This window comes from Veillonella sp. T34266-5 (genome assembly GCF_002959815.1).
GTDB classification, from domain to species: Bacteria; Bacillota; Negativicutes; order Veillonellales; family Veillonellaceae; genus Veillonella; species Veillonella atypica.
Genome location: NZ_PPCZ01000013.1, coordinates 1 through 57,671 on the forward strand (window position 1 = coordinate 1; position 57,671 = coordinate 57,671).

The window sequence follows — 57,671 nt, forward strand, 5'->3', positions numbered from 1 at the left end:
CTTCTGCATTTCCTTTGAATTCATCAATACCAATAACAGTAGGTAGTGTTTTAGGCTTAGGTATAGTGATCATAGAGCAATAGCGTAATACTGTAGTAATAGATGTATCACACTCTTTAGCAATAGCAGTATAGGTTACACTTTCAGTAAGTTTATCAAATAGCAATTTAATATTGGTTATACTTAGTTGCATATATTTTCGTACAAATGGATTGTTCTCAGAAAAAGAGTGCTTACAATGAGGGCAAATATATCGACGTTGTCTGTATTTTCCAATTAATCGTCCTCGTTGTACTTTTCCAAATTTTACCGTACGTATGCGGTAATCTTTAATATGCTCTGTAGTTTCTCCGCATTTTGGGCAAATATGTGGTGTTACCGGTAATTCTATGTCAAAAATAAATGTTCCGTCCAATTCGTAGCTGTTTGTAATAAACTCTTGTTTTACATTATGTAAAAATTCAGTATAATCAGTAGTAGGCATATAAGCTCACATCCTTTCTTTGGGAATTAGTCACTTTTATTGTAAAGTATGTGAGCCTTGTATGCTTATTTTTTGCAAAAAAATAATGTTGGAAGTGACACCGTAGTGGTGTCACCCCAACATTTATTATAGAACCTTTTTGAGCATTAAAGAATAATAAATAATTATATTATTCATCGTGACCAATATATCTTTTTACTAATACTAAACTACATACGAGCACAAAAATGGAGATAGCCCATATGAGGATGTCAAAGGATGTATCATGGGCAATAATTACAGATCGAACAATGGCCGTAATGCCAATATATAGGAAAAAGTCTAAAGGAAAGTGAAAGTTGTTTTTAAAATACTTTACAATTAATGCAATAAATTCGAAGTAGAGGAAGAAGGTAATTAATTCCTCAATAAGATTGTAATATGTGCTTTCACCATTTATATTGGCCCATGTAATGACCCCTAAATTTATAAGTGAATTAACTAGGGCGATACACAATGCTACACCTACGCCGAGTAGGGCAATATTTTTTATAGTTAATAATAGTTTTGAAAATTTAATCCACATACATAACTCCTGTGAAAACAAAAAGGCCGTACGTTGTACGGCCTTAATAGTAGGCGATATTAGATATCAGCTTTAATTGCTTCTAATGCTGCATCGAAATTAACAGCTTGAGTTACTTCTGGTACATATTCAACATATGTTACTTTGTTATCTTTGTTGATAACTACAACACCACGGGATAAAAGACGTAATTCTTCGATTAAGAAGCCATAGTTTGTACCAAAAGAAGCATCTTTGTGGTCAGACAATGTTTCTACTTTATCTACGCCTGCAGCACCGCACCAACGTTTTTGGGCAAATGGAAGGTCCATAGAAATTGTTAATACTACAACATCATCAGATAAACCTGTTGCATCTTGGTTGAACCAACGAGTTTGTGCATCACATACGCCAGTATCAAGAGAAGGTACTACGGAGATTACTTTTACTTTACCTTCATAATCTTTCAAAGTTTTAGGTTGTAAATCGTTAGATAATACAGTGAAATCAGGTGCTTGTTGACCTACTTTAATTTCTGGGCCTACCAATGTGATAGGGTTACCTGCAAATGTTACAACACCAGTACGTTTTTCCATGTTTCATTCCTCCTAAGAGTTTATATACTAAATAGATTAAACAATGTTTCTATGGTTAGTATACCATTTCTATCCATTTTAGTAAACTAATTTTTTCGATATAGTTTGCTTTTAATTTTGAATATAGTTGGGTTTTATGTTTTAGGTAGAAGAATTATGTAGTAAATGGTACGATAGAAAGAAAACAGGAGGTATTCGATGAATCCATATTCAATTTTCAAGGAATTTTTTCGTCGTGAAGGTATATATTATCTTATCGGGTTAACTATGCTAATCGCAATCGATGTAGCTTTTTTAATCGTACCACAACTAATTGGTAGTGCCATCGATACATTGAGCCATAATAAAGAGGGCTTAACCCATTACATATTGTATTTCATTGGTTTATTAATCATTATTACTATATTGAAAGTTATATCACGTAGAACATTATTAGGATCCATTCGACGCATGGAGTATTTATTTCGCCAAAAACTATGTGCGCGTGCTTTAGAAGTTCCTACTACATATTATGATGTTAACGGACCTGGTAAGGTAATGGCGTTGATGACAAATGATGTTACTTCATTACGCGTAGCCCTAGGTTTAGGTGTCATGATCATCGTTGATATTATTTTATATTCTATTTTGGGTTCTATCATATTAATCCAAAAAATAGATTTTATTTTAGCCTTAAAGATTATGACCCCAATTATTTTTATTTTAGGTTCAATCTTTACACTAGGTCGACGTTTACGAAAAAAGCAACGTCAAGCTCAGAATACATATAGTGATATGACAGAATTTGGGCAAGAGCTTTTTCAAGGTATGGATGTTATTCGAGCTTTTAATAAAGAATCGATAATAGGGGGATTGTTTAATCGTATTAACAAGAAAAATTATTCTGATAATATGAGTGTAGCTATACTTGATGCTATTTTATCACCTCTAACCATGATTGCACCTTTCATTTGTATCAGTATTAGTATGTATATATGCGGTACGTTAGCAGTAGAAGGTCTTATGACTGTTGGTGAATTCGTTACAATCAATGCTTTTATTATGCTTATTATAGGACCATTAATTTCTCTAGGTTCATTAGTAGCTATAGTTCAAAAAGGAATGGCCTCTCTTGATCGAATTGTTGATTTTATGAGTCTACCTGCAGAATGTAATGATACAGATGGTAAACAAATTGATTTAGGCGATATAGATATAAAATATTTAAATTTCACCTATGATGAAGCAAAATCATCTGCATTACGACAAATTAATATTACATTCAAAAAAGGCGAGTTTGTAGGTATAGTCGGTAAACCTGGCTCTGGTAAAAGTACACTCTTTAAATTGTTATTAGGACTTCAAAAGGCACCAGCAAAGACTATTTATATTAATAATCAAGATATTACGACACTGCCCATTGGTACGGTCAGAAATTCGATTTCCTATGTACCAACGCAATCATATTTATTAAGTTCAACAATTGCTGACAATATTAGCTTCGGCTATGAAAATAAAAATCATATTACCGTTGCTGAAGCAGCCCAAAAAGCACAATTATATCGCGACTTAGGAAAGGATTTGGAAAATCCACTAAGCATATTAGCTGAGGAAGGTCGCGATTTATCAGGTGGTCAAAAACAGCGCATCAATATTGCGCGTGGATTTTACAAAAATGCACCTTACTTATTATTAGATAATTGCTTCTCTGCTTTAGATGCCATAACTGTAGATGAAATATTACAAGTATTGCAATCTACAAAGGAAAAAACCATTTTATGCATATCTCAACGACTAGAAGTAATCAAACATGCGGATCGTATTATCGTGTTTGATGAAGGCCGAATTTGTGAAGAGGGAACACATGATGAGTTAATGTGCAAAAAAGGTTTATATTATCAGATGTATACAGCTCAAAATAAGGAGGCCCAATAATGAAATTAAAATATAATGATTGGCGCCTATTTACATACTTAACTAAATATATTAGACCTTATTTATGGCTACTCATTTTGGCTAGTATAGCTCTTATTAGTAATCTGTTATGTTCGCTCATACGTCCATATCTTTCAAAACAAGCTATCGATTTAGGCTTTGCTATGAAAGATTTGAATACTATTCAGCATTATGCCGGTTTATATGCTTTATCGATTGTTGGTAGCATTGTGTTTATCCTTTTGCAAAATTATTTATTATCTGCATTTGGACAGAAGATTATTTTTCATATACGTAGTACGGTATTTGAAAAAATTCTTCATAAATCCGCTGAAGATTTTCAGTCTTTACCAATAGGAAATTGGGTAACGCGTATTACAAATGATGTAGAATCATTGCGTACATTATATACAGATGTATTACTAAAACTCATAAGTAGTGCATTGATGATTTTGGGTATTTTAGCCTTCATGTATGCTATTAATGTTCCCTTAGCAATTGTTATGACCTTGTTGATTCCTATCATGGGATGTATTATCTGGATATATCAAAAATTTTCTAGAAAAGCATTTAGACAAGTTCGTTCTTCTGTAGCAGCATCTAATTCGAGCATCAAAGAATTATTGAATTACATATTGATTGTAAAAACATATTTAGGTGAAAGAAGTATTGAACAACGGTACGATTCTGTTAATCGCGAGTTTTTAAAAGCAGGTATATTTGAGGTTACAACCTTTTCTATTTTTAGACCTCTCGTAGATGGTTTGTTCTTTGTGGCACTTATTGTTATTTTTACAATGACAAATCTATTAGAATCCGTAGCAGATGCAGGTACGGTGTTTGCATTTATACAATATATGGATCGATTCTTTCAACCTATGAAAGAAATCGCTGATAAATATAATTCTTTGCAAAGCGCATTAGCCGGTGCAGAACGATTGATTCCTATTTTGGATGAACCAAAACGCGAGTTGACTACAACTGTTCCTAATGAATTTAAGACCATTGATACCATTGAATTAAAAGATGTGTATTATTCCTATGATAACAGTGATGTATATGCTTTGAATAACATTTCTTTTACAGTAAAAAAAGGAGAGTATCTTGGTATTGTAGGACTATCTGGTAGTGGAAAATCAACATTACTTTCATTATTGATGGGAATATTGCGACCTACAAAAGGCAACATTTATATTAATGGTCATGATATTAGCCAATATGATTCTTCAATGATTAGAAATATTATGGGCTATGTATTTCAAAATGCATACTTGTTTAAAGGTACGATTCAAGATAATCTTAATTTATATGATTCCTCTATTTCTATGGATACTATTATAGATGCCACAAAAAAGGTTAAATTACACGACATGATTGAATCTTTACCAGATGGGTATCAAACATCAGTAGGATATTTAGGATCACTTTTATCAGATGGACAAAAGCAATTATTGGCCTTTGCAAGAACTTTAATTTTAAATAGGCCTATTTTACTGCTTGATGAAGCTACGGCAAATATAGATAGTCATACTGAATCTCAGATTCAAGAGAGTATTGAGACCATACGCGGTGAAAAAACAATTATCAATGTAGCACATCGTTTATCAACTGTACAAAAAGCAAATCGAATTTTAGTTCTTTCTTATGGTAAGATTGTGGAAAATGGAACATTTGAAGAGCTCATGCAACATAAGGGGGATTTTTACGAGTTATGGAATCACCAAAAATAGATTATATTCAGTCGAAAGACAATAAGACTATAAAACATATTATCAGTTTACAACAGAGAAAATATCGGCAAAAATTCGGTGAATACACGGTAGAAGGAATTCGTGCTGTAACGGATTTAGGAAAAAAAGGATTTTTGCGCACTATTTTAATTAGAGAATCAAAGCGAAGTGAATTGGAACCATTAGTACAAAAAGATTTTACTATTTCTTCTGTCTATGTAGTACAAGATCCAATATTTGATAAAATTGAGCATACTGTAAATGGACAGGGCATACTAGGGATAGCAAAAAAATGCATTACTGATTTGCATTCATTTATAGTAGATGATGGATTATATGTCGCCTTAGATGGTGTACAGGATCCTGGAAACTTAGGTACAATCATCCGTACGGCTGTGGCTGCCGGTGCAAAAGGTATATTCTTATTAAAAGGAACAGTCGATCCTTATAACGAAAAATGCGTACGTAGTACGATGAGTGCTCTTTGTAATATTCCGATTTTTGAAGATATTACATTGTCTGAATTTTATGATTTTATAAAGGATAATACTATTAAAACCTATGTTACCTCACTAGACAATGCAAAGCCATATCATACCATATCATATGCAAAGCGAACTATGGTTATATTCGGCAATGAAGGGAATGGAGTGTCTAAGGAAATTATTGAAATGTGTGATCAAGCTATTACCATTCCAATGTATGGTGATATAGAATCTTTAAACGTATCCATTGCAGCTGCTCTTTGTATGTATAAGGTAAGAGAACAAATTTAATATATTATAACGATACCCTGTCATCGATAAATTAAGATGACAGGGTATATAATTTTCCTTCATAGATTATCTATGATAGAAGGGTATATAAATTATGTGAAAACGATATAAAAAGTCCGTTGTCAGTATACAAGTATCGCTATTTTGTATTGATTTTATATACCTGTATTTGGTAAAATAACATATATCTTTTCTGGGTGAACATTGTTTTCCCGTTTTTACGAATAAAGAGGCACTCTTATGTCAAAACTAATTATCAATGCTGACGATTTTGGCCTTCATTCAGCTATAAATGAAGGTATTATTGTAGGGCATACTAAAGGTGCGATTACAAGCACATCAATATTGGCAAGTGGTGCTGCTTTTAATGAAGCAGTAGATATGGCAAAGGAATATCCAAAGTTGGGTATAGGTATTCACATAGCATTAGTAGGCGGAATGGCACCGGTAAGTGATCCTAGTGAAATTCCTAGTCTTGTAACAAAAGAAGGTGTTTTTGTTGATAATTATATAGAGTTTATGAAACGCATATATAGTGGCTCTATTAATTATGATGAAGTTAGAACAGAGATTACAAAGCAAGTTTCTAAAATTATGGAATCTGGTGTAAACGTAACTCATATTGATGGACACCAACATATGCATGTCTTACCGAGTATATTACCTATAGTATTAGAGCAAGCCATGCGATATAAAATTAAAGCGATACGGGTGCCAAATGAAAAAATAACATTTTTAAATGGTGTGCATAATCCTGTTCGTATTATGGGAAAATGTGGTTTGAGCACTGTAGCAGCCCAAGCATTGCCGAACATTCGCAATAAGGGGATTTATTTTACACAATACTTCTGGGGCATGATTAATGGTGGTGCTTTAGGCGAAACAGAGTTATTGTCCATTTTAAAACAAGTTAGCTCTCTATCTGGTACTCATGAAATTATGACGCATCCGGGTATTAGTAATGACGTTTTAAGCAAACACTATAATTGGGGATATCATTGGCAAGATGAATTATCTGCTATGACATCCGATAATGTACGTAGATATATTTCACAACATAATATAGAACTCATTAATTACGGGGATTTATTATGAGTAAGATGATGAGACGTGGCATATTCATGTTTGTCCTACTTTTTGCCGTGTCTTTAGGAATCATTTATTATACGATCGATTTAGAAGCCCTTAAAACAATAACAACTTTTAATGGTGAATCATTGTTACTTGCCATCATTGCACTTGCCTTGGGTATGTATTTTGATGGATTAAGATTACAGCGCCTTGTAAAAATTGGTGGTTACCATTTATCAATAAAAGCCGTACTTAGGGTTATTTTTAGCAATTATTTTATGGCTATGCTCACACCAGGTGCCAGTGGTGGTGCTGTGGCTCAAGTGCTAGTGTTAAGGAGCTATGATGTTCCTATTAGTAAAGGAACGCCAATTGTATTGATACGTACGGTTTTTTCAATCATGTTCTTGGTCATCATGTTACCGCTTGTATTTTTATATGACTCCATAGAAATACCATATATCTCAAGAGATATGTTATTATTATTTTCCTTTTTCGCCGTATTGGCTACTTTATTAGGAACATATCTTTTACAAACGGTATATATGAGGAAATTTGTATATAATCTAGCGCAACGTTTTAAGGCCCATAAAACCAAGGATTGGTTAGCGAAATTAGAAACTCTAAATCAAGGGCTTGCATTATTGTATAAAAAACCTACTCAATCCTTTATTGTATTTATCGAATCAGGATTAAGTTTATTATGCTTATACTGCATAGCACCGGCATTGATGTTTGCCTTTACTACTGATGTACCAATTATTACGATATTAGATAGAATGATATTGTTGAATTTAATACTTTATTTTGCACCTACACCAGGGGGAACAGGTATTGCTGAAGGATTATTCATTTTACTTTTTGCACCATTCGTACCGAGTGGTACTGTAGGTATTATAGCTGTGGCGTGGCGTGTGATGGCAGAATATGTACCATTTTTTATAGGTATGTATGCAGTATTAACTTTATATGGACGTCAGTTTGTTGCTCAGGAAACATCTAATTAATGTAAGGAGAATTAGTATGACAAAGCCAAAAAAGGACAAATTTTATTTAGTTCAAGAAGATATTTTACCAGAAGCGATTAAGAAAACGATCAAAGTAAAAGAGATTTTGAAACTAGGTGAAGTAAAAACAATAAATGAAGCTGTTGAGAAAATGGATTTAAGTCGATCTGCTTATTATAAATATAAAGATTATGTATTTCCATTTTTTGAGATTGCTCAAGGAAAAATTGTTAGCATTACCGTTTCCATGTCCAATGAATCAGGTATGTTATCAAGTGTTTTAAAAGCAATAGCAGATAAAAATGGTAGTATCTTGACTATAAATCAAGATATTCCATTACAAGGTATTGCCAATAGTAGTATTTCTTTTGAGACCAAAAACTTACAAGGTTCATTAGAGGAATTATTACATGATATTCGCAATATGAAAGGAATTATTAAAGTAGAAATTTTAGGTCAAGCGTAATATACATTCAATATTGACCAGTCTAGAAGAGAGTAGGACCATTATGAAGACCGTTAAAATAGCCTTATTAGGATTTGGTACTGTTTCCCAAGGAACATTTAATTTATTACAAGATAATGCCGATTTGATTACTAACAGAAGCGGTGTAACTATTGAGATTTCAAAAATATTTGTTCGCAACCCAGATAAATATACAAATATTACATTACCAAGCACTGCACAATATGTGACTAACATTGATGATGTTCTTAATGATGAATCGATTACAATTGTCGTTGAATTAATGGGGGGCACAACATTTGCAAAAGAATGTGTTGAAGCAGCTTTAAAACACGGAAAAAGTGTTGTTACAGCCAATAAGGATTTATTAGCTGAAGCGGGCCCATATTTATTTGACTTAGCATATAAAAATAAAGTAGATTTACGTTTTGAAGCCTCTGTACTTGGTGGGATTCCAATTATTAGAACATTATATGAATCCCTTGGCGGCAATCGCATTACTGAACTTGTTGGTATCATGAATGGTACAACAAACTTTATTTTATCCAAAATGACAGATGAAGGGTTAAGCTACGGTGATGTATTAAAAGAGGCTCAAGATTTAGGCTATGCAGAAGCTGATCCAACTGCGGATGTAGAAGGCTTAGATGCAGCACGTAAACTTGCTATTTTGGCTTCTATTAGCTTTAATCGTCGTATATTCTTCGAAGATGTAACAGTAGAGGGTATCACTAAAATCGATACAGAAGATATTTCCTTCGGTAAGGAATTCGGCTACAATATTAAACTTATTGGTATTGCAAAAGAATCTTCAAAGGGTTTATCTCTCAATGTATATCCTGCTTTCGTACCACTAACACATCCACTAGCATCCGTACGCGGTTCGTACAATGCAATTTATATTAAAGGGAATGGCATTGATGATGCTATGTTCTACGGACGTGGCGCTGGCAGTTTACCAACAGGTAGCTCCGTTGTCAGCGATATTATGGAAGTAGCTCAAAATGTAGCATTTGAATCTACAGGACGTTTTAAACCATTCTACTTTGATCAAAAGAATATTTATTCTCCAGGTAAAATACAATCTAGTTACTACATGCGATTAGCTGTTGATAATAAAACTGGCGTTCTTGCGAAAATTGCTACAAAATTAGCAGAGCAAAAAATCTCTGTTCTTTCAATCGTTCAACGGAATAAAGATCCTGAAACAGCAGTACTTGCTATTGTAACTTCTAAATGTCCACATTCCTATATTTTAAATTTAATTGATTCTTTTAATAGCTTGCGCTCTGTGAAAGAAGTGAGCAGTGTAATCAGAATTATGGAAGCGTAATATTATGACAACTATTCGTGTACAAGTGCCTGCTACAAGTGCCAACTGCGGTCCGGGCTTTGATTGCCTTGGATTAGCTCTAAATCTATATAATATTTTTGAGTTTACACCTGATGCAAATGCTACATCATTTAGCTATACATTTCATGGTTATGGCGCAGACATATTAGAAAAAGAAGACCCTAAAAAAAATCTCATTGGCATTGCTATTGAACAAGTATTTGCTAAAGCACAAGAACCAATACAATATGGTCATATAACTTCAGAAACACTGATTCCGCCTTCTCGTGGCCTTGGTAGTAGTAGTACTGCTATTGTAGGTGGGCTTTTACTAGCCAATAATCTCGTAAATAAACCACTTTCAAAAGAAGAGTTACTCATCATTGCCAATCGTATGGAAGGCCATCCAGATAATGTGGCACCAGCAATTTTTGGTAATCTTTGTTGCGCTACAGGTTTGAAAGATAAAGTTTTGAATACAGTAATCCCTGTACCAGAATCACTTCATTTTGCTGTAGTCGTACCAGAGGTATTAGTTTCTACAGAATATGCACGATCTGTATTACCAAATCATGTGCCTTTTAAAGAGGCTGTTCAAAATGTGAGTCATGCATCGTTATTTGTAACTAGTTTAATTACGAACCAATTGGATAATCTTTCGGTTGCCTTGGAGGATAATCTCCATGTACCGTATCGAAAAACGTTGATTCCTCATTGTGATAAGGTATTCTCTGCAGCAAAAGCCGCAGGCGCTTATGGTGCAACTATCAGTGGATCTGGTTCTACCTTAATTGCATATACAGATAAAGCTCATGTACAAACAGTAGCTGAAGCAATGGGCCAAATCTTTGAGTTCCATGGCATCGAAAACAAAGTATATGTATTAGAGGCAGATACAATAGGGGCCACAACTATTCAAAATGTGGTATAATAAATCTAGTTAAGGCATAGTCCAAAAACTTATGTTGGAGGATTCTATGAATAATTTTAAAACAACAATGTTACTAGCCACTTTAATAGTGATACTAGTATTATTAGGCGATGCTTTTGGCGGGGCTCGAGGAATGATGTTAATGTTCATCATATCTGCAGGCATGTCATTTGCATCGTATTGGTATAGCGACAAGATTGTGTTAGCACAATACAACGCACAGCAAGTTACCGCTCAATCAAACCCTAAATTATATGGTATGGTTGAACAATTGGCTAAAAACGGTAAACTACCGATGCCAAAGGTATATATCATCCCTACGGACGTACCAAATGCATTTGCAACTGGTCGTAATCCAGAACATGCTGCGGTAGCTGTAACAGCAGGGATTCAACGATTGTTAACGGATGATGAATTAGCTGGCGTATTAGGTCACGAATTAACACATGTTAAAAATCGTGATACCTTAATCAGTACTATTGCAGCCATTATTGGTGGTGCTATATCAACTATTGCGCAGTTTGGTATGTTCTTTGGTGGCCGCTCTGATGACCGCGATGATAATGTCAATCCACTTGCGTTGATTGGTATGCTTATTTTGGCACCTTTAGCAGCTGCTATTATCCAAATGAGTATTTCCCGTACCCGTGAATATTTAGCGGATGAGGGTGGGGCTATGTTAAGCAAAAATCCATTAGGACTTGCATCGGCATTGGCTAAAATCGAAGAATATTCTAAATATGGAACATTACCTAATGCCAATAATGCTACAGCGCATATGTTTATAATTAATCCTATGATGGGTATTGGTGCTAGTTTGTCGAATCTTTTTAGCACACATCCTAGTACTAAGGATCGTATTGCTAGATTGAAAAAACTATCTCTAAATCCACATTATAGATTTTAATAAAAGGGAGGTTTAAAGATGGAAGAAACTTTAGTTCTTATTAAACCAGATGGTGTAAAACGTCAAATCTGTGGTGAAATTCTTACACGTTATGAACGTAAAGGCTTAATTATTAAAGCTATGAAATTACTTCAAACACCAAAAGAATTAGCAGAAGAACATTATGCAGAGCATAAAGATAAGCCATTCTTTGGTGAATTAGTTGATTTTATTACGTCTGGACCTGTATTAGCTTTTGTACTAGCAGGTAAAAATGCCGTTACTTCTGTACGTACTATCAATGGTGCAACTAATCCTGTAGATGCCACACCTGGTAGTATTCGTGGTGACTATGCCTTAACTATGGATTCTAATGTTGTACATGCATCTGATTCAGTAGATTCAGCAGCACGTGAAATTCATTTATGGTTCCCAGAATATAAATAACATATAACAGGAGGTATGGCCATGAGTAGTAGTGTTTATACAAAAACAGGTGATCAAGGTACAACAGGTCTTTATACGGGTGAACGTGTAAAGAAATCTTCTCTTCGTGTTGAAGCCTATGGTACTATTGATGAGCTCCAAGCCTTCCTAGGATTAGCTAGAGCCTATGCAAAGAACGTAAGGGTACAAGCTGAGTTACTCGATATAGAGCGTTCCTTATGGACTTTAATGGCTGATATTGCTAGCTTGAATCAAGCTCCTCAAATTACCGACCAGCAAGTAAAACATTTAGAAAAAGTTATCGACCGCTTCGATGCAAAATTAGAACCTCTTGCAGAATTTATTTTACCTGGCGAGAATAAATCTTCTGCCTATTTACATGTATCTAGAACTGTTGCTCGTCGTGCAGAACGTGATTTATGGCGTGTATTAGATGCAGGTGAAAGCGTACATGAATCTAATTTGCGATACTTAAATCGACTATCTGATTTATGCTTCATATTAAGTCGTGTAGAAGAAGAAATCGGAGAAGAATAAACAAAAAAAGCTATGTCTTCACATAGCTTTTTTCTTTATTAAGATTGTGTAATTTCTTGATTCAATACATCATGTGGACTTGGATAGAAAAAGAAGATATGAGGAATTTGATATCTAAATTTTTCACGCAATAAATCTGCTAATGTTGTCTCAAAATTTATAATTTTAGATGCATCAAAAGAAAAATCCTCTACTAATACAAACATTTGTGGCTCTACAATAGGTGCATTAGGAGGTAATTCAGAAGGGTCTAGCGGTACATTAACAACAACACGACATGTACCAATATATCCACCTTGACCATCTTCAATAGCTACACGATAGGTATTTTCCCAAAGGGTAGACATCATTTTTAATTTCATATTCATAATTTCCATAGTGTATCTCCTTTTGTTATACTAATAATGATACAGAAATTATATATACTTGTATAGGTGCTTTATGAAATCTACAATTATTCTATGCTCCGGAGGAGCTCGTAGTGGAAAAAGTGAATTTGCAGAACAATTAGCCTTATCCTTAAAAGGGCGAAAAGCCTATGTAGCTACTGGACAAGCTTTTGATGACGAAATGAAAGACCGCATCAAAAAGCATCAGTTGCGCCGCGGTAAGGAGTGGATTACTTTTGAAATCCCACTACACTTACATGAAAGTTGGGAACAAATTAAGAATGTTAGTGATGTCATCTTAATAGATTGTCTTACTATGTTTACATCAAATCACGTCTTCGCTCATGGGGATATCAATACGCAAGAGGATGCTAATCGTATTGAATCTATTATTTTAAAAGAATTGCGATTGTTATTACAAGAAATTAACAACAGTAATGATAAAACTGTTATTTTTGTAACCAACGAAATCGGATTAGGTATTGTACCAGAAAATAAATTGGCAAGATATTTTCGCGATATAACTGGCCGTGTAAATCGAGAGGTTGCTAGTGCTGCTAATAAAATGTATTTAACGATTAGTGGGGTAACCATAGAATTAAAATCTCAGGAGGTTCATATAAATGGCTAAAAAAATCATGTTCCAAGGAACGAGCTCTAATGTAGGCAAAAGTATTTTATGTACTGCATTATGCCGTATTCTTTATCGGATGGGCTATAAAACTGTGCCATTTAAAGCGCAAAATATGGCTTTAAACTCCTATGTAACCAAATGGGGGGATGAGATAGGACGTGCTCAAGTTGCCCAAGCTGAAGCAGCTGGTATTGATCCTATTGTACAAATGAACCCTGTATTGCTTAAACCTACAGGAAATCAGTCATCTCAAGTTGTTCTAATGGGCAAACCTGTTGGTGTGTATAGTGCCAAAGAATATCATACCCATTACTCTTTAACAGCTCTTGATAAGGTTAAAGAATCTCTTGCCTTTCTCGATGAAAATTTTGAAATGATTGTCATCGAAGGGGCTGGTAGTCCTGCTGAGGTTAATTTAAAAGCTAATGATATCGTAAATATGCGTATTGCTAAAATGACACAAGCTCCTGTATTTCTCATTGCGGATATAGATAGAGGTGGTGCTATTGCTTCTATTGTGGGTACATTAGAATTACTCGAACCAGAAGAACGCGATTTAATCAAAGGTATTGTTATCAATAAATTCCGTGGCGATATTAAGTTATTAGAACCAGCATTGACTTTCATCGAAGAAAAAACAGGTAAAAAAGTGGTTGGTGTTATTCCTGCCATTGAAAATCTTGATATTGATGAAGAAGATTCTGTAGCTTTGGAAAACAAAAAGAATGTAGGTTCTAAAGACATTCAAATTGCTGTTATTCAAACTCCTAAAATCTCTAATTTTACAGATTTTGATGCGTTGAACTATGAACCAGATGTTTCCGTTCGTTTTGTCGGTCCTGGAGATGTTATTGGTACGCCTGATTTGATTATTTTACCAGGTTCTAAAAATACATTGGCTGACTTAACATATTTAAAAAACTCCGGCTTAGCTAATGAGATTAAAGAACTGGCGGAAAAAGGAACTCCTGTAATCGGTATTTGCGGTGGTAACCAAATGCTTGGTACTGCTATATATGATCCGCATCATATGGAAGGCGATATCGAGGAGAGTGAAGGCCTCGGCTTAGTTAACTCTACTACAACCATGAAGGATCAAAAAACAACACATCAAGTAACATTTGATGTGGAAAATTTACATTTCCTTAACGGTACATTTTCTGGTAGTGAACTCGTAGGATATGAAATCCATATGGGCGATACAACACCAAATGATGATACTGTAAAACGTTGTTTCACGATTACTAAACGTAGCGAAACTCCTATAACAGTAGTAGATGGATTTATCGATGGCCGTCATCAAGTTATGGGTACCTATATTCATGGTGTATTTGATAACGATGAATTCCGTCGTTTTATTATAAATCAATTACGTTTACGTAAAGGATTAGACGAAACACCTGTTGTATTCCATTATTTCGAACATAAAAATAATGCATATAATCGTTTAGCAGATATCGTAGAAGAACATTTAGATATGGATTACATTATGACTCTATTAAAGGATAATGGGTGATATGAATGGATTTAAACATACTCTTGGATTGGTTTAAACATTATAACTATGTATGTATTCCAATTTTTGCGTTTATAATTGATACGATTATCGGTGATCCCAATAGTAAATTTCATCCTGTTGCTCTAATTGGTCGTGTCATATCATTTTATGAGGCTGTATTTTATAAAGATACAGATAATGATACAAAAAAACTCTGGTATGGTGGTATTACGGTTGGCTTTATATTGTTAACCGTTTACATCATAGCCTCATTACTTCTTTGGATTGGTAGTCTTATCAATGAATGGGTAGAATATGCCATTCAAGTACTGATTGTGTACATCACAATTTCGCCTCGTTCACTAGGCGCAGCTGGATTTGAAATTAATCGATTGCTGAAACAAGGTCGCATCGATGATGCAAGACATCGCGTTTCATGGATTGTAGGTCGCGATACAGATGATCTTGATGAAAGTGAAATTACTCGGGCCACAGTAGAAACAATAGCTGAAAATACTATTGATGGCATTGTTTCACCACTATTTTTCTTTATATTAGGTGGCCCAATAGGGGCTATATTATATCGTACAGCTAATACTATGGATTCCATGTTGGGATATAAAAACCAGAAATATATGTTCTTTGGACGTGTAGCTGCGCGTTTAGATGATATATTAAATTGGATTCCAGCACGACTAACATTTCTTTTATTAGTTATTTCCGCCTTTATATTACGATTTGATGGCAAGGCCGCATTTCGTATCGGCCTTCGCGATGCCTATAAACATCCTAGCCCTAATGGGGGCTATGCAGAAGCACCTGTGGCGGGTGCATTGCACATTCGCCTAGGCGGTTATAACCAATACTTTAAAAAGATGACATTTCGTGAGTATATGGGTGATGCATTAGAAACACTTAATCGATTACATATTACTCGATGTGTATATATGATGTATATGTCATCAATACTTATGATAATCATCACTACCATAGTCGCTTATCAATTTATGGAGTAATACATAGATGACACCTTTCTTTATAGCCTTACAATTTCTAACTAGACTAAAAATCGTAAATCAAACAGAATGGTCCATGGAAGATTTTGGTAAGTCTGTTGCTACATTTCCTTTTGTAGGATTAATTATCGGTATATTTTTAGCACTGATTTATTTTATATTCTCTCAATTTTTATCACCCATGCCATTAATGCTTATTATTGTTATCAGTGAGTTTTTATTCACAGGTGGCTTGCATGCTGATGGATTGATGGATACAAGCGATGGCCTGTTTTCAGGGCGTGAAAGAGAGAAAAAATTAGAAATCATGAAGGATAGCCGTGTGGGTTCCTTTGGGGTTGTAGCTTTTGTATTTATCACATTGTTAAAATGGCAACTATTAACTGCGATTCCTATACCTGAATTTATCCCTATTATACTGGTAATGATGCCTCTTATGAGTAGATACACATTAATTTTAAGTATTCGCTCCTATCCATATGCTCGTAAATCCGGTATGGGGCAAGCCTTCGCCGTATATGCACCAAAACATGTGATTACATGGAGCACTATTTCTACTTTCTGTATGCCTATTATCATTTGTGTACTTTTATCATTACTATATGCAATCGCTTTAGGTATAACAAGTATGCTTTCGATTCCATTTATACCATATAGCATAGCTATTTTTGGCCTAGCATACGCTTTGGTAGGCTTAATGGAAATCAATATTTTCTCGATGATCGTTAGCTATATTATTAATCGTATTATCAATCATTATATAGTTAAACAGCTAGGTGGAACGACTGGTGATACATATGGATTCGTAGTAGAAGTAACAGAGGTCTTGTTAATATTAGTATATATAATTACGTTGACATTATTATCTTCTGTTGTGAAAGCTCCTATTCTTTAATCATTTAATTATACATGGATCGTTTTATTGTATAAGGAGGATTTAGTGACTTATTATGTTCGTGCTCCAGGCACTTGTGGGGAATTTATCCAAGGGGCCATTGATGGACAATCATTTCTTGTGACATGTCCAATCAACCGCTATTCCTATGCACTGAGCCAGGTAACACATCCATTGCCACACTATTATTGCTCCTTACAACCTAAGTCTAGTCAAGCTCGTAACTTAGTAAAGGATATATTGCATATTCCAAGCCATGACAATACCGCCATCTATGTAAGATCTGATATTATCCAAGGAAAAGGAATGGCATCTAGCTCTGCGGATATAGCAGTAGCCGCAATGGCCACTGCATTATCATGTAATAGAGCATTAACACCAAAAGAGCTAGAAACCATTTGTTTATCAGTAGAACCGACGGATGCTGCTTTTTACCCTGGAATTACACAATTTGATTATATAAATGGGGCCATCTGTAATTTTTTAGGAACTTGTCCGCCTTTAAAAATACTGATTTTTGATGAAGGGGGTACTATTGATACCATCTCTTTTAATCAACAAAAAGACTTATCCCATAAAATACACGAAAAAGAACCTATCATTAGAAAATCGTTAGATCTCTTTAAAAAAGGTCTAGAAACGCATGACATTACGTTGATAGGACAGGCAGCTACCTTGAGTGCCTTTGCTAATCAACGCATTTTATATAAGCCTAACCTTTATGAGTTTCATGATATTGGTAATGCCTTTCATAGCGTTGGTACAATCATTGCTCACAGTGGTACTATAATGGGACTGTTGTTTCCAAGCGATTATACGGCTATTGATGAATGTAGGCAATATATTGAAAAAAAATTACCTACCTTACAATATATTGATATTGTGGAAACAACAAATGAAGGACTAACATATATAAAGCGATAAAGGAGGACGCCAATGCCAGATACACATGGGGGAAATATTTTTAAATTTTCTCATGACCACAACATAAATCTATCTGAAATATCTGATTTTAGTGCCAATATTAATCTACTAGGACCTAGTCCAAAAGGTTTAGACGCACTAAACGAACGATTACATTACATATCACATTATCCAGATATTACAAATGATGATGTTATAAATTCTATTGCCAATGTATATGGTATAGAAAAGGGTTCTATACTTCTTGGTAACGGAGCTGCAGAGCTCCTCTATGCAGTTGGACGATTACCTGGATTTACAGGGGCTTTTGTTCCTGCACCTGGTTTCTCTGAATACCAAGCCTCTATGGATGCTGCTAACATACCGGTGAGGGATATTTTTTATCGTCAGCGACAAAATGATGATGGCACCCCATATTTTGAAGTACCTTATTTAGCATTACAAACATTTGCTGCTGAATTAAAAGGTCAAGATGGACGCATTGTCGTATTTTTAGGTAACCCTAATAATCCAGATGGAACATTATTGGATAAACAATCAATCAAAGTATTAGCGCAAATGTTAAAAGATGCTAATAGTTTACTTGTTATCGATGAATCGTTCATTGATTTTATTGGTAATGAATCGTTACGAGACAATAGCTACTCTATGCGCGAACTCATTAATCAATATGACAATGTAATTATCGTACATTCTTTTACAAAATTTTATGCTGTACCGGGACTTCGTATCGGCGCAGCGTTTGCAAATCCTACATTGATACAATCATTGCGTCAATATATTCCTGCATGGTCAGTTAATACATTGGCACAAGCTTATATTGAATCTGCTCTGAACGATACTAAGTATATAAAGGATAGTAAGACTGTATTAGCTAATGAAGCAAAGTATATGTATGAATCATTAGTGGCTATTAAAGATTTAGTAGTTTATAAGCCATCCGCAAATTATATCTTAACTGAAATTATTAATCCTGATATTACAGTTACTGATATACAAACTAGATTAGAAAAACATAATATATTAATTCGTAGCTGTGCTAATTATAAAGGGTTGGGCCCAAAATGGATGCGGATAGCTATAAAAGATCATGCACATAACGTGGAACTTATTCATTTATTAAGTACCATATTTGAGAAATAGGAACACAACATGAAAACATTATATATTATTAGACATGGCGAAACTGAATGGAATAAGATAGGTCGCTATCAAGGCATAACCGATGTTCCTCTAAATGATAATGGAATAGCACAGGCAAAAGCTTGCGCTAATGCATTGAAGGATGTACATTTTGATCGTATTCTATCAAGTGACTTATCTAGAGCACTTGTAACAGCAGAAACGATTCGTGGTAATCGAAATATCGAAATTACAACAGATCCACGGTTACGAGAAATCGACTTTGGTGACTGGGAAAAATTATTGTTCTCAGAAATCGAAGAACGATGGCCAGGCCTTATTGATCAAATGTATCGACAACCTGATATTGTAAAGTTGCCAAATGGTGAAAGCTTTCAAGAAGTACAAGATCGTGCATGGGATGGTCTTTCAGAATTTTTAAGCCAAAATGATGATGACGAAACAATCCTAATAACCTGTCATGGTGGGACGATTCGTACACTGTTATGTAAAATGCTCGATATTCCGATTGGTCATTGTTGGAATTTCAGCCAAGGTAATACTGCGATTAATCGCGTGTTTTACAACGGGATGGGACCATCGGACCATAATATTTTAAACTTATTAAATGATACTGCTCATGTAGATAATTTGAGAGGGCATGTATAATTTATTCTTTCAAATACTATGAAAGAGGAATTAATGATGCGATTAGATAAACTATTAGCCAATAAAGCCTTTGGTAGTCGCAAAGAAGTTCACCAAATCATAAAGGATGGACGTGTTACTGTAAATGGTACTGTTATCCTAAAAAAAGACCAATCCATACATATAGATGATGATATTATTGCAGTTGATGGCGTACAAATATCAACAAAACAACAGTATTATATTAAATTTCATAAACCAGCTGGATATATTACGGCTGTAGAAGATTCTACTCATCCTGTAGTGATGGATTTATTACCACCTGAGTTTAAGAAAATGGGTGTATTTCCAGTTGGACGCCTAGATAAAGATACAGAAGGACTATTATTACTCACAAACGATGGTATATGGGCGCATTCTATCATTAACGGGCACAAACATGTACCGAAGGTATACTATGTGGAATTTAATGGTAAACTCTCTAAAGAAGGCCTTGAACGCATAGAAACAGGGATAGTATTGGGGGATGGAACCCAATGTAAACCAGCTAAAATAGACGTTCTTTCTGATTGCTCTTTACATATAACCATTGAAGAAGGCAAGTACCATCAAGTTAAGCGTATGATTGGAGCTGCTGGAGGAGAAGTTACCTATTTAAAGAGATTGTCCATAGGTCATATTACATTAGATGGGATTGAAGCTATTAATACATATTCAGAAATAGCTGATCAAGATGTGGTAGACTTTAAAAAATAGCATGAAAATCTATTCAATATAGGCATTTTATGGTATTATAAGGTGTACTTTATAGACTAGGAGCATGATTATGAACGGATTAAATCAGCTACAAAAGTATATTAAAGAACAAGAATTAACTGGTGTTATTTTAATTGACCCTATAAATTTACATTATTTTGCTGGTTTTACAGGTACCACAGGATTTGCTATTGTCACACAAGACAAAGCATTTATGATTACCGATTTTAGATATACAGAGCAAGCTACAAAACAATGTGAAGGCTATAAGGTTATTCAATATGAATCATCAGTTATGGATACTCTTGTAGATATTTTTAATGACAATCACATTCACGATGGTCTCTTTGGTATTGAAGGAAAATATATGCCTGTTGATACATATGAAACCTTATGTGATACATTAGATGAACGCTTTAATTTTACATCCATACATTTTGCAAAATTGCGTGCTGTAAAACGAGAAGATGAATTAGAATTAATGCGAAAAGCTGCTAAAATTGGAGATGATGCATTTGCCGCATTATTACCGCAATTAAAGGTGGGTATGACGGAGAATGAAGCACGTATCATACTCGAAGCAGAAATGTTAAAACGAGGTTCGGAGGAACCTTCTTTTGCAACAATTGTAGCATCTGGCAATCGATCTAGTATGCCTCATGGTGTAGCTAGTGATAAGATTATAGAGGCCGGTGATTTTATCACCTTTGATTTTGGTGCCGTGTATAAAGGGTTTCATTCAGATATGACTCGAACAGTCGTTATGGGCCCCGCATCAGAGCAACAAAAGAAATTGTATAGTATAGTTTTAGAAGCTCAAAAACGAGGTGTTGCAGCAGTTCGTGTAGGAATTACAGGCAAAGAACTTGATGCAGTATGTCGTGACTATATACGAGAACAAGGATATACCAAGGAATTTAATCATGGTACGGGACATGGAGTGGGACTTGAAATCCACGAAGAACCAGTGGCCAATCCGAAATCCGATACGGTATTTTCCGAAAATATGATCATTACGGTAGAACCAGGTATTTATCTTTCTGGTGAAATCGGATTGAGAATAGAGGATAGTGTTATTGTTAAGGCTGATGGCTGTGAATTATTAACACATAGTCCAAAAGAGTTAATCGAAATAGGTATTTAGAAGGAGAAGAGTTAGATGATTTCCAGTAATGATTTCCGCCCAGGTGTAACCGTTGAGATCGACGGTAATGTATGGCAAGTAGTTGATTTCCAACACGTAAAACCAGGTAAAGGTGCTGCATTCGTGCGTACAAAAATGAAAAACTTGCAAACTGGCTCCGTAGTAGAACGTACATTCAACGCTGGTGAAAAAGTGCCAAAAGCACATGTTGACCGTCGTCGTATGCAATACTTATATGAAGCTGATGGCGCATACACATTCATGGACAACGAAACTTATGATCAAGTGGAATTGAATGTTGAACAACTAGGTGATGCTAAAAACTTCCTTCTTGAAAACATGGAAGTATCCATCATGTTCTTCCAAGGTATTGTAATCGGTATTGACTTGCCAGTAGCCGTAGAGCTTCGCGTAGTTGAAACTGATCCTGGTATCCGTGGCGATACTGCAACAGGTGGTAATAAACCAGCTGTATTGGAAACAGGCTACACTGTAAAAGTACCTCTATTTATCGAAGTAGATGATGTACTTCGTATTGATACTCGTACTGGTCAATACATCGAACGTGCCTAAAACTATTTCATTGATATAGTGGGCCAGATCTTTTAAATGTAATATAGTCCCCCATATATCTTTGTTAAGCTGAGCACTTGTCGTCTATGTCATTATATAGGGACAGGTGCTCTTTTTTGAAAGAGGCCTATATGACTAAGAAAAATACTGAGTTAGAAACTGGTAAAATTAAAATTGCTGACAATGTATATGCTACTATTGTTAGTATGACCGCACTAGATACTAAAGGAATTCATCATATGAGTTCTACCTTCAATGATGGTGTTAATACCTTTTTTGGTCGTAAAAATGCCCATGAAGGTGTAAAGATTTCCTTTAACGATGACGGAGCAATTTCAGTTACATTATATGTGAGCATCTCCTATGGATATCGCATACCTGATATTGCACTACGCTTACAAGAGCGGATTAAAACTGCACTCGTCAATTATACAGAAATAGAAGTCGAAACAATTGACATCGTAGTCCAAGATATTATTTTTGATGATTTTACACCTGAACCAATTCAGCGTAATGAATAATAGGAGGGCCTATGAGTCAAGACGATAAATTAAACTATGGATTAGATACTGCAACAGTAGATATCGCCGATTCTGTAATCATTGATGTTGCTATTAAGCCCTTAAGCACAATTCCTGGTATTCACTCCTTAAGTCCACGCTTATATGATGAAATTGTAGATGGTATAACGAACGCTTTTGGACAAAAAAATTTACCAGGCATTAATGTAAAGCATAGAAAAGGCTTTATAGAGATTAATGTTTATGTACGTTGTCTATACGGATATAATGTAATAGATATTGCAAAACAATTACAGTCTGAAATTAAACAAACACTAAAGAATACGCTTGACCTTGATCACGTAAAGGTTGATGTACATATTGAAGGAATTATCAAAGAATAAGGAGACAATATGTCTAAAAAGAGAAATAGACGTGAAGCACGTCAATATGCATTCCAAGTTCTATACGCAAATGAATTTCACACTTCTAAGGATGATGTCATCTTCCCAGATGGTGAAATTTCATTATCTATGGATATTGCCTATGCAAACCAAATAATCGATGGTGTATTATCTCATCTTGAAGAAATCGACACAATAGTTGAACCATATTGCACAAAACGGAAATTTGAACTTATGGATAAAGTAGATCGCGCTATTTTACGCCTAGCTATTTGGGAACTCAACTACAATAGTGAAGATGTATCTCCATCTATTGTTATCAATGAGGCTGTGCAATTAGCAAAATCCTTTGGATCTGATGCATCCTATAAATTAATCAATGCGATTCTAGATGCTTATAATAAGAGTAAATAATGAAGCAATACTACCTTGGGATTGACACGAGCTGTTATACGACGAGCTGTGCCATTATTGATGATGAACTAAATATAGTAGGGGAAGCTCGAAAAATTTTGGATGTAAAACCTGGAATGAAAGGGCTTCAACAATCTAATATGGTGTTTCAACATACAAAGGTATTGCCTCGTCTTATCGAAGAATTACCTCAAGTTCCATTATCGGGTATTGGTGTTAGTGCTTTTCCTAGACGCTCTGATGATTCTTATATGCCGGCCTTTCTTGTTGGTCATGGTTTTGCTAGATCACTAAGTCATATGATGCAAGTACCAATGTATGAATTTGCTCATCAAGAAAATCATATTTTAGCAGCCCTAAGGGAAATTGGACATGTCCCTACGATTCCATTCTATAGCTTACATCTTTCTGGTGGTACTACAGAACTCGTTTTAACAGAATATAAAGGTAAGGGGATTTTTGAAAGCTCTATTATTGGTGGTTCTAAGGATCTACAAGGCGGACAATTTGTCGATCGTGTAGGTGTTGCATTAGGTATTCAATTTCCTTGTGGCAAAGAATTAGAACTACTTGCTTCACAAACAGATACGTATGATCCGCTACCTTCCTCGGTTAAAGAAGGATGGATTAGCTTTGCTGGTCCTTGTAGTGCTGCACTGCGTAATATCGAAAAAGGGGCGTCACCTGCATCTATGAGTAAGGCACTATTTAGTTGTATAGGAAATTCTCTGGAAAAATTATTAACCTATCATCTCAAACATACACCAGTATCAACATTAATTGCCGTTGGTGGTGTAATGAGTAATTCTATACTACGCAATCGTCTAAATGGTTTTTGTCATAAGAATAACGTAACTGTTCATTTTGCAAATCCTAAATTCTCTGTCGACAATGCTACGGGAAATGCTTATGGAGCATTTTTAGCAACACAAAAGTAGGTATATCGTGAATGTATTGAGTATTACCCAATTAAATAACTTAATAAAACGAACAATAGATAGAGAGTATCTACTAAAAAATGTCTATGTTAGTGGTACCATAACAAATGCTAAGCGTCATAGTAGTGGCCATGTGTATTTTTCCTTAAAGGATGAAGAATCATCTATAGATGTAACGATGTGGTCTAGCACGGTTCAAAGTAAAGGACTCGCTAATGCATTCCAAAATGGATTATTAGTAACAATCAAGGCATCCGTTAATTTCTATAACAAAATGGGTCGTTTAAATCTTATCGCATCGGATATGCAGGTTGGCTCAAAAAGCCCATTACAACTTGAATTCGATGCGCTGCAAAGAGAATTATCCGCATTGGGCTATTTTGATGATGCTCATAAACAACCAATACCAGTTCTATCAAGTTGTATCGGTATTGTCACATCCTCTACAGGTGCTGTTTTACACGATATATTACATATTAGTGAACATAGAAATCCGCTTATGCAATTTAAACTATTTTCCGTACCAGTTCAAGGAACAGCGGCTGGTCCAATCATAGCAAAAGGAATTGAAGCGGCTGATAAAGATCCCGATGTAGATGTTATCATCGTCGGTCGTGGCGGCGGTTCAATGGAAGATTTATGGTGCTTTAACGATAGAGTTGTTATCGAAGCTATTTACAATGCATCTACGCCTATTATTTCTGCAGTTGGTCATGAAACAGACTATACATTAGCTGATTATGCTGCTGATATGCGCGGTGCTACACCTAGTCACGCCGCTGAAATCGCAGTGCTTCCGTTGACTACACTGCAACAGAATTTACAACAAAAACTTGATTATTTACAGTATGTGATGGATCAAACATTACAGCAAAAACGTATTGAATTAAGTACAATTTTCAATCGTCGCCTTGGATTCCCTGCATTACAATTACTGCATAAGCAAAATTCTCTCCTACAATCCTATAAGGAGAAATTGCAATCCCTAGCGTCACAACGATGTCAACAAGAAAAACATAAACTTTCACTATTAACACAAGAATTATCACTACAAAATCCGCTCCATTTAATGGTGAAAGGCTATTCTAAAATAGAAAAAGAGGGACATACTATAAGTTCAATTCAAAATATGGCCAAAGGAGATGTATTTAACATTACATTGCGTGATGGTTCTATAAAAGCAGTTGTAGAGGAGGTAGTACCGAATGGCAACATCACTGAAAAGTTATGAAAAAAAATATAAAGCTCTTGAAGATATCGTTCGCCAACTTGACGATGGTGAATTATCTATGTCAGAGCTGTTAAATCAATATAAAAAAGGCTTAACCTTAGTGAAAGAATGTGCAGATATGTTGGATTCTGTGGAAGGTGAAATCCAACAGATTATCGAAGAGGTACGCATCGGAGAGTAATGAGCTATGTTAAAGACATATTTAGAAACTAGCAAACAATCAATTGAACAATGGTTAAGTACCGTATTAAATTCCCCTATACCAGAATATAAACGTTTATATGAAGCTATGAACTATAGTTTATTACAAGGGGGAAAGCGAATTCGTCCTATCTTAACCAAAGCCGTTTTAGAAGCAATGAAGGTTGATGCATCATTATATAAAGAGTTCTTATGTGCATTGGAATGTATTCATACATACTCATTAATTCATGATGATTTACCAGCCATGGATAATGATGATTATCGCCGAGGCAATTTAACCAACCATAAGGTATATGGAGATGGTATGGCCATTCTAGCAGGTGATGGTTTATTGACCTATGCATTTCAACTTTGTAGTGAAAATACAACCGCATCAGCTGAGCAAAAAATCAAGGCTATTCAATGTTTAGCGACAGCAGCTGGTCCTGAAGGCATGGTAGGTGGACAAGCTTTTGATTTACTATCTGAAGGAAAACATATCCCACTAGAGGAATTAAAAGTTTTGCATAGTGGAAAAACAGGCGCTTTATTTAATGCGGCTATTGAATTAGGACTCATTCTATCTAATGCTGACCAAGCAAAATATGCAGCCTATATGACATATGCTAATTGTCTCGGTTTGCTATTCCAGATTACAGATGATATTCTTGATGTAACGGGAACCATAGAAGAGTTAGGTAAAACACCTGGTAGTGATATACGACAAGATAAATCTACTTATGTTTCTTTATTGGGTCTAGATGAGGCACGCAATGAAGCGCATGTAGTAGCACAAAAAGCACATGCTGCTTTAGCAACAATAGAAGATGATACTCACATACTAAGTGCTATTATTGATTATTTAATGGATCGTACACATTAAACATTAAAGGATGAAGTTATATGTACCATATTTTAGAGGAAATTTGTCATAATTATATAGCGCAAGCGGCATTTTGGGGCTGGTTTTCAGCACAAGCCATTAAATTCTTATGGCAACTTGTCCGTTATCGTACATTGCGCTTTGAACGTTTAGTAGGTTCAGGAGGATTTCCTAGCTCACACACATCCTTTGTTATTTCCACTACTGCCGCACTGTACTTTAAAAATAATGGTATTACTGATATATTTGTGGTAGCATTAGTATTTTCCATTGTAGTCATGTATGATGCGTCTGGTGTACGTCGTCAAGCAGGTCGCCAAGCACAAATATTAAACCAGATTGTGGAGTATTTTAGTAAACGAAATATTCCTGTTATTTTAAAAGACAGAGAAATTGCATTAAAAGAATTACTAGGTCATACGCCAGTTGAAGTATTCGGTGGTTTAGTATTAGGTATTCTAATAGCTTATATTCAATATTTCTATGTATATAATGGTGTCATATGAGTAATAAAGAACGTTTAGATATTCTCCTTGTTAACCGAGGCTTATTTGAAAGTCGCGAAAAAGCAAAAGCCGCTATTATGGCTGGTCAAATCTTTATGGATACAACACGAATCGATAAGGCTGGTACTAAAATCCCTGTAGATGCAAATATTACAGTGAAAGGCAATACCTTACCATATGTAAGTCGTGGGGGGCTAAAATTAGAAAAAGCGATTCAAATATATCCTATAAATCTAACTGGTGCTGTTATGGTTGATATTGGGGCTAGCACGGGTGGATTTACAGATTGTGCATTACAAAATGGTGCATCCAAGGTGTTTGCCATTGATGTAGGCTATAACCAATTAGCTTGGAAACTACGCCAAGATGAACGTGTAATCAACATGGAAAAGCAAAATATACGCGCGGTTACTGCAGAACAATTAGGTGAGCTAGTAGATTTTATTTCTATCGATGTTGCTTTTATATCGCTCGATAAGGTGTTGCCTGTAGCGACAACACTATTAAAGGATACAGGTTCATTAGTAGCTCTCATCAAGCCTCAATTTGAAGCCGGTAAAGAAAAGGTCGGCAAGGGAGGTATTGTGCGAGATAGAGCCGTACATGAAGAGGTGCTTTCACGTATATTACAAGTTGCTTACGATTGCAAATTGTATCTACATGGATTAACCTTCTCACCAATTAAAGGAACAGAAGGCAATATTGAATTTTTAGGATATTTTACTAAATCTGAAGAAGGGGCATTATCTATTACTGATGAATTAATTACAGCAGTTGTAGATGAGGCTCACACGCTATAGGAGATAGATATATGCGTATTGGTTTTTTCCCTAATATGGGTAAAAGTACAATCATGGCTGTCCTTAAAATGGCAGCTCATATCTGTAGAGAAGAGCAAATAGAAGTATATTTACCAGATGATCTTGAAATACCTGATACTTATAAGGTATTACAAATTCCAAAAGAAAATGTACTTCCTAGGCCAGAGATTTTTAAACATATTGATGTAGCATTTAGCTTTGGTGGCGATGGTACTATCATTCATTTAGCACGTCAAATTTTCTCTTATAATATACCTGTATGTGGTATTAACTTAGGTGAACTTGGTTTCTTAAATCAAATTGAAGTACATCAATTACAAAGTCATATCAAACGTATTGCTCAAGGTGATTATACGATTGAAAAAAGAGGACATCTCTACGCTTATGTTGATAGAGAAGATGGGACAAAGGATGAGCTTGTGCCAATCATTAACGAAATCGTCATCACACGATCAGAACCTGCAAAAATGGCACGTATTAATTTGGCCGTTAATGGACAACACACTCAAATGTATCCTTCTGATGGTCTTATTATTTCGTCTGCTACAGGTTCTACAGGGTATAATTTATCCGCTGGTGGTCCTATTATGAAACCGGATAATCGTTCTATTATTGTAACGCCTGTAGCACCACATTTAATACAAGGAATTTCAATGGTATTAGAAGAACACGATACCATTCAAGTAACTATGCCAGAACGTGAGCCTAAACTACATATTTGTATCGATGGTACATTTGACTATTCCTTTACTAACAAAGAAGCGTTACATGTTTCATCGAATCCCGTGTATTGTTTATTCGTTCGATTTAAAGATCAATGTTTCTTTGGTACATTATTTAAAAAATTAGCTTCTCGTAGGGACGAGTTATTATAAGGAGTGTGAAGCTGTATGATTAATATCAACAATGCAGTTCAATTTCAACATCTCATCTGGGACCGTATTATGAAGTCTGCATCTGTTGTAGTAGATGCAACATGTGGTAATGGACATGATCTACTGTATTTAGCAGAGCGAGCACAACCTGAATGTCATTTATATGGCATAGATATTCAAGAACAAGCACTTAGTGCTAGTAGGGAATTATTGGCCTCTAAAAAATTACAATCTAATGTAACAATTACATTTTTACACAATTCTCATGATATTGCGCTTCATCAAGCAATAAAAGAAAATACTATCGATTTAATTATATTCAATTTAGGATATCTACCGGGTGGAGATCATAGTATCGTAACACAGCCTAAAAATACGATTGAAGCACTTAATAATGCATTTCCTAAATTGGCTAAAGATGGAATTATAACTATTGTAGCGTATCCAGGTACACCTGAAGGAATGGAAGAGAAAGAAGCATTACATACACATATTTCTCAATTAGATCAAGCTAAGTATAATGTGTGTCATTGGCAACCAATTAATCAGGCTAACAATCCACCTGAATTATATTTAATTCAAAAACGATAATTGTGATAACATGTATTCCATAGTAAAATTTTCTATACTTTTACTATACTAAAAATGCATAATACGAAATAAAAGACCCATTAATGGGTCTTTTATTTATGCAATACACCTGTAAAAATCATTAATCATAAATTCTGTATAAATAGATGAACCATATATTATATGTGTTTATAAGCAGTAAAATCCTCTATAAATTAACGAATTATTAATTATTAGTACAATATGCATAACGCGTATGCTATATACGGGATATACCATATATTAATTTTGAATATATGGTATAATAATGTAAGAAAGATACTATTCTCTTTTATGGGCAAGTTTAAAAAAGGGAGCAAAAAATGAAACGCTATCGCTATAACAAAATTAAGGAAATTGTTCAGTCTAAGGCGATTGAAACACAAGAGGAGTTAGCAGCTGCTTTATTACAAGAAGGCATAGAAGTAACACAGGCTACTGTCTCTCGTGACATCAAAGAATTAATGTTAATTAAAATACCTACTGGCGATGGACATTATCGATATGCATTATCTCCAGAAGAAAATGTAGTATTATCACGTAGTCGTATTAACCGTTTATTCCAAGACTCCTTAATTAAGGTTGATCATAGCTTGAACCAAATCGTGCTACATACGATTCCTGGCTCTGCTCAATCCGTAGCTTTTTCTATTGATCATGCTAAATGGTCTGAATTAATTGGTACACTTGCAGGGGATGATACGATTTTACTCATCGCACGCTCTGAAAATGAAGTGCCTGCAGTTCTTGCAAGAATTCAAGATTTAATGAAGGATTAATTATATGTTAACGCAAATGAGCATTCGCAACTTTGCGTTGATTGAGCAAATGAATATTTCATTTAAAGATGGCATAACTATCTTTACCGGCGAAACTGGGGCAGGTAAGTCCATATTAATGGATGCTTTCAGTATTCTATTAGGAGAACGCGCTAGCAGCGAGTTTATTCGTCATGGTAAAGATAGTTTTGTTATAGATGGTATTTTTGATATTGCCAATCACCAAAGTTTATTAGATGTATTAGAATCGAAAAATATCATAGTCGAAGATAATCAACTTATTTTATCTCGTTCCTTTAATAAATCTGGCAAGTCTATCATTTTGGCAAACGACCAGCCTATACCTTTAAAAGCATTGAAGGAAATTGGTCTATTATTAGCAGATATTCATGGCCAATACAGCAATCAAAAATTATTAAATCCAGATTCACACCATGAGTATTTAGATGGATATAACCAGGTTAGCATTAAGGCTTATAAAGAATATAAAATAGCCTATAAAGAATATAAAGAAGCCAAGCAAGCACTAGATAATTTATCTGAACATATGGCTGAGCGGGCCCGTGAGCTTGATATGCTTCGTTTTCAGATTGATGAAATTGAAGATGCAGGACTTCAAATAGGCGAAGATGAGGCTATAGCTGAAGAACTTAAACGGTTGGATAGTTTTGACCATATCGATAAGGTGCTTGGATCTTGTTATGATGCCTTTTATGGTGGAAGACATCCATTACTAGATACGGTTAACTCTATTAAGGTAGAAGTAAATGATCTAGTTAAATATGACGAGGAAGTTAAAGAAATATCTGAACTCGTTAACTCTGCCTACTTTCAATTAGAAGAAGCCGCTCAATCTCTTGATCGATATCGCGATTCTATAAGTTATGACGAAGAACGCTATGCATATTGTCAAGATAGAGACTCTGTCATTTACGGTCTAAAAAAGAAGTATGGTGATACTGTACAGGACATATTAAATTACGAAAATAAAGCACAGCAACGTTTAGAAGAACTAGAGTCCGAAGTCTGTGAACAAGATCAATTAGAAGAGCTGCTACAAGAAAAAGAACAGGTTGCGAAAACGGCTTTACAAGCTTTAATTACCATTCGTCAGAAGAATGCTGAAATCATCGCCAAACAACTGCAATCGGAAATCATAGATTTAGGGATGGAAAAAGGGGATATTCGCTTTTATATAGAACCTAGTGATGAATTGTTACCTTTAGGCGCTGAATCTATTGAATTATTATTTACGGCTAATAAAGGGGAACAATTACTACCATTGCATAAGGTTGCATCTGGTGGTGAATTAGCCCGTATTGCATTAGCATTTAAATCTGTATTCCGTACAGATAATCATAAAACCCTTGTATTCGATGAAATCGATGTTGGTATTAGTGGTGATATCGCATTAAAAGTAGCCGAAAAAATCTTAGCATTATCTAAAACAAATCAAGTGTTCTGTATTACCCATTTGCCTCAAACAGCAAGTATTGCAAAACAACATTATCACTTGTCTAAACAAGAACAAGAGGGCCGTACCATTTCAACATTATCTGAATTGAGCGAGGATGAACGACTTTCACAAATCGCATCTATGATGTCCGGTAAGGGAATGTCTCATACAGCACTGGCTGCTGCACAAGAACTTATTGACCATTTTCATTGACTAAATACGCATAATTACTTATACTTATTATATTAACTCAATAATAAGGTAGAGGCGCGAGTATAAATAGTCATCATGAGGAGTCGGCAAACAATGAGTCATGATAAAAGGTGTACTTGCCGAAGTGGGATGATGGCCAAATCATCGTGCTGGTTGTCTATTTAATAGGTAGACGACTGTCATCAATATTATAATTGGTGGAGTGCTATCATAATTCTTGTTTAATTAGCGATGTATCGTATATATTAAGCCAGTGGATACCTCCACTGGCTTTTTTGGAGGTAACTATGATTCGAGTAATGGTAAACGGTGCTGGTGGCAAAATGGGCCGCGAAGTCGTAAAAGCAGTACATGCAGATTCTGAATTAACAATGGTAGGTGGCATCGATCCTTCTAAGGCAGGTCAAGATGTTGGCACTGTAGCAGGAATAGAACCATTACAAATTACAATGGCTGAAACTATTGATGAAGTACTAGGTGATAATAAACCTGATGTTATCGTTGATTTTACGAATCCTGCTGTTATTTTCGAAAATGCAAAAAAGATTCTCAGTGCTGGCGTACATATTGTAATTGGCACAACAGGACTTACGGAAGAACAACGTAACGAACTACATGAAATCGGTTTAAAACATAATGCCAATTGTTTGGTAGCACCTAATTTTTCATTAGGCGCTGTTATGATGATGAAAGTGGCTGCTGAATTAGCACCATATTTCCCTGATGTAGAAATTATTGAATTGCATCACAACCATAAATATGATGCACCATCCGGTACGTCTATTTTAACTGCTAAATTGATTAACGAAGCAAAAGAAGCTGCTAATGTGACAGGTTCTGAAGATTTAACACGTGAAAGTTTACCAGGTGCACGCGGTGCAAAGGTAGATAATGTTACAATTCATAGTGTTCGTCTTCCTGGGTATGTAGCACACCAACAAGTATTGTTTGGCGGTTATGATGAAACATTAACAATTCGTCATGATAGCTTGAGTCGTTTATCCTTCATGCCTGGCGTTGTACTAGCATGTAAGAAAATTGCCTCTAAACCAGGCTTAACATATGGCTTAGAACATTATTTATAATTCATCATAACAGTAAATTTATTTGAGGAGATACACAATGAAAAAACCTAATCTTGCAATTCTTGGTGCTACTGGTGCAGTAGGGGCAGAATTCATTACACTTATTGAAGAGCGTAATTTTCCTTATGAAAATTTAAAATTATTGGCTTCTGCTCGTTCTGCAGGTACTGAGCTAACAGTTAGTGGCAAAACATATGTGGTAGAAGAAGCTAAACCTGAATCCTTTGATGGCATCGATATCGCTTTATTTGCAGGTGGCTCTATTTCTAAAACATTAGCGCCAGAAGCAGCTAAACGCGGTGCTATTGTTATTGATAACTCCAGTGCATTCCGTATGGATCCAGAAGTACCACTCGTTGTGCCTGAAGTTAACCCTGAAGATATTTTGAAACATAAGGGTATCATTGCCAATCCAAACTGTTCTACAATCATCATGAGCCTTGGCTTAAAACCATTGCATGATATTTCTCCAATTAAACGCATTGTAGTATCTACCTACCAAGCTGTATCTGGCGCTGGTAAAGAAGGTATTGAAGAACTTCAAAACCAAGTAAAAGAATATGCTGAAGGCAAGGAAATGACTGCAAACTTGTTGCCAACAGGTTCTGCACCAAAACACTTCCCAATTGCGTTCAATTTGTTACCACAAATTGATGTATTCTTAGAAAACGATTATACTAAAGAAGAGATGAAGATGGTAAATGAAACACATAAAATTCTTCATGATGACACTATTCAAGTAGTGCCAACAACTGTTCGTGTTCCAGTATATCGCTCTCATTCTGAATCCGTATTAGTAGAAACAGAAGAACCAGTATCTGTAGAAGCATTCCGCAAGGCTTGTGCTGCATTCCCAGGATTACAAGTAAAAGATAATCCAGCAGAACAAGAATATCCTATGCCACTATATACATCTAATCAAAATGACTGTGAAATCGGTCGTATCCGTAAAGATTTATACAATGATAAAGGCATGAATTTCTGGATCGTAGGTGACCAAATTCGTAAGGGTGCTGCATTAAATGCATTGCAAATCGCAGAATACTTGGTAGAAAAAGAAGCATTTTAATATCTATCAAGGGGGAGAAACATATGAAAACCTTTGGTCGTGTATTAACGGCTATGATTACATCTTTTAACGAAGATGGATCAGTCAACATTGAAAATACAGTTGCCATTGCAGAGCATCTATTAAATCATGGGTCTGATGGCTTAGTTGTTTGTGGTACCACAGGTGAAAATCCTACTATGTCCCGTGAAAGCAAGATTGCTTTATTTAAAGCGATTGCTAAGGCGTGTGGTGATAAAGGTACTATTATAGCTAATGTAGGTTCCAATGATACAAAAGGTTCTGTAGACTTTGTGAAAGAAGTATCTGCGATTCCTGGTATTGATGGATTATTAGTAGTTGTACCATATTACAATAAACCTAATCAACAAGGTCAATATTTGCATTTTAAATCTATTGCAGAGGCTACAACGTTACCAATCATGGTATATAATGTACCTGGTCGCGTAGGAACTGGAATATTCCCAGCTACATTAGCTCGCCTCCATAAAGAATATCCACATATTTGTGCCATTAAAGAGGCTAGTGGTAATTTGATGATTGCTTCAGAAATTAAACGTTTAATGCCTGGTGATGATTTCATGGTATACAGCGGTGATGATGGTCTTACATTGCCTATTCTTTCCGTTGGCGGCACAGGCGTGATTTCTGTAGTATCTCATGTGGCCGGTCAAGATATGAATGATATGATTGCTGCTTTTGAAGAAGGCAATAATAAAAAAGCAACACAATTACATCAAAAATTAGCTGAAATTACTAAGGCTATGTTTATTACAACAAATCCAATTCCAGTTAAATATGCAGCTCGTAAAATGGGTTTACCTACCGGTGTATTTAATTTACCAATGTGTGAACCATCTCCAGAAGAAGCCGCTTACATTGATAAGGTATTAGCTGATTATCAAAAATAATTTATAAATATTGAAAACCAGCAACTACAACTTGTAGTTGCTGGTTTTTTGTATTTATAAACTAAAATTATAAATATTTATCACATAGTTATAAATATATTGTATGAGCATAAGAACAGTATTATGGTATAATCTCATTTGGAGATAGTATTTATTTTAACTATACTCTAGTCTACTGTTAATTCATGATAAACGGGCAAATTGTGAACGTTAGAACCGACCATATGGCGGTTACATTTAAAACACAAGGAGTTTAACATGGAACTAACAATGTTAAAAAGTAAAATTCACAGAGCTACTGTGACACAAGCAGAACTTGATTATGTAGGGAGCATTACTATTGATACAGATCTTTTGAATGCATCTGGCATACGAGAATATGAACAAGTTCAAATTGTAAACGTTAATAATGGAGCACGATTTAATACATATACGATTGCTGGAGAATCCGGTAGTGGCGTTATATGTTTGAATGGTGCTGCTGCACGCCATGTACAGGTTAATGATAAAATTATTATCATGTGCTATGCGGCATATAATGAAACTGAAGTTGAGAGCCATAAGCCTCTCGTTGTATTTGTAGATGAAAAGAACAAGATAAGTCATATAAAAAACTATGAAAAACATGGTTTATTAGTTGATCAACAATAATTGTCATTGATCGAATTACAGTAGACTGTATAGGACTATCTTCACATTTACAAAAACGGAGGAATTCTTATGGAAATTTTAACTACAATAGAAGCAGTACGAAATACTATAAACACTTGGAAAAAACAAGGGTATTCAATTGGATTTGTTCCTACAATGGGATATTTACATGATGGTCATGCTGCATTAATTGATGAAGCGAGAAAAAATAATGACAAAGTTGTGGTATCTATTTTTATTAATCCAATTCAGTTCGGAGAAAATGAAGACCTAAGTTCCTATCCACGTGATTTAAATAGAGATAAAACATTATGTGAATCACATGGCGTTGATTTAATATTTACGCCTAGTCCAAATGAAATGTATCATGATAAAAAGGCCTTTGTAAATATTATTGAATTATCTGATACATTGTGTGGCGTTCGTAGACCCATTCACTTTCAAGGGGTTTGTACTGTTGTCGCAAAATTCTTTAATATAATCCAACCTACCAATGCTTACTTTGGTGAAAAGGATGCACAACAATTAGCCATTATTCGTAAAATGGTGTTTGATTTAAATTTCCCGGTCAATATAATTGGAGTACCAATTGTTCGTGAATCCGATGGATTAGCAAAATCTTCTCGTAATACATATTTATCTAGTGAAGAACGAAAAGCTGCTACAATATTATATAAAGCTATTCAAGAAGGAAAACAATATATTAATCGTGGAGCCTCTGCTGATAGTATCATTAATGTTATGACAAACATAGTTAATACAGAGCCATTAGCAAAAATAGATTATATCTCAGTTGTTGATGCTATTACAATGCAACCAGTTCAAGAGATTACAGCTCCAGTATTAGTCGCTATGGCTGTATATATTGGCTCTACACGCCTTATCGATAACTTCTCTTTCGATGCAAATTAGAGAGGAGAGGTTATGCACTCTTTACAAACAATAACTCAATTTATTTCCAAATACTTAATGGTCCTAATTATTGGCTTTTCATGTATAGCCTATATAGTGCCGGAATATTTTACATGGGCTATAGCTTATACACCATTTTTACTTGGCATCGCTATGTTTGGGATGGGTCTCACTATTAAGTTTGAAAATCTATGTAATATTTTTAGACATCCAAAAGATATTTGTATCGGTGTTCTTGCACAATATACAATCATGCCTGTATTGGCATGGGCCATTTGCCATGTATTCACCTTACCACCAGATATTGCAATCGGGGTCATATTAGTAGGCTGTTGTCCTGGTGGAACAGCAAGTAATGTTATTACCTATATTGCTAAAGGTGATGTACCGCTTTCAGTAGGAATGACAATCGCATCGACCTTAATAGCACCTATTGTAACACCATTATTGATTTTATATATTGGTGGTGCTTGGGTAGATGTTGCATTACTCCCTATGATGATTACAATGGTGAAAGTCATTATTGTACCAATTTTATTAGGTGGTGTCATTCAATATGTTTGTAAATCAAATATTAATACATTAACTAGCATAAGTCCTATATTTTCAATGATTGCTATTATATTATTAATAGCGGCCATTATTGCAGTTAATAGGGACAAACTATTAGTTTCTGGCTTACTAACACTTGTTGTAGTTGGTATACATAATATCTTAGGATTACTATTAGGCTTATGTGCAGGAAAAATTCTTAAATTAAGATACGATAAAACTACTGCATTAGCAATAGAAGTAGGTATGCAAAATAGTGGGTTAGCCGTTACGTTAGCAGCAACTAATTTTGCTTTAAATCCGCTTGCAACCCTTGTGGGTGCTATTTTTAGTGTATGGCATAACATATCAGGTGCTATATTCGCTAGTATACGTAGAGATAAAATTTCATTATAAACAAAAAAACGGCAACATACAATAAGTCCCCATTTACTGGTTCTCCAGTAAATGGGGACTTATTACATACGTTACCAATATCTTATATTCTATCTCTAACTAGACCAATCACAAGACCTTCGATATGACAATCGTCCACAATAATAGGATCAAAGTTATCATTTTCAGGTTGTAAACGAATATGACCATTTTCTTTATAAAAACGCTTTACAGTTGCTTCATCATCGATGCGAGCCACTACAACATCGCCATTATTAGCTGTATTTTGATGGCGTACAATTAACATATCACCTTCATACATACCAATATTCATCATCGACTCGCCTTGAACACGAAGCATAAAGCAATCAGAATCACCTGTAAGTTGAACTGGTAATGTCAATGTAGCCTCTAAGTTTTCAACCGCTGTAATTGGTGTACCTGCTTGAACGGTACCGATAAGGGGCACTTGTTTTAATCCAGCACCAAGGAATTCAAAATTATCAGAGCTAGTAGTTTCAGTGTTCTCTTTAGATACAGAAACCTTTGGTTTTCCTTCATCTAAAATCGTAATGGCACGATTTTTATTAGGATCGCGTTTAATATACCCAAATTTTTCTAACGTATTTAAATGTGATTGAACAGTGGACGTAGAACTAAGACCTACATACGCACAAATTTCTCGAACAGTAGGGCAACGATATTCATTATGTAAAGAATCTCGAATAAACTCTAATATACGACGTTGTTTTGTATTAATATCAGTAGCCGGGCGTCTCACAGGAACCTCCATATATGTACTAAAAATGGGATATGTAATAGTATATACTATAATTATTTTCTTTATAACCTTATTATATAGGTATTTTTACACTTTTGCAAACATTTGTTCTTAAAATGCTTGACCGAACATTCGTTTGTGTGCTATTATCATATTGTAAACAAACAAACGTTCTGAATTTTATGTTCGATATATTAAAGAGGTAATGTATTATGAAACACATTATGATTATGCTTGGTATCTGTTTTGCAATGGTTATAGGTTATCAACAAACAACTCCTGCTATGGAATCATACAGTGTTCAAGAGGTTACCGTAAAATCTGGGGATACCTTGTGGGATATTGCATCACGTTCAACTTCATCTAATGTAGATGTTCGTGAGGTAGTACATACAGTAAAGGAATTAAATAATATTTCTGATTCTGGTAATTTAACACCAGGAACAAAAATAAAGGTTCCTGTATATAAAACTGATAGTCCAACACGAGCTATGGACTATATGGCTCAAAATTAAATATATACGAAATGGCTAGTATAGATGTTCTTCAATGAGAAAATCATCTATACTAGCCATTTCCATTATACGATATTATTTTAATCTTTTTTCGAAAATTGTTGAAATAGGATTATCAACAAACTTATTCGCCTCATTAATATAGCGGCGTACCATATTTACACTATGATGGCGTGTTTGACGCATGATATTACGTTCTTCAACACCATAGGCCGCCGCAGTTGTAGCAAAACCATGACGCAAGCTATGAGCACCGTACATAGCAGGATCAAGACCAATAAGAGAAATATATTTTTTTACAATCTCTGTAATGGACTTATCAGAGATTGCCGTTTTCCGTAATGACATTGATTTAGTAAAGCCCCGAAATACAGGTCCAGATGTAATGCCACTGGCAGTTAACCATTTTTTTAAAGCTCGTACGGCATCCAATGGAGAGCCTTGTAGACTTGGAATTGCTACAATAGCACCTTGGCCTTCTTGGTCAGCCTTAGATGAAGCGACAAATATCTCAAGGCCTTGTGGAGAAAACTTTAAATTCTCTACAGTTAAGGCTGCAATTTCACTGCGTCTAAAAGCACCCATAAATCCAATGAGCAAAATTGCTTTATCTCGTAGTTTCTGAATCTTTGGACTATCACTAACATCGATACATTCTAAAATATCTTCAATATCATCCAGTAAAATAGGTGTCTTACCTTGTTGAAAGGTTCCCTTTAAACGTCGTATTCCCCGCAGAGCTTGCTTCACTAGAGGGGACATACATGGATTTTCTCTAGAACCAGAAACATTATAGTTTTCTGATATAGCACTAATTCGACGTGCAATCGTATTGGCCTTTGCATAGTCTGCTAGATCATTAATATAATTAACGATTGTTTCTGGTGTGGCAGGAAAATAGGATACCTTTTGGTAATTACACCAATCAACGAAGTCATCCCAATCTGACTCATAGGCATTTACCGTATTTTCAGCCTTTGAAAGTAAAATACTTTGTTTTGCTTTCATAGATAATTTTGTACTGTTCATTAACGCATCATTATGGCGCAAATAGAAATGTTTTTTCTCTTCTTTAGACTGTGACATATATAATCCTTTTACTAACACTATGCTATTATTGTATCACATAGAAACATGGAATTATGCTATAATTAGATGATTTTGAACGAAATTTCTCGAATTTTATTTGAAAGATATAATGATGAACTTAAAACAATTATTATGTAGTGTATTAATCGGTTCTTGTCTATTTACTAGTAGTTGCAGCTTAATTCCTACGGATGGCACAATTACATATGGCCTATATTATGAGGATCAAAATATCTCTGGGTATTCTAGAGATGCTGTTAGCTCCTTAATTCATACAGAGGCTAATAATAATAAAACAATTACTATAACAATTCCCAATCAAGGTACGCGACCAGTAAAAGTAAAAGATTTAGGAATTACGCTTGATACAGATAGTACGGAATCTAACATTTTTACCTACGGTTATGAAGATGATTTAAAAACACTCCTTATACATAGAATCACTGCCTTTATCTATAAAGTGCACATGAATCCAGTATATAAATTGGATGAAGTAACAGCAAAAGCATATTTAACAGAACTAGCAAAGCAAATCGATGTATCTGGTCATGATGCATTATTAACGGTTGAAAATGGTCAAGTCAAGATGACGCCTTCAAAAGAAGGAAAACGCGTTGATATTGATGAGACAATAAAACAATTAAAAGCTCAACTAGAAGAAAATGATTTTAATAATATTTCTATAGAATTTACATCTAAAGATACAGTTCGTGTTACAAACGATGACGTAAAAACATTAACAGCTGTTCTAGGTAGTTATACTACAAATTTTGATGCGTCTAACACCAATAGAACACATAATATTGAATTAGCTTCAACCAAAATTAGTGGTACTTTGGTTAAACCAGGTGAAGTCTTTTCCTTTAACGATGTTGTTGGTGAGCGCACTGCCGAAGCTGGCTATGATGATGCACCAGTTATTATTGATGGAAAATTAGTACCAGGTATTGGTGGCGGTATTTGCCAAGTTAGCTCTACATTATTTAACACTGCGTTACTATCTGGTATGAACATCATTGAGCGGACACCTCATTTTGAACCTGTCAGCTATATTCCTGCAGGACGTGATGCAACCGTTGCATACGGATATTTGGACTTTCAATTTAAAAATCCCTATGCTCATAATATTTATGTATTAAGTGTTATGAATAATGGCCAATTAACTATATATATCATAGGTGTACCAGAAGACGTACCAAAATCCGTTTCCATTAGTGTAGGTGATCGTACAGATATTCCTAATCAAACAATTACCAAAATCGACCCTTCTGCCAAAGAGGATAGTACAGAAGAAGGTCATATTGGATTTAGAATTAATACGTATCGTACAATAACATATGGTAATTGGGTCACTACAACAGATGTATTTGAGTCTACATATGATCCAGTAGATACGATTATTACTAAGAAACCTGCAGCACCAGAACCTGCAAAAAAAGACTCACAAAGAGTAAAACAAAAAGATAAATATTAACATTCTATTAAATATGGCCTAATCTATTGACCGAATGCATAGATTAGGCTATTATTTTAACTTGTAGTAAGGTATTTTATACCTAAAAACGCTAAAATTACACATTTCATTCTCAATAATTATCAATTAAAATTATAAGTTGAGGTTCACTATGGATACAATTTTACAATTTGACCATACAGTCATATTTTATATACAACAACATTTTATTAGTTCCTATTTAACACCAATCATGTACTGGTTATCAAAAATTACCAGTGCAGGTGCTTTATGGATCTTAATATCTATTATATTAATGATTCAAAAAAAATATCGTGTAATTGGCCTTGGAATGTTTATTTCCTTAGTCTTGGTATTCATCATAGGCGACCAAGGGCTAAAACCTCATGTAGCGCGTTTAAGACCATTTGTAGATTTTCCTGAGGTACCATTGGTAGCGCCACCACCAGCAGCAACGACATATTCATTCCCATCGGGGCATAGTTTTGGATCATTTGCAGCTGCAACAGCATTGTACTTGGGATTAAGTAATATATGTCCAACAAAGAAATTCTGGGGCGTTATAGCGTTAATTGGAGCCTGCGTAGTAGCATTTGCACGCGTATACCTATTTGTACATTATCCAACAGATGTATTAACTGGATTAGTATTAGGTATCATCGCAGGATACATCGCATGGAAAATCGCCAAAGCCTTATGGTCTTGGTGGACAGGTCGTAAAAACGAAGTAGAATACGAACCATATACATTTAAACGTAAAAACTAAAAACCTTGAAACTAATGATTGGGCCTAGCTTAGGCCCAATTTTTATGCTCTAAATTACTTCCGATAAATTATCGTTATCGGAAGTAATTGTAAAAAAAGAAACACTAGCCTATATTTCTTTTCATTTCTATATTGAAATTTATCGAATATAGTTGTAAAATAGTCATATAAACTATGTATATTTCTCATATTGCTCTCAAGGGAGGATAATTATATGTGCTGGTGTGACATCGTAAGTAAAGCTAAAATTGGCAGTTTAAAAAACCTTGGTAATGGCATGGAACATTCCTTACGTTTTCTTGCAGAAATCGTTGTAGGTCTCAGTTGTTTACGTGTAGTTATTAACTGGATTTTTGGCATCTAATAATCAAATATAAAATTAATACATTAAAGGCGCCTAGCATTGCTAAGCGCCTTATTTTTGTATTCATATATCTATATACTATTTTTATTACTAATCATTAGAGCTACAGCTAATAAATTCAATAATGATTTGGCATATATCACCGGCTTCATCAAAAGCCCAATATACAGGATATAAACCATCACCAAAGCCAGATTGTATCATTGGTACATATAAATCGGTGTTTGGTATTTTGAAGTTAATCCAATCGCCACCTGGTCGTTGAAATTTAGGATACGCTATGGCATTTAATTTAAATAGCTCATCAAAGTAATCATCATAAATATTGCCTTCAGGATGTTGTTCATACCACTGACGATCAAATTCTTTATATGCACGAACAGTGGCCTCATCTACAATGGTTGCTAATCCTGCGTCTACAGGGAAGCCAATATAACTTTCACCATCTTCTAACTCGCTTAAATTCTCATGACCTTTAAGGGCTAACTCATATTGGACAGGTGTTGTATTCTTAAATAATACCCTAGATAATACATAACGATAATAATCTGTATCTAGTTCAGCTACTTTTGTTTCTATCAGATAAGTTCCTGGTTCTACAGTACGTATATATGTCTTATTATTAACAGCAGCTAAGTGTGTTAAAGGATCACAAGCAACAATATGACCTGTAGGAAAAGTTATATGTCCCATCTGCAATGTATATAATTTTTTGCCAAATAGTTCATTAGCTTCGAATATGGCATGATAATCAACTGGTGCTTTTAATTTCCCCTCACTGCCGAGATGATTAAATGTGTCTATCCATTCTTTTGATATATCCTGTGTATTCATTATAGAAACTCCTATCTATGTGATTCTGCTTCATGCTTATTACGTACATATTGTTGTTCTAATGCTTCATAAGCCGCTGTTTTCTGAATGATTTGTTTAACCACAGTATCTAAATCAGATCCATCTGTATAATCAGCCGGTGCATAATAACGAATGCGATGATGTTGCATCATTTTATAAACCTTATCCTTATTCTTGCTATCTGGATCATATACACCAATGGAATGACCGCCATTTACATTAACAAGACTCATGCAAGGAATATCTGTATCACTATCACCTATATAAATCATATTGCGGAACGGTACACGTTGTTCTTCAGAACGGATGTAATCGTTTACACCGGGATCATTTATATCTAACACGCCTTTTTGTATACGGAATAAGAACTGCGTTTTATTCGTGTAATTGATGGCTTGTGCAGGCCAGACGGCAACTCCTTTATCATCAAACATAAATGCGCTGGCATAGATTTTTTTGAAAGCTCCATTCTTTGCCATTTCAGTGCCTTCAATCATCTCTTTTAAGCCAGAAGATATGATGTAATGTTCGATTTGTACACCTTGTTTTAACCCGTACTGGCGGATACGTTCAAACCAACTACTCACACCATTATATAAGGCCACCTTACTTCCATAATCGGCTAATACCTCTTTCGTAAGGAATTGTTTACCATACGATTTAGTAGCCATCATATACATATACGCCAAGTTATTGTCCATATCATGTTCTTTAGCCAATGTATTCGATTCTTTCCAAAATTCGTTGACGTCTACATTCAAAGATTGGATAAAGCCTTGTGCTTGCATGTCATCAGGTGACAAGGTCTTATCGAAATCATAACAAATTGCTAATACGGGTAAATCAGATTCTGCAGATACTTGATTTTTATAGGTAATCATAAGACACCTCCTTTAATAAATAAATTACATTCCTCTTCTACTTATATACATTCCAAAAAAGCTTCATTGACAAGCAAATTCGATCAAAAAACTGCAATAATATTTTTACCCCTGAAATTATAGGTCAAAAAGGCTGTTTTGGACGGGAATACTATATTTAGATGCGCAACTAATTTTTATAGTATCATTAGGATTTATATGTCCAATCAACAATGAGGATTGAGGATCATGGTTATTTCTATTGATACGTACAGCATGCTGATTTGTATTAGCATAACAATAACGGCAAAAATGACTGCATGTATCATACGCCCCTATATCGCCATGTAAATAACAATTGCATTCAGGTCGCGCCGGTCTTTTCTTAGGCACCTTTAATTTTACATTCCACGCCCGTTCATAGCAATCTATGGTTAAACAGCCGCTCGTATCAGCGCCAATAGATTTAAAAGTATCGCCTTCACCACATGTTTTTAAGGTCATCCCAAATTGATTAGCAATATCCACCAAATTCTTCATCAAACGTATTTGTATATCTTTTGGTGGTCGTTTTCCTTCTGGAAAGTTTCGTAATACCTTATCATATATATCTAAATAACTGGCTACCACTGTATCTGTATACCCTTCTAATGATTTAGCCATCTTGTAAAAGCTTTCACAATGAAAATCAACAGAATACGTGTGATTGATAAGAATCGGATCATAGCGCCATACCATTGATTGAGGATTTAGGCCATTACTAATAGTTTTAAATCCATTAATCACCTGTTCATATGGAGGTACATAAGGTTCAATATCAGTACCATAAGGTGTAATCGTCATATGCCAATATTGACGATAGTCAGCAATATACGGCAAATACTGTATAAATGGCAGTGGATTTTTAGTACAAAAAGCGATGCCATCGACGATGTTATGATTAATCATATACCGCGTAATCTGATTAGGATGATAAGGATTACGTACATCTACAAAACCAGATTTCACACGATTGATAAACCACTGTCCATAAAAAGCAGGAATATCTGTTCTTTGTCCCGTCTGCAAAATCATAATCCTTTTCCTTCCTTTCAGAGCTTCTATTTTATTATATCTAATGTAGTCAATTTATGAAATATTTCATAGGAATACTACCATAGGTATGATACTATTAGTACAGTAAAAAATAAGGAGATACTATGAACGATTCATTTAATCATATTATTCATCCTAAGGAGGATGACAAAACATTTATTACATCCTATTGGACAGAGCGTGCCAAGGATTTTCGTAAATTGCGTGAAAAAGAATTACAAAGCCCTAAGCTTTTATTGTGGCGCGATGAATTAGTAAAACACATGGAAGGGAAATCTAATTTACGTATTTTAGATATCGGATGTGGTGCTGGTTTTTTCAGTATTATTCTGTCTCAGTTAGGACATACTGTAATGGGCATCGATATTACGCCTAACATGATTGAAGAATCTAAACTATTAGCTCAATCTGTTGGTAGTACAGCCCAATTTGCTGTTATGGACGCTGAAAACCTAAATTTTGATGACAACACCTTTGATATTATTGTAGCTCGCAATGTAACATGGAATTTACCACATCCAGATCAAGCGTATAAGGAATGGTTACGAGTTCTTAAATCTGGCGGTATGATTTTAAATTATGATGCAGAACACGCTAAAAATCATCACCATCTACCTCAATCTGTTCACAATGCGCATGAACATATCAAATCTGAACTATTAGAAAAATGTCACACCATCTATCATATGTTATCTATTAGCGGCACAGATCGTCCTGAATGGGATAAACAGCTTCTAGAATCTTATGATGCTACCGTAACAATAGATTCGACTGTAGGACTTCGCATCTATGCAGAAGAAGATGAATTTTATATCCCTGTGCCTATGTTTTTGGTGAAAGCGATTAAATAGAATTCGTATTATGCTAGACAACACAAAACCCACTCTATGAACTATATCATGAGTGGGTTTTCATTATATGAGGTATATAATCTTAGTTTTTAAAATACTCTTGAGCCTTATCGATTTCGCTACGCAATTTTTCTTCATCGATAGTCAATAGTTCTTTATTTTTCATAAGAACCTTGCCGGCTACAATAACTGTATTTGCATCAGAGCTATTAGCTGAGTATACAAGTGCTGCTACATCATTATATCGAGGCATCCAATGCATACCAGATACATCATACAACACGATATCTGCCCGTTGACCTACTGCAATTTTACCGAGATCATTATATCCAAGAGCTTTGCCCCCTTCTATAGTCCCCATATTCCAAGCCGCTTGTGCAGGAATAGCCTTTGGATCATAGAGACGAGCTTTATGTAAAGTCGCTGCCAAACGAACTTCTTCAAGCATATCCGCATTATTATTTGATGCAGAACCATCTGTACCAAGACCTACAGTAATCCCTTTTTCTATCATTTCAGGAATAGGCGCAATACCGCTAGCCAGTTTCAAGTTAGATTGTGGATTATGAGCTACAGCTACATTATTTTCAGCCATAATAGCCATATCTTCTTCTGTAACATGTACGCAGTGAGCTGCCAATGTAGTATTCCAGAACAAACCTAAATCATGCATATGAGCGATTGGTGTCTTACCAGTCGCTTTTATAACATTTTCCACTTCCCCTTTGGTTTCGGATAAGTGCATATGAATACCACAATTTAGTTCGTGAGATAAAGCAATAACCTTTTCCATATACGCATCTGGACAAGTATATGGTGCATGTGGCCCTAATAGAACCTTGATGCGGTCGTTATCATAACCATGATAAGTGCGGAACAAATCTGCATTTTCCACAAGCGCTTGATCAGCTGTAGGAGAAACACCGGCAAGACCACGGGACAATACAGCTCGAATACCGGTTTCTTTCACCACGTCAGCTGTTGTATTCATAAAGAAATACATATCGCTAAATGTAGTCGTACCAGAACGTAGCATCTCTGCAATACCTAGTTGTGTACCCCATTTGACAAGATCGTCATTCAATTTGGCTTCCGTTGGCCAAATCGCTGTTTCAAGCCAATCCATAAGTTCTAAATCATCAGCATAGTTACGGAATAATCCCATCGCTATATGCGTATGTGTATTGACGAGACCTGGAGCGGCCAATTGACCTTTACCGTCTAGTGTTTCCTTTGATTGTGCAGATTTTGCTTCTTCTCCGGTTAAGATAGCAGTAATATAACCGTTTTCTATTTCAACAGCATGATTTTTTAATGTTCCATTGTCGGTAAGAACATCTACATTGGTAATTAATAAATCTGACATAATGCCTCCTTGTATAGGTATAACCGAGTCTATATAGACTCGGTTAATAAGATGTTCAAGTTAAAGATTATATTAGTTTACCTTTGTTAAGTAATCGATTTGATCTTGTGTTAATGCATCTAAATCGTAGCCCATGGAGTGTAATTTAATTTTTGCTACTTCTTCATCAAGTTCACGAGGCAATACATAGACTTTTGGTTCCATGTTTTTACCATTGTTTAATACATGTTCAGCAGCCAATGCTTGCATAGCAAAGGATAAGTCCATAATTTCAGCAGGATGACCATCGCCTGCTGCTAAGTTTACAAGACGACCTTCAGCCAATACATAAAGTTTACGGCCATCAGCCATTGTATAGCCTTCAATGTTTTGACGAACACGTTCATGGCTAACCGCTACTTGTTCTAAATCGTGAACATTAACTTCGCAATCAAAATGACCAGCGTTGCAAAGAACAGCTTTATCCTTCATAACTTCGTAATGTTCTTTTACGATAACATCTTTACAACCTGTTACCGTACAGAAGATATCGCCAATTTTAGCAGCTTCTACCATAGGCAATACAGTGAAACCATCAAATACTGCTTCAATAGCTTTAATAGGGTCAACTTCTGTAACAAATACGTGAGCGCCTAAACCTTTAGCACGCATTGCAACACCTTTACCGCACCAGCCATAACCAGCAACTACAACGTTTTTACCTGCTACTGTAAGATTGGTAGTACGCATAATACCATCCCATACAGATTGGCCTGTACCATAGCGGTTATCGAATAAGTATTTGCAGTTAGAATCGTTAACAGCAATCATAGGGAATGTCAATTGTTTAGCATGTTCCAATGCATACAAACGATGAACACCTGTTGTAGTTTCTTCACTACCACCTAACAAACGTTCTTTTGCATCAGTACGTGTTGTGTGTAATAAATTAACAAGGTCACCACCGTCATCGATGATAATATGAGGTTTATGATCCAACGCTTTGTTGAGGAACATAAAATATTCTTCATCAGTACAGTCGTACCAAGCATATACAGTAAGACCCATATCAACAAGTCCAGCAGCTACATCATCTTGTGTAGAAAGAGGGTTTGAACCTGTAACGATGACATCAGCACCACCGCGCTTTAACACAGTTGCAAGGTATGCAGTTTTAGCTTCCAAGTGAACGGAAACAACGATTGTTTGGCCTTTGAAAGTTTGTTCTTTTTCAAAACGATCGCCTAATGTATTTAGTGTAGGCATAAAATTAGAAACCCAATCGATTTTTTTACGGCCTTCAGCAGCGAGATTGATATCTTTAATTAATGATTGCATATGTACCCCTTCATTCTTCAATTAATAATATACAGGTTATGAAAAGAACTTACTTTAACATGATAAGTTTAATATACATCCGTAATGACATCTACTTATTGTCAACAACGGATTGTAAGCGAGCAATAGACTCTTGATAGTTTGGTGTTAAAACACCTTCTTCAGTAATAATAGCTGTTACTAGTTCATGAGGTGTTACATCAAAAGCAGGGTTTAATACATGAATACCCGTAGGCGCAGATGGCACACCTTGGAATGTCAACACTTCATCATCAGCGCGCATTTCAATGGGAATATCCTTACCATCTTTGAGTGTAAAATCAAATGTACTATATGGAGCAGCTACATAAAATGGAATATTATGGAATTTTGCAAGCACTGCTAATCCATAAGTACCAATTTTATTAGCTACATCACCTTCCGTTGTAATGCGATCGGCACCAACTATAATAGCGTCAATTAAACCTTGTTGCATTGCATAGGCCGCCATATTGTCTGTCTCTAATGTAACAGGAATACCATCTTCATGGAGTTCAAAAGCCGTTAAACGGGCCCCTTGTAATAAAGGACGCGTTTCATCAGCATATACCATTTCTAATTGGCCCTGTTCATGTAGTTTACGAATCACACCAAGTGCAGTGCCAAGACCACCTGTAGCTAAAGCACCGGCATTACAATGTGTTAAGATTCGTAAATTTTGTTTTCCTTTAAATAAAGTGGCCCCATTAATAGCCATGCGTGTGTTAAGTTGTACATCCTCTTCATGGATAACAATGGCCTCATGCGTGATGCGGTCTATAATTTCATGCATAGACGCAAACGGACCGGCTTTCACAATCGCTATAATACGATTAACAGCCCAAGCTAAATTAATCGCCGTCGGTCGAGTTTCCTTTAATTCTTCACTCCACTCATAAAAGGTTGATAGCTGTTCAGAAAAGGGAACCTCTAAACGACTTGCCTCCACAGCCGCTAAAATAAGGCCATACCCTGCAGCGACACCAATAGCAGGAGCTCCACGGACACGAAGCATCTTTATGGCCTCTGCCACTTGTCGCCAATCGGTACAATGTAAATATTCCACATGAGTTGGCAATTTTGTTTGATCTAATAAAATGAGCGTACCATCACGCCATTCAATATTGTTCATGAGAACTCCCTCCACATTGTCATATCAAAATGGATACGATCTCTTATAATTTAAATCCGCCGTATTCAGCCATGCGATGATGAGCAGCATAATCTGCATTCATATCAATCGCCTCAATTGTACCTAAAATAAGAGCTTTCAATTGAGATGCCATTTCGCCCATCATTTCAACTACTTCGCTGTGGGTAAGAGCATTTTCAGAAATACCAGCTGCATAGTTCGTAATCATAGAGATTGTTGTGTACGCCATTTCTGCTTCGTTTGCAAGATTAACCTCTGGTACATTTGTCATACCTACTGTATCGCCACCAAACATGTGAAACATCTTAATCTCAGCAGGTGTTTCAAAACGTGGTCCTTCTGTACATACATAGGTACCGCCATTATGAATAGACAATTTTTGTTCTTTACCTACAGATTCAATGATTTGACGAAGCTCAGGACAATATGGATTTGTCACATCTAAATGTGCTACCGGACGATCGCCACCTTCATAGAATGTAGTGACGCGATTTTTTGTAAAATCAAGAAATTGATCTGTTAAGACAAAGTGACCAGGTTCAAAATTCTTATTCAAAGAACCTACAGCAGTCGTAGAAATAATGAATTTAACGCCTAGCTTTTTTAGGCCCCAAATATTGGCACGATAATTAATTTTATGTGGAGGAATCGTATGATCTTTACCATGACGCGCTACAAAAATCACAGTTTTACCTTTATATGTTCCTTGAACATAATCAATTTCTCCATAAGGAGTCATCAAGGATTCTTCATGAATATTTTCAAATATAGACGGATCATAAACACCTGTTCCGCCAATTACACCGATTGCACTCATAGTTGCCTCCTATTAAAAATACTCTATCTTTATATTTTCGCACATAATGATAAAACAATCTATAGAAAAAGTTCTATTATTGAATTGGTCCTTTAGGCGTAAACATATCTTCTAGTTCTTTTTTAGAGAAATGATACTTTTCATTACAGTAATGACAAACTAGCTCTGTTGTTTCATCTTCTAAGAGGGATTTCTTATCATCTTCACGCAATGTCATAAGAACGCCAGCGAATCGATCACGACTACAACGACATTTAAAAGATACTGGTTCATTATAGACTTCGTTAACAGTAAGTCCGTCTAGCACTTTCTCAACAAGGCCTTTACCATCAGGATGTTCTTTTAAATATTCTGTAACAGGTCCTAATTCATTGATATTCTTTTCTACCAAAGCCAATGCAGCATCAGTAGCATCAGGTAAAGCTTGAACAATAAAACCACCAGCTACAATGGTATGATAATCTGGGTCTACGAGAACGCCTAAGCTAATCGTAGATGGCACCTGTTCAGATGTATAAAGATAGTACGCTAAATCCTCTGCTACTTCACCGCTTTGAATAGGGCTAGTAGATGTATAATCTTGAGCCAATTTAGTGAATCTTGTAACTTGTACTTCTCCATGGTGGCCGACTGCAGCACCTACATCAAGTTTTCCAGCACGTTTTAATGGCACATCCACATGTGGCTCATCTACATAACCGCGAACAGTATTATCAGAAAATGCATCGACATGTACAACACCAAGTGGGCCATCACCTTTAATGCGAAGACTTACATTCTCGTGATTTTTAAAATCACCCGCCAGTAATAGAGCACCCGTCATGGCACGTCCTAGAGCAGCTGTTGCGACTGGCCATAAATCATGACGCACGCGCGCTGTCTCTACCGTATCCGTTGTAACGGCTAATGACATACGAACCCCCTCACGGGTAGTAAAACGTTTTATATAATCCATTCAATCATTCCTTATATATAATCAAATTATTATGTATTACACTCTTTAGTGCCTATATAGTATAGCATGATATATGTATATTTTCCATTATGCAGGAACATATGTTTGTTTAAGTATCTTTTCTAGTAAAAGAACATATTTTCGATATAAAAAACACTCAGTATCATACGATACCGAGTGTTTTCAAAGGTTGATTTAGATTTGATCGATAAGATTAACCATTTCGATAGCCCCCATAGCGCAATCGTAACCTTTATTACCCGCTTTTGTACCAGCACGTTCGATAGCTTGTTCAATATTTTCAGTTGTTACTACACCGAACATAACAGGGATACCGGTTTCTAAAGAAACGTGAGCAATACCTTTTGCCACTTCATTACAAACATAATCATAATGCGTAGTAGCCCCACGAATAACTGCACCTACACAAATAACAGCATCATAACGACCAGATAAAGCTGCTTTTTTTGCAATCAAAGGAATTTCATAAGCACCAGGAACCCAAATGACTGTAATATCTTCTTGTTTAACATCATGACGCAATAAACAATCTTCTGCGCCACCAATTAATTTAGATGTAATGAACTCATTAAAACGAGAACCGATAATAGCAAATTTTTTACCAGTACCAACCAAATTACCTTCTTGAACCATCATGTTATAGCCTCCTATGAATGATTAGTTTACATATCTAAGTTAGTAAAGAAAAATTAGTCCTCTAACATATGACCCATTTTTTCTTCTTTTGTTTTTAAATAGCCTGCATTAAATTTGTTAGCAGGAATAATGAGAGGTACACGTTTGTGTACATCAACGCCCCAATGTTCTAATCCATGGCGTTTTTCAGGGTTATTCGTCAATAAACGGATACTCTTAATACCTAAGAAACGAATAATTTGAGCCGCTAAAGAATATTCGCGCATATCTGCAGGAAAACCTAATTGTTCATTCGCTTCTACTGTATCAAGACCTTGTTCTTGCAATGCATAGGCTTTAATTTTATTGGTTAAGCCAATACCACGACCTTCTTGACGCATATAGACTACAACGCCTTTGCCCTCTTTTTCGATGGACCGTAATGCATTTTCTAATTGTTCACCACAATCGCAACGTTTAGAACCAAATACATCCCCTGTTAAACATTCGGAGTGAATACGTACAAGTACATCTTCACAATCTTGTACATCGCCCTTAACGATTGCAAGATGCTCTTTATGATCTAAATCATTTTTAAATACGAAGATATTGAAATCGCCAAATTTTGTTGGTAATTTGGAACAAGCGCCTAATCCAATCATATCTTCATGTTGTTTGCGGTATTCAATGAGTTCAGCTACGGACGCAATTTTCAAATCATGTTCCTTAGCAAATTCGATTAAATCTGGTAAACGTGCCATATCCCCATCATCTTTAGTGATTTCACAGATAACAGCAGCCTCTTGTAAACCAGCAAGACGACAAAGGTCAACAGATGCTTCAGTATGACCTTGGCGTACGAGAACACCACCTTCTTTATATACCAATGGGAAAACATGACCAGGGCGACGGAAATCAGCAGGTTTTGCAGTTGGATCTAATAGTTTTTGAATCGTATAGGCCCGTTCTGCAGGAGAAACACCTGTTGTTGTATCTACATGGTCTACGGTAACAGTAAAGGCTGTTTCATGGTTATCCGTATTCTTCGTAACCATTGCAGGAATACCAAGGCGTTCTAAAGCTTCTCGTCTCATTGGTGTACACACGATACCACGTGCATATTTAACAAAGAAATTAATATTTTCTTGAGTAGCAAACTCGGCAGCGATAATTAAATCACCTTCATTTTCGCGACTTTCATCATCAACAATGATAACAGGTTTACCAACTTTCATATCTTGAAGAACTTCTTCAATTGTGTTCAATGTATAATTCATGGAGACAACTCCTCCTTTTACATAAATCCATTCTCTACTAATAGAGATTCCATGGATTTTTGGGACTTACTTGTATGTGTAGGCTCATCTAAGGTCATAAAATGACGAATATAACGGCCTGTTATATCTGTTTCTAAATTTACCTCTGTACCAATCGACGCATGTCCGAGCACAGTCTCGCTTAATGTATGGGGAATGATAGATACAGAAAAGGTTGATTCTGTTCTCTCCATAATCGTTAAGCTAATGCCATCGATTGTAATAGATCCTTTATAAATGACGTAATCCATAATCGACTTTGGTGCAGAAACTGTAAAAATAATAGCGTTATCTGTGCGTTTCATATTGACAATACGACCAGTACCATCTACGTGACCAGCCACGATATGCCCTCCAAATCTTCCATTCGCCGCCATAGCGCGTTCGAGATTAACGGGTTGGTTTACCTTTAAATTGGTAAACGTTGTCATACTTATTGACTCCGGCATAACATCTGCAGTAAATTGGTGATTTCCAATAGATGTAGCAGTTAAACAAACGCCATTAACCGCTACAGAATCGCCAATTTTTAAATCATCAAAAATCGTATTGCCACCGATTGTCAACAATAAGGATTGGGCACCCTTTTTAACGCTTACTATTTTGCCAACTTCTTCAACGATGCCTGTAAACATAGGAGCCCTCCCTTCCTAAACGATAGGATTCAATACGAATATTATTATCTAGTATTCGCGAACTAGCAAATTCGAGTGTAGGCGCCTCATGTAATGTAGCAAAACCGGTACCACCTACAGCAGATGTACTATTCGCTCCCCCTATGACAAGATTGCCTATATAGGTAACAATTTTATCAAAGGCCAACGATTCAACAAAGGAACTGATAATGGTGGAACCACCTTCAATAAGCACTGATGTGTATTCTTGTTCCCCAAGATGTTCCAAACACGCTTGAATATCTATCTTCTTAATATCTATAGCTACATCAGTGGTACGTCCTTGACGCACCGATTTTGTTGGGAGTTCCTCTACAATCGCTCCAACATTAGCCAAAGCAATTCTACGCTGCTCTGGACAACCTTTCGCTACATAAATGATAACCTTACGATTTGGTATCGTAAATACCTTTGCATCCGTTGGCGTACGCCCCTGACTATCCAGAATAATAATATCTGGCTGATGCACCTCTAATGTATTATCTATCGAGACATCGTGTCTGTTGATAATTGCTTCATATAATTCATCTCTAGTGAGCCTACAATTAAGCAATGGATCATCAGCCAAGATGGTACCAATACCAACAAGCATCGCATCATGAGACGCTCGCAATATATGTCCGTCCTTACGGGAACTTTCATTCGTAATCCATTGAGATTGACCGGTGAAAGTAGCAATTTTACCATCTAGGGACATAGCACTTTTTATGGTTACAAACGGTTTATGTGTTTGAATATATGTAAAGAAATGTTCATTCAACTGAATACATTCATCCACACATACATCTGTAGTTACCTCTATACCTGCATCTGTAAGAATTTGAATACCCTTACCAGCCACTAGTGGATTTGGATCGGTACTACCAATCACAACGCGAGCAATACCAGATTCTACGACACGCTTTGCACATGGCGGAGTCTTTCCATAATGAGCACAAGGCTCAAGGGTTACATATAAGGTAGCCCCCCTAGCATTATCTCCCGCGGCATCTAAAGCATGCACTTCCGCATGGGCCTCACCAGCCTTATGGTGATACCCTTCGCCAACTATTGTATTATTTTTTACTACGACGGCACCAACCAAGGGGTTGGGCGATGTATGTCCAGTTGCCATTTTCGCTAGAGAAATGGCACGCTTCATATATAATTCGTCGTTCATCATAATACCTCAATAAAAAAAGGACTATAAACATAGTCCTTGGGTCATCATATATACACATACAAAATATATGTGCTATTGTCTTTTCTCATCCAGACTCTACTGTCGGTATCGGAATTACACCGATTCATGCCATATAGCTCGCGGACTATAACCGCCGGTAAGGAATTTCACCTATCCCCAAAGACTTATCATATTAATTTATATGTTTATAGTACCACTTTTATGATACTTTCGCAAGATTATACATTTGTATATGAGAAAACTTATTAATATCCATCTCAACCATATAGCACTTTTAGAAATTGAACTAATTTTGTGATGTATACAATTTATTGTGATAAAAGTCACATAATATGCAATCATAAGATACTACTATTTATAGTATATAGTGAATTATATTTTTAAATAACATTAATTATCATATAGAGGTGATAATATGGCAAAAAAACGTATATCAGATGTACTCATAGAAGTATTAGCTAACGCAGGTATTAAAAGAATTTATGGTATTACTGGGGATAGTTTAAACTCGGTAAACGATAGTTTACGTCGTAATGGGAAAATTCAATTTGAACACGTGCGCCACGAAGAATCTGCAGCCTTCGCTGCTGGTGCAGAGGCTCTATTAACTGGTAAATTAACCGTATGTGCTGGTAGTTCTGGCCCTGGTAATCTCCATTTGATCAATGGTCTATTTGATTGTCATCGCAATCGTGTACCAGTGCTCGCTATTGCCTCTCATATTCCACAATCCGAAGTCGGTCTCAACTATTTCCAAGAAACACATCCAGAAAATTTATTTAAAGAGTGCTCTTGTTTCTGTGAACTCGTTTCTAATCCAAAACAAATGCCTGAAATCCTATTCCGCGCCATGAATGCCGCAGTTGGCAATCGCGATGTAGCCGTAATCGTTCTACCTGGTGATGTAGCCGTTATGGAAACAGAAATTGATGAATTACCTACATGGCATGCGCCTAAATTACCACGCGTAATTCCTCAATCAGAGGATATTCTTGAAATGGTTCAACATATAAACAATGGCAAACGCATTACACTTTTCTGTGGTGCTGGTTGTGCCGGTGCTCATGACGAAGTAGTTGAACTTGCTACCAAATTACAAGCCCCTGTTGTACATGCTTTCAGAGGCAAAGAATGGGTCGAATGGGACAATCCTTATGATGTCGGCATGACAGGTTTGCTTGGTTATACATCCGGTTACCGTGCTATTGAGCAATGCGATACACTAATCATGTTAGGTACCGATTTCCCTTATCGTCCATTCTATCCTGAAAATGCTAAGGTAATTCAAGTAGATATTAATCCATCCGCTCTTGGTGCACGCGTTCCATTAACACAAGGTATCATTGGTTCTGTAAAAGATACCTTACACGAACTACTCCCTCACCTTACACAACGAGATGATACTGAATTCATCGATACTGTTCGTAAAGCATACACTAAATTCCGCAATGATTTGGACAGCTATGCCGTTGCTGAACCTGATGGCGTAGCAATTCACCCTCAATATTTCGTAAATCGTCTTAATAAATTGGCTGCTGATGACGCCATCTTTACATTCGATGTGGGCACTCCTGTTATCTGGACAGCACGCCATATCAAAACAAATGGCAAACGTCGTATCATTGGATCCTACAACCACGGTTCCATGGCCAATGCAATGATGCATGCAATAGGCGCTCAAAATGCATGTCCAAATCGCCAAGTTATCTCCCTATCTGGGGACGGCGGTTTCACCATGATGATGGGCGAAATGTTGTCATTAAAACAATTAAATCTTCCTGTGAAAGTATTCGTATTTAACAATGAAGAACTTAGCTTCATTGCCATGGAAATGAAAGCATCTGGTTACTTAGATTATGCTACAGACTTTGTAAATCCTGACTTTGGTAAACTTGCCG

General features: G+C 35.7%; 64 protein-coding genes and 2 riboswitches (1 of these 66 running past the window's edge). Of the genes, 46 read left to right on the top strand and 18 right to left on the bottom strand.

Annotated features, from left to right (window positions below; translation table 11 throughout):
• From VIHSUH07_RS04915 to tpx, 3 genes are all read right to left on the bottom strand, one after another.
• Positions 1-484: transposase family protein (locus tag VIHSUH07_RS04915; protein WP_146104939.1), on the bottom strand; the 484-nt coding region annotated here is incomplete at its 3' end.
• A gap of 169 nt (positions 485-653) precedes the next feature.
• Positions 654-1,049, bottom strand: a complete 396-nt coding sequence (locus tag VIHSUH07_RS04920) for a phosphate-starvation-inducible protein PsiE (protein WP_105084098.1) — start codon at positions 1,047-1,049, stop codon at positions 654-656.
• Positions 1,050-1,108: 59 nt separating this feature from the next.
• Positions 1,109-1,624: a thiol peroxidase gene (gene tpx, locus VIHSUH07_RS04925; RefSeq protein ID WP_005378916.1), complete on the bottom strand. Its 516-nt coding sequence runs from the start codon at positions 1,622-1,624 to the stop codon at positions 1,109-1,111.
• A gap of 198 nt (positions 1,625-1,822) precedes the next feature.
• Between tpx and VIHSUH07_RS04930 the strand changes: the two genes are divergently transcribed.
• The 11 genes from VIHSUH07_RS04930 (at position 1,823) to VIHSUH07_RS04980 (ending at position 12,722) form a co-directional block, all read left to right on the top strand.
• On the top strand, positions 1,823-3,538 hold the full coding sequence (locus VIHSUH07_RS04930; protein ID WP_105084099.1) for an ABC transporter ATP-binding protein: 1,716 nt from the start codon (positions 1,823-1,825) through the stop codon (positions 3,536-3,538).
• Positions 3,538-5,268, top strand: coding sequence for an ABC transporter ATP-binding protein (locus VIHSUH07_RS04935; protein ID WP_105084100.1), 1,731 nt, complete (start codon positions 3,538-3,540; stop codon positions 5,266-5,268). The genes VIHSUH07_RS04930 and VIHSUH07_RS04935 overlap by 1 nt, the downstream gene beginning before the upstream one ends.
• On the top strand, positions 5,250-6,044 hold the full coding sequence (locus tag VIHSUH07_RS04940; RefSeq protein WP_105084101.1) for a TrmH family RNA methyltransferase: 795 nt from the start codon (positions 5,250-5,252) through the stop codon (positions 6,042-6,044). Before VIHSUH07_RS04935 ends, VIHSUH07_RS04940 begins: the two co-directional genes overlap by 19 nt.
• Positions 6,045-6,284: 240 nt before the next feature.
• On the top strand, positions 6,285-7,139 hold the full coding sequence (locus VIHSUH07_RS04945; protein WP_105084102.1) for a ChbG/HpnK family deacetylase: 855 nt from the start codon (positions 6,285-6,287) through the stop codon (positions 7,137-7,139).
• Positions 7,136-8,122: a lysylphosphatidylglycerol synthase transmembrane domain-containing protein gene (locus VIHSUH07_RS04950; RefSeq protein ID WP_105084103.1), complete on the top strand. Its 987-nt coding sequence runs from the start codon at positions 7,136-7,138 to the stop codon at positions 8,120-8,122. Before VIHSUH07_RS04945 ends, VIHSUH07_RS04950 begins: the two co-directional genes overlap by 4 nt.
• Before the next feature lie 16 nt (positions 8,123-8,138).
• The gene (locus VIHSUH07_RS04955; RefSeq protein ID WP_005379031.1) at positions 8,139-8,588 is read left to right on the top strand and encodes an ACT domain-containing protein; all 450 of its coding nucleotides are present in this window, start codon (positions 8,139-8,141) and stop codon (positions 8,586-8,588) included.
• A gap of 43 nt (positions 8,589-8,631) precedes the next feature.
• A complete protein-coding gene (locus tag VIHSUH07_RS04960) occupies positions 8,632-9,921 on the top strand; it encodes a homoserine dehydrogenase (protein WP_105084104.1) in 1,290 nt (429 codons plus the stop codon).
• Between the two features lie 4 nt (positions 9,922-9,925).
• Entirely contained in the window at positions 9,926-10,852 is a 927-nt protein-coding gene (thrB, locus tag VIHSUH07_RS04965; RefSeq protein ID WP_105084105.1) for a homoserine kinase, read from the top strand.
• Between the two features lie 46 nt (positions 10,853-10,898).
• Entirely contained in the window at positions 10,899-11,759 is an 861-nt protein-coding gene (htpX, locus tag VIHSUH07_RS04970; RefSeq protein WP_105084106.1) for a zinc metalloprotease HtpX, read from the top strand.
• Positions 11,760-11,777: 18 nt separating this feature from the next.
• Positions 11,778-12,185 (top strand): nucleoside-diphosphate kinase, encoded by a 408-nt coding sequence (gene ndk, locus VIHSUH07_RS04975; RefSeq protein WP_105084107.1) that lies wholly within the window; start codon positions 11,778-11,780, stop codon positions 12,183-12,185.
• 21 nt (positions 12,186-12,206) lie between these two features.
• Complete coding sequence (locus VIHSUH07_RS04980) at positions 12,207-12,722, top strand: cob(I)yrinic acid a,c-diamide adenosyltransferase (protein ID WP_005383317.1); 516 nt, start codon at positions 12,207-12,209, stop codon at positions 12,720-12,722.
• Between the two features lie 38 nt (positions 12,723-12,760).
• On the opposite strand, the gene VIHSUH07_RS04985 is transcribed toward VIHSUH07_RS04980, so the two are convergent.
• Positions 12,761-13,099 carry a hypothetical protein gene (locus tag VIHSUH07_RS04985; protein ID WP_005379051.1) on the bottom strand — a complete coding sequence of 113 codons (339 nt, stop codon included), beginning with the start codon at positions 13,097-13,099 and terminating at the stop codon, positions 12,761-12,763.
• A 64-nt stretch (positions 13,100-13,163) separates the two neighbouring features.
• Here VIHSUH07_RS04985 and cobU point away from each other — a divergent pair, with 64 nt between their 5' ends.
• The 29 genes from cobU to VIHSUH07_RS05130 all read left to right on the top strand — a co-directional run bounded on the left by cobU (position 13,164) and on the right by VIHSUH07_RS05130 (position 37,709).
• The gene (cobU, locus tag VIHSUH07_RS04990; protein WP_105084108.1) at positions 13,164-13,742 is read left to right on the top strand and encodes a bifunctional adenosylcobinamide kinase/adenosylcobinamide-phosphate guanylyltransferase; all 579 of its coding nucleotides are present in this window, start codon (positions 13,164-13,166) and stop codon (positions 13,740-13,742) included.
• On the top strand, positions 13,735-15,261 hold the full coding sequence (locus VIHSUH07_RS04995) for a cobyric acid synthase (protein WP_105084109.1): 1,527 nt from the start codon (positions 13,735-13,737) through the stop codon (positions 15,259-15,261). The genes cobU and VIHSUH07_RS04995 overlap by 8 nt, the downstream gene beginning before the upstream one ends.
• Before the next feature lie 5 nt (positions 15,262-15,266).
• A complete protein-coding gene (cbiB, locus tag VIHSUH07_RS05000) occupies positions 15,267-16,259 on the top strand; it encodes an adenosylcobinamide-phosphate synthase CbiB (protein ID WP_105084110.1) in 993 nt (330 codons plus the stop codon).
• Between the two features lie 7 nt (positions 16,260-16,266).
• The gene (gene cobS / locus VIHSUH07_RS05005; RefSeq protein ID WP_105084111.1) at positions 16,267-17,154 is read left to right on the top strand and encodes an adenosylcobinamide-GDP ribazoletransferase; all 888 of its coding nucleotides are present in this window, start codon (positions 16,267-16,269) and stop codon (positions 17,152-17,154) included.
• Positions 17,155-17,199: 45 nt separating this feature from the next.
• Positions 17,200-18,078, top strand: coding sequence for a GHMP family kinase ATP-binding protein (locus VIHSUH07_RS05010; protein ID WP_105084112.1), 879 nt, complete (start codon positions 17,200-17,202; stop codon positions 18,076-18,078).
• A 12-nt stretch (positions 18,079-18,090) separates the two neighbouring features.
• The gene (locus VIHSUH07_RS05015) at positions 18,091-19,221 is read left to right on the top strand and encodes a pyridoxal phosphate-dependent aminotransferase (protein ID WP_105084113.1); all 1,131 of its coding nucleotides are present in this window, start codon (positions 18,091-18,093) and stop codon (positions 19,219-19,221) included.
• 9 nt (positions 19,222-19,230) lie between these two features.
• The gene (gene cobC / locus VIHSUH07_RS05020; RefSeq protein ID WP_105084114.1) at positions 19,231-19,869 is read left to right on the top strand and encodes an alpha-ribazole phosphatase; all 639 of its coding nucleotides are present in this window, start codon (positions 19,231-19,233) and stop codon (positions 19,867-19,869) included.
• A gap of 36 nt (positions 19,870-19,905) precedes the next feature.
• Positions 19,906-20,604 carry a pseudouridine synthase gene (locus VIHSUH07_RS05025; protein WP_105084201.1) on the top strand — a complete coding sequence of 233 codons (699 nt, stop codon included), beginning with the start codon at positions 19,906-19,908 and terminating at the stop codon, positions 20,602-20,604.
• A gap of 70 nt (positions 20,605-20,674) precedes the next feature.
• Positions 20,675-21,748 carry a M24 family metallopeptidase gene (locus tag VIHSUH07_RS05030; protein WP_105084115.1) on the top strand — a complete coding sequence of 358 codons (1,074 nt, stop codon included), beginning with the start codon at positions 20,675-20,677 and terminating at the stop codon, positions 21,746-21,748.
• Between the two features lie 15 nt (positions 21,749-21,763).
• Entirely contained in the window at positions 21,764-22,321 is a 558-nt protein-coding gene (gene efp / locus VIHSUH07_RS05035) for an elongation factor P (protein WP_005378924.1), read from the top strand.
• A gap of 131 nt (positions 22,322-22,452) precedes the next feature.
• Positions 22,453-22,842 (top strand): Asp23/Gls24 family envelope stress response protein, encoded by a 390-nt coding sequence (locus tag VIHSUH07_RS05040; RefSeq protein WP_105084116.1) that lies wholly within the window; start codon positions 22,453-22,455, stop codon positions 22,840-22,842.
• A gap of 11 nt (positions 22,843-22,853) precedes the next feature.
• Positions 22,854-23,225, top strand: a complete 372-nt coding sequence (locus VIHSUH07_RS05045; protein WP_105084117.1) for an Asp23/Gls24 family envelope stress response protein — start codon at positions 22,854-22,856, stop codon at positions 23,223-23,225.
• A gap of 9 nt (positions 23,226-23,234) precedes the next feature.
• Positions 23,235-23,639 carry a transcription antitermination factor NusB gene (gene nusB / locus VIHSUH07_RS05050; RefSeq protein ID WP_105084118.1) on the top strand — a complete coding sequence of 135 codons (405 nt, stop codon included), beginning with the start codon at positions 23,235-23,237 and terminating at the stop codon, positions 23,637-23,639.
• The gene (locus VIHSUH07_RS05055; protein ID WP_105084119.1) at positions 23,639-24,577 is read left to right on the top strand and encodes a Kae1-like domain-containing protein; all 939 of its coding nucleotides are present in this window, start codon (positions 23,639-23,641) and stop codon (positions 24,575-24,577) included. The genes nusB and VIHSUH07_RS05055 overlap by 1 nt, the downstream gene beginning before the upstream one ends.
• Positions 24,578-24,584: 7 nt before the next feature.
• Positions 24,585-25,808, top strand: a complete 1,224-nt coding sequence (gene xseA / locus VIHSUH07_RS05060; RefSeq protein ID WP_105084120.1) for an exodeoxyribonuclease VII large subunit — start codon at positions 24,585-24,587, stop codon at positions 25,806-25,808.
• The gene (gene xseB, locus VIHSUH07_RS05065; protein WP_005378912.1) at positions 25,783-25,989 is read left to right on the top strand and encodes an exodeoxyribonuclease VII small subunit; all 207 of its coding nucleotides are present in this window, start codon (positions 25,783-25,785) and stop codon (positions 25,987-25,989) included. Before xseA ends, xseB begins: the two co-directional genes overlap by 26 nt.
• Positions 25,990-25,995: 6 nt before the next feature.
• Positions 25,996-26,874: a polyprenyl synthetase family protein gene (locus tag VIHSUH07_RS05070; RefSeq protein WP_105084121.1), complete on the top strand. Its 879-nt coding sequence runs from the start codon at positions 25,996-25,998 to the stop codon at positions 26,872-26,874.
• A gap of 20 nt (positions 26,875-26,894) precedes the next feature.
• Complete coding sequence (locus VIHSUH07_RS05075; protein ID WP_005378985.1) at positions 26,895-27,380, top strand: divergent PAP2 family protein; 486 nt, start codon at positions 26,895-26,897, stop codon at positions 27,378-27,380.
• On the top strand, positions 27,377-28,180 hold the full coding sequence (locus VIHSUH07_RS05080) for a TlyA family RNA methyltransferase (protein WP_105084122.1): 804 nt from the start codon (positions 27,377-27,379) through the stop codon (positions 28,178-28,180). Before VIHSUH07_RS05075 ends, VIHSUH07_RS05080 begins: the two co-directional genes overlap by 4 nt.
• 11 nt (positions 28,181-28,191) lie before the next feature.
• On the top strand, positions 28,192-29,076 hold the full coding sequence (locus VIHSUH07_RS05085; protein WP_105084123.1) for an NAD(+)/NADH kinase: 885 nt from the start codon (positions 28,192-28,194) through the stop codon (positions 29,074-29,076).
• A 15-nt stretch (positions 29,077-29,091) separates the two neighbouring features.
• The gene (locus VIHSUH07_RS05090) at positions 29,092-29,667 is read left to right on the top strand and encodes a class I SAM-dependent methyltransferase (protein ID WP_105084124.1); all 576 of its coding nucleotides are present in this window, start codon (positions 29,092-29,094) and stop codon (positions 29,665-29,667) included.
• A gap of 341 nt (positions 29,668-30,008) precedes the next feature.
• Positions 30,009-30,464 carry an arginine repressor gene (argR, locus tag VIHSUH07_RS05095; protein ID WP_009661157.1) on the top strand — a complete coding sequence of 152 codons (456 nt, stop codon included), beginning with the start codon at positions 30,009-30,011 and terminating at the stop codon, positions 30,462-30,464.
• Positions 30,465-30,468: 4 nt separating this feature from the next.
• Positions 30,469-32,133 carry a DNA repair protein RecN gene (recN, locus tag VIHSUH07_RS05100; RefSeq protein WP_105084125.1) on the top strand — a complete coding sequence of 555 codons (1,665 nt, stop codon included), beginning with the start codon at positions 30,469-30,471 and terminating at the stop codon, positions 32,131-32,133.
• Between the two features lie 41 nt (positions 32,134-32,174).
• Positions 32,175-32,349: riboswitch (Lysine riboswitch) on the top strand.
• A 71-nt stretch (positions 32,350-32,420) separates the two neighbouring features.
• Positions 32,421-33,218, top strand: coding sequence for a 4-hydroxy-tetrahydrodipicolinate reductase (gene dapB / locus VIHSUH07_RS05105; RefSeq protein WP_105084126.1), 798 nt, complete (start codon positions 32,421-32,423; stop codon positions 33,216-33,218).
• A gap of 37 nt (positions 33,219-33,255) precedes the next feature.
• Positions 33,256-34,287: an aspartate-semialdehyde dehydrogenase gene (locus VIHSUH07_RS05110; protein WP_105084127.1), complete on the top strand. Its 1,032-nt coding sequence runs from the start codon at positions 33,256-33,258 to the stop codon at positions 34,285-34,287.
• Between the two features lie 23 nt (positions 34,288-34,310).
• Positions 34,311-35,198, top strand: coding sequence for a 4-hydroxy-tetrahydrodipicolinate synthase (dapA, locus tag VIHSUH07_RS05115; RefSeq protein WP_105084128.1), 888 nt, complete (start codon positions 34,311-34,313; stop codon positions 35,196-35,198).
• Positions 35,199-35,456: 258 nt separating this feature from the next.
• Positions 35,457-35,849: an aspartate 1-decarboxylase gene (panD, locus tag VIHSUH07_RS05120; RefSeq protein ID WP_105084129.1), complete on the top strand. Its 393-nt coding sequence runs from the start codon at positions 35,457-35,459 to the stop codon at positions 35,847-35,849.
• 69 nt (positions 35,850-35,918) lie between these two features.
• A complete protein-coding gene (gene panC / locus VIHSUH07_RS05125) occupies positions 35,919-36,761 on the top strand; it encodes a pantoate--beta-alanine ligase (protein ID WP_105084130.1) in 843 nt (280 codons plus the stop codon).
• 12 nt (positions 36,762-36,773) lie between these two features.
• Entirely contained in the window at positions 36,774-37,709 is a 936-nt protein-coding gene (locus tag VIHSUH07_RS05130) for a bile acid:sodium symporter family protein (RefSeq protein WP_105084131.1), read from the top strand.
• 82 nt (positions 37,710-37,791) lie between these two features.
• Here VIHSUH07_RS05130 and lexA read toward each other — a convergent pair whose 3' ends face one another.
• Entirely contained in the window at positions 37,792-38,469 is a 678-nt protein-coding gene (gene lexA, locus VIHSUH07_RS05135) for a transcriptional repressor LexA (RefSeq protein WP_233187822.1), read from the bottom strand.
• Between the two features lie 212 nt (positions 38,470-38,681).
• On the opposite strand from lexA, the gene yneA reads away from it, so the two are divergent.
• Positions 38,682-38,984: a cell division suppressor protein YneA gene (gene yneA / locus VIHSUH07_RS05140; protein WP_199176835.1), complete on the top strand. Its 303-nt coding sequence runs from the start codon at positions 38,682-38,684 to the stop codon at positions 38,982-38,984.
• Between the two features lie 75 nt (positions 38,985-39,059).
• Here yneA and VIHSUH07_RS05145 read toward each other — a convergent pair whose 3' ends face one another.
• The gene (locus VIHSUH07_RS05145; RefSeq protein WP_105084133.1) at positions 39,060-40,070 is read right to left on the bottom strand and encodes a site-specific integrase; all 1,011 of its coding nucleotides are present in this window, start codon (positions 40,068-40,070) and stop codon (positions 39,060-39,062) included.
• 100 nt (positions 40,071-40,170) lie between these two features.
• Here VIHSUH07_RS05145 and VIHSUH07_RS05150 point away from each other — a divergent pair, with 100 nt between their 5' ends.
• The 3 genes from VIHSUH07_RS05150 to VIHSUH07_RS09685 all read left to right on the top strand — a co-directional run bounded on the left by VIHSUH07_RS05150 (position 40,171) and on the right by VIHSUH07_RS09685 (position 42,677).
• Positions 40,171-41,547, top strand: coding sequence for a VanW family protein (locus VIHSUH07_RS05150; RefSeq protein WP_369819931.1), 1,377 nt, complete (start codon positions 40,171-40,173; stop codon positions 41,545-41,547).
• Positions 41,548-41,698: 151 nt separating this feature from the next.
• Positions 41,699-42,313, top strand: a complete 615-nt coding sequence (locus VIHSUH07_RS05155) for a phosphatase PAP2 family protein (protein ID WP_105084135.1) — start codon at positions 41,699-41,701, stop codon at positions 42,311-42,313.
• Between the two features lie 214 nt (positions 42,314-42,527).
• Complete coding sequence (locus tag VIHSUH07_RS09685) at positions 42,528-42,677, top strand: hypothetical protein (RefSeq protein WP_005377529.1); 150 nt, start codon at positions 42,528-42,530, stop codon at positions 42,675-42,677.
• Between the two features lie 90 nt (positions 42,678-42,767).
• Here the strand turns inward: VIHSUH07_RS09685 and VIHSUH07_RS05160 are convergent, their stop codons facing one another.
• The 3 genes from VIHSUH07_RS05160 to VIHSUH07_RS05170 all read right to left on the bottom strand — a co-directional run bounded on the left by VIHSUH07_RS05160 (position 42,768) and on the right by VIHSUH07_RS05170 (position 45,466).
• Positions 42,768-43,511, bottom strand: a complete 744-nt coding sequence (locus tag VIHSUH07_RS05160) for a DUF4241 domain-containing protein (protein WP_105084136.1) — start codon at positions 43,509-43,511, stop codon at positions 42,768-42,770.
• Between the two features lie 11 nt (positions 43,512-43,522).
• Entirely contained in the window at positions 43,523-44,413 is an 891-nt protein-coding gene (locus VIHSUH07_RS05165) for an HAD family hydrolase (RefSeq protein WP_105084137.1), read from the bottom strand.
• 117 nt (positions 44,414-44,530) lie between these two features.
• Positions 44,531-45,466 carry a DUF1848 domain-containing protein gene (locus tag VIHSUH07_RS05170; RefSeq protein ID WP_105084138.1) on the bottom strand — a complete coding sequence of 312 codons (936 nt, stop codon included), beginning with the start codon at positions 45,464-45,466 and terminating at the stop codon, positions 44,531-44,533.
• Positions 45,467-45,591: 125 nt separating this feature from the next.
• On the opposite strand from VIHSUH07_RS05170, the gene VIHSUH07_RS05175 reads away from it, so the two are divergent.
• Positions 45,592-46,338, top strand: a complete 747-nt coding sequence (locus tag VIHSUH07_RS05175) for a class I SAM-dependent methyltransferase (RefSeq protein WP_105084139.1) — start codon at positions 45,592-45,594, stop codon at positions 46,336-46,338.
• Positions 46,339-46,420: 82 nt separating this feature from the next.
• On the opposite strand, the gene VIHSUH07_RS05180 is transcribed toward VIHSUH07_RS05175, so the two are convergent.
• The 9 genes from VIHSUH07_RS05180 to ribD all read right to left on the bottom strand — a co-directional run bounded on the left by VIHSUH07_RS05180 (position 46,421) and on the right by ribD (position 55,752).
• On the bottom strand, positions 46,421-47,704 hold the full coding sequence (locus tag VIHSUH07_RS05180; RefSeq protein ID WP_105084140.1) for an amidohydrolase: 1,284 nt from the start codon (positions 47,702-47,704) through the stop codon (positions 46,421-46,423).
• Between the two features lie 72 nt (positions 47,705-47,776).
• Entirely contained in the window at positions 47,777-49,021 is a 1,245-nt protein-coding gene (locus tag VIHSUH07_RS05185; protein ID WP_105084141.1) for an adenosylhomocysteinase, read from the bottom strand.
• A 91-nt stretch (positions 49,022-49,112) separates the two neighbouring features.
• Positions 49,113-50,171 (bottom strand): S-methyl-5-thioribose-1-phosphate isomerase, encoded by a 1,059-nt coding sequence (gene mtnA / locus VIHSUH07_RS05190; protein ID WP_105084142.1) that lies wholly within the window; start codon positions 50,169-50,171, stop codon positions 49,113-49,115.
• A 43-nt stretch (positions 50,172-50,214) separates the two neighbouring features.
• The gene (gene mtnP / locus VIHSUH07_RS05195; RefSeq protein ID WP_105084143.1) at positions 50,215-51,009 is read right to left on the bottom strand and encodes an S-methyl-5'-thioadenosine phosphorylase; all 795 of its coding nucleotides are present in this window, start codon (positions 51,007-51,009) and stop codon (positions 50,215-50,217) included.
• 76 nt (positions 51,010-51,085) lie between these two features.
• Positions 51,086-51,964: an Hsp33 family molecular chaperone HslO gene (hslO, locus tag VIHSUH07_RS05200; RefSeq protein WP_105084144.1), complete on the bottom strand. Its 879-nt coding sequence runs from the start codon at positions 51,962-51,964 to the stop codon at positions 51,086-51,088.
• Positions 51,965-52,159: 195 nt separating this feature from the next.
• A complete protein-coding gene (gene ribH / locus VIHSUH07_RS05205; RefSeq protein ID WP_005377561.1) occupies positions 52,160-52,621 on the bottom strand; it encodes a 6,7-dimethyl-8-ribityllumazine synthase in 462 nt (153 codons plus the stop codon).
• 53 nt (positions 52,622-52,674) lie between these two features.
• Positions 52,675-53,877 (bottom strand): bifunctional 3,4-dihydroxy-2-butanone-4-phosphate synthase/GTP cyclohydrolase II, encoded by a 1,203-nt coding sequence (locus VIHSUH07_RS05210; RefSeq protein WP_005379911.1) that lies wholly within the window; start codon positions 53,875-53,877, stop codon positions 52,675-52,677.
• Positions 53,878-53,894: 17 nt separating this feature from the next.
• Positions 53,895-54,551, bottom strand: coding sequence for a riboflavin synthase (locus VIHSUH07_RS05215; RefSeq protein WP_105084145.1), 657 nt, complete (start codon positions 54,549-54,551; stop codon positions 53,895-53,897).
• Positions 54,532-55,752 carry a bifunctional diaminohydroxyphosphoribosylaminopyrimidine deaminase/5-amino-6-(5-phosphoribosylamino)uracil reductase RibD gene (ribD, locus tag VIHSUH07_RS05220; protein WP_105084146.1) on the bottom strand — a complete coding sequence of 407 codons (1,221 nt, stop codon included), beginning with the start codon at positions 55,750-55,752 and terminating at the stop codon, positions 54,532-54,534. Before ribD ends, VIHSUH07_RS05215 begins: the two co-directional genes overlap by 20 nt.
• A gap of 73 nt (positions 55,753-55,825) precedes the next feature.
• Positions 55,826-55,941, bottom strand: a riboswitch (FMN riboswitch).
• Positions 55,942-56,188: 247 nt separating this feature from the next.
• On the opposite strand from ribD, the gene poxB reads away from it, so the two are divergent.
• On the top strand, positions 56,189-57,671 hold the 5' portion of the coding sequence (gene poxB, locus VIHSUH07_RS05225) for a ubiquinone-dependent pyruvate dehydrogenase (protein ID WP_105084147.1). 263 nt of this gene lie beyond the right edge of the window; 1,483 of the gene's 1,746 nt are visible here — the first part of the coding sequence; it begins with the start codon at positions 56,189-56,191; the stop codon falls past the right edge of the window.

Excerpts from the sequence above, each read along its gene's own strand:
- VIHSUH07_RS04920 (WP_105084098.1), bottom strand. The coding sequence starts at position 1,049 with ATGTGGATTAAATTTTCAAAACTATTATTAACTATAAAAAATATTGCC.
- tpx (WP_005378916.1), bottom strand. The coding sequence starts at position 1,624 with ATGGAAAAACGTACTGGTGTTGTAACATTTGCAGGTAACCCTATCACA.
- VIHSUH07_RS04930 (WP_105084099.1), top strand. The coding sequence starts at position 1,823 with ATGAATCCATATTCAATTTTCAAGGAATTTTTTCGTCGTGAAGGTATA.
- VIHSUH07_RS04935 (WP_105084100.1), top strand. The coding sequence starts at position 3,538 with ATGAAATTAAAATATAATGATTGGCGCCTATTTACATACTTAACTAAA.
- VIHSUH07_RS04940 (WP_105084101.1), top strand. The coding sequence starts at position 5,250 with ATGGAATCACCAAAAATAGATTATATTCAGTCGAAAGACAATAAGACT.
- VIHSUH07_RS04945 (WP_105084102.1), top strand. The coding sequence starts at position 6,285 with ATGTCAAAACTAATTATCAATGCTGACGATTTTGGCCTTCATTCAGCT.
- VIHSUH07_RS04950 (WP_105084103.1), top strand. The coding sequence starts at position 7,136 with ATGAGTAAGATGATGAGACGTGGCATATTCATGTTTGTCCTACTTTTT.
- VIHSUH07_RS04955 (WP_005379031.1), top strand. The coding sequence starts at position 8,139 with ATGACAAAGCCAAAAAAGGACAAATTTTATTTAGTTCAAGAAGATATT.
- VIHSUH07_RS04960 (WP_105084104.1), top strand. The coding sequence starts at position 8,632 with ATGAAGACCGTTAAAATAGCCTTATTAGGATTTGGTACTGTTTCCCAA.
- thrB (WP_105084105.1), top strand. The coding sequence starts at position 9,926 with ATGACAACTATTCGTGTACAAGTGCCTGCTACAAGTGCCAACTGCGGT.
- htpX (WP_105084106.1), top strand. The coding sequence starts at position 10,899 with ATGAATAATTTTAAAACAACAATGTTACTAGCCACTTTAATAGTGATA.
- ndk (WP_105084107.1), top strand. The coding sequence starts at position 11,778 with ATGGAAGAAACTTTAGTTCTTATTAAACCAGATGGTGTAAAACGTCAA.
- VIHSUH07_RS04980 (WP_005383317.1), top strand. The coding sequence starts at position 12,207 with ATGAGTAGTAGTGTTTATACAAAAACAGGTGATCAAGGTACAACAGGT.
- VIHSUH07_RS04985 (WP_005379051.1), bottom strand. The coding sequence starts at position 13,099 with ATGGAAATTATGAATATGAAATTAAAAATGATGTCTACCCTTTGGGAA.
- cobU (WP_105084108.1), top strand. The coding sequence starts at position 13,164 with ATGAAATCTACAATTATTCTATGCTCCGGAGGAGCTCGTAGTGGAAAA.
- VIHSUH07_RS04995 (WP_105084109.1), top strand. The coding sequence starts at position 13,735 with ATGGCTAAAAAAATCATGTTCCAAGGAACGAGCTCTAATGTAGGCAAA.
- cbiB (WP_105084110.1), top strand. The coding sequence starts at position 15,267 with ATGGATTTAAACATACTCTTGGATTGGTTTAAACATTATAACTATGTA.
- cobS (WP_105084111.1), top strand. The coding sequence starts at position 16,267 with ATGACACCTTTCTTTATAGCCTTACAATTTCTAACTAGACTAAAAATC.
- VIHSUH07_RS05015 (WP_105084113.1), top strand. The coding sequence starts at position 18,091 with ATGCCAGATACACATGGGGGAAATATTTTTAAATTTTCTCATGACCAC.
- cobC (WP_105084114.1), top strand. The coding sequence starts at position 19,231 with ATGAAAACATTATATATTATTAGACATGGCGAAACTGAATGGAATAAG.
- VIHSUH07_RS05025 (WP_105084201.1), top strand. The coding sequence starts at position 19,906 with ATGCGATTAGATAAACTATTAGCCAATAAAGCCTTTGGTAGTCGCAAA.
- VIHSUH07_RS05030 (WP_105084115.1), top strand. The coding sequence starts at position 20,675 with ATGAACGGATTAAATCAGCTACAAAAGTATATTAAAGAACAAGAATTA.
- efp (WP_005378924.1), top strand. The coding sequence starts at position 21,764 with ATGATTTCCAGTAATGATTTCCGCCCAGGTGTAACCGTTGAGATCGAC.
- VIHSUH07_RS05040 (WP_105084116.1), top strand. The coding sequence starts at position 22,453 with ATGACTAAGAAAAATACTGAGTTAGAAACTGGTAAAATTAAAATTGCT.
- VIHSUH07_RS05045 (WP_105084117.1), top strand. The coding sequence starts at position 22,854 with ATGAGTCAAGACGATAAATTAAACTATGGATTAGATACTGCAACAGTA.
- nusB (WP_105084118.1), top strand. The coding sequence starts at position 23,235 with ATGTCTAAAAAGAGAAATAGACGTGAAGCACGTCAATATGCATTCCAA.
- VIHSUH07_RS05055 (WP_105084119.1), top strand. The coding sequence starts at position 23,639 with ATGAAGCAATACTACCTTGGGATTGACACGAGCTGTTATACGACGAGC.
- xseB (WP_005378912.1), top strand. The coding sequence starts at position 25,783 with ATGGCAACATCACTGAAAAGTTATGAAAAAAAATATAAAGCTCTTGAA.
- VIHSUH07_RS05070 (WP_105084121.1), top strand. The coding sequence starts at position 25,996 with ATGTTAAAGACATATTTAGAAACTAGCAAACAATCAATTGAACAATGG.
- VIHSUH07_RS05075 (WP_005378985.1), top strand. The coding sequence starts at position 26,895 with ATGTACCATATTTTAGAGGAAATTTGTCATAATTATATAGCGCAAGCG.
- VIHSUH07_RS05080 (WP_105084122.1), top strand. The coding sequence starts at position 27,377 with ATGAGTAATAAAGAACGTTTAGATATTCTCCTTGTTAACCGAGGCTTA.
- VIHSUH07_RS05085 (WP_105084123.1), top strand. The coding sequence starts at position 28,192 with ATGCGTATTGGTTTTTTCCCTAATATGGGTAAAAGTACAATCATGGCT.
- VIHSUH07_RS05090 (WP_105084124.1), top strand. The coding sequence starts at position 29,092 with ATGATTAATATCAACAATGCAGTTCAATTTCAACATCTCATCTGGGAC.
- argR (WP_009661157.1), top strand. The coding sequence starts at position 30,009 with ATGAAACGCTATCGCTATAACAAAATTAAGGAAATTGTTCAGTCTAAG.
- recN (WP_105084125.1), top strand. The coding sequence starts at position 30,469 with ATGTTAACGCAAATGAGCATTCGCAACTTTGCGTTGATTGAGCAAATG.
- dapB (WP_105084126.1), top strand. The coding sequence starts at position 32,421 with ATGATTCGAGTAATGGTAAACGGTGCTGGTGGCAAAATGGGCCGCGAA.
- VIHSUH07_RS05110 (WP_105084127.1), top strand. The coding sequence starts at position 33,256 with ATGAAAAAACCTAATCTTGCAATTCTTGGTGCTACTGGTGCAGTAGGG.
- dapA (WP_105084128.1), top strand. The coding sequence starts at position 34,311 with ATGAAAACCTTTGGTCGTGTATTAACGGCTATGATTACATCTTTTAAC.
- panD (WP_105084129.1), top strand. The coding sequence starts at position 35,457 with ATGGAACTAACAATGTTAAAAAGTAAAATTCACAGAGCTACTGTGACA.
- panC (WP_105084130.1), top strand. The coding sequence starts at position 35,919 with ATGGAAATTTTAACTACAATAGAAGCAGTACGAAATACTATAAACACT.
- VIHSUH07_RS05130 (WP_105084131.1), top strand. The coding sequence starts at position 36,774 with ATGCACTCTTTACAAACAATAACTCAATTTATTTCCAAATACTTAATG.
- yneA (WP_199176835.1), top strand. The coding sequence starts at position 38,682 with ATGAAACACATTATGATTATGCTTGGTATCTGTTTTGCAATGGTTATA.
- VIHSUH07_RS05145 (WP_105084133.1), bottom strand. The coding sequence starts at position 40,070 with ATGTCACAGTCTAAAGAAGAGAAAAAACATTTCTATTTGCGCCATAAT.
- VIHSUH07_RS05155 (WP_105084135.1), top strand. The coding sequence starts at position 41,699 with ATGGATACAATTTTACAATTTGACCATACAGTCATATTTTATATACAA.
- VIHSUH07_RS09685 (WP_005377529.1), top strand. The coding sequence starts at position 42,528 with ATGTGCTGGTGTGACATCGTAAGTAAAGCTAAAATTGGCAGTTTAAAA.
- VIHSUH07_RS05160 (WP_105084136.1), bottom strand. The coding sequence starts at position 43,511 with ATGAATACACAGGATATATCAAAAGAATGGATAGACACATTTAATCAT.
- VIHSUH07_RS05165 (WP_105084137.1), bottom strand. The coding sequence starts at position 44,413 with ATGATTACCTATAAAAATCAAGTATCTGCAGAATCTGATTTACCCGTA.
- VIHSUH07_RS05170 (WP_105084138.1), bottom strand. The coding sequence starts at position 45,466 with ATGATTTTGCAGACGGGACAAAGAACAGATATTCCTGCTTTTTATGGA.
- VIHSUH07_RS05175 (WP_105084139.1), top strand. The coding sequence starts at position 45,592 with ATGAACGATTCATTTAATCATATTATTCATCCTAAGGAGGATGACAAA.
- VIHSUH07_RS05180 (WP_105084140.1), bottom strand. The coding sequence starts at position 47,704 with ATGTCAGATTTATTAATTACCAATGTAGATGTTCTTACCGACAATGGA.
- VIHSUH07_RS05185 (WP_105084141.1), bottom strand. The coding sequence starts at position 49,021 with ATGCAATCATTAATTAAAGATATCAATCTCGCTGCTGAAGGCCGTAAA.
- mtnA (WP_105084142.1), bottom strand. The coding sequence starts at position 50,171 with ATGAACAATATTGAATGGCGTGATGGTACGCTCATTTTATTAGATCAA.
- mtnP (WP_105084143.1), bottom strand. The coding sequence starts at position 51,009 with ATGAGTGCAATCGGTGTAATTGGCGGAACAGGTGTTTATGATCCGTCT.
- hslO (WP_105084144.1), bottom strand. The coding sequence starts at position 51,964 with ATGGATTATATAAAACGTTTTACTACCCGTGAGGGGGTTCGTATGTCA.
- ribH (WP_005377561.1), bottom strand. The coding sequence starts at position 52,621 with ATGATGGTTCAAGAAGGTAATTTGGTTGGTACTGGTAAAAAATTTGCT.
- VIHSUH07_RS05210 (WP_005379911.1), bottom strand. The coding sequence starts at position 53,877 with ATGAATTATACATTGAACACAATTGAAGAAGTTCTTCAAGATATGAAA.
- VIHSUH07_RS05215 (WP_105084145.1), bottom strand. The coding sequence starts at position 54,551 with ATGTTTACAGGCATCGTTGAAGAAGTTGGCAAAATAGTAAGCGTTAAA.
- ribD (WP_105084146.1), bottom strand. The coding sequence starts at position 55,752 with ATGATGAACGACGAATTATATATGAAGCGTGCCATTTCTCTAGCGAAA.